This window comes from Paenibacillus pasadenensis DSM 19293, assembly GCF_000422485.1.
Classification (GTDB): domain Bacteria; phylum Bacillota; class Bacilli; order Paenibacillales; family Paenibacillaceae; genus Paenibacillus_O; species Paenibacillus_O pasadenensis.
In genome coordinates, this window is sequence record NZ_KE383848.1 from 148168 (window position 1) to 205838 (window position 57671).

Annotated in this window: 48 protein-coding genes (2 of these 48 only partly in view); 32 read left to right on the plus strand and 16 right to left on the minus strand. The window is 60.1% G+C overall.

The annotated features are described in order from the left end of the window. From H582_RS0113305 to H582_RS27515, 4 genes are all read right to left on the minus strand, one after another. On the minus strand, positions 1-101 hold the 5' portion of the coding sequence (locus tag H582_RS0113305; RefSeq protein ID WP_052333230.1) for an ABC transporter ATP-binding protein. It extends 1723 nt beyond the left edge of the window; the window shows 101 of its 1824 coding nt (coding positions 1-101); it begins with the start codon at positions 99-101; its stop codon lies beyond the left edge, outside the window. Positions 102-170: 69 nt separating this feature from the next. Then, the gene (locus tag H582_RS0113310; RefSeq protein WP_028598906.1) at positions 171-2357 is read right to left on the minus strand and encodes a YhgE/Pip domain-containing protein; all 2187 of its coding nucleotides are present in this window, start codon (positions 2355-2357) and stop codon (positions 171-173) included. Between the two features lie 65 nt (positions 2358-2422). Next, complete coding sequence (locus H582_RS0113315; RefSeq protein ID WP_028598907.1) at positions 2423-4717, minus strand: ATP-binding protein; 2295 nt, start codon at positions 4715-4717, stop codon at positions 2423-2425. Positions 4718-4782: 65 nt separating this feature from the next. After that, complete coding sequence (locus H582_RS27515) at positions 4783-5448, minus strand: TetR/AcrR family transcriptional regulator (protein WP_052333231.1); 666 nt, start codon at positions 5446-5448, stop codon at positions 4783-4785. 191 nt (positions 5449-5639) lie between these two features. Here H582_RS27515 and H582_RS27520 point away from each other — a divergent pair, with 191 nt between their 5' ends. Next, complete coding sequence (locus H582_RS27520) at positions 5640-7898, plus strand: MMPL family transporter (RefSeq protein ID WP_052333232.1); 2259 nt, start codon at positions 5640-5642, stop codon at positions 7896-7898. Positions 7899-8555: 657 nt separating this feature from the next. Here the strand turns inward: H582_RS27520 and H582_RS0113330 are convergent. The 4 genes from H582_RS0113330 to rpiA form a co-directional block, all read right to left on the minus strand. Further along, positions 8556-9866, minus strand: a complete 1311-nt coding sequence (locus tag H582_RS0113330) for a deoxyguanosinetriphosphate triphosphohydrolase family protein (RefSeq protein ID WP_028598908.1) — start codon at positions 9864-9866, stop codon at positions 8556-8558. A gap of 187 nt (positions 9867-10053) precedes the next feature. After that, on the minus strand, positions 10054-11007 hold the full coding sequence (locus H582_RS0113335; protein ID WP_028598909.1) for an L-lactate dehydrogenase: 954 nt from the start codon (positions 11005-11007) through the stop codon (positions 10054-10056). 371 nt (positions 11008-11378) lie between these two features. Continuing rightward, positions 11379-12800, minus strand: a complete 1422-nt coding sequence (locus H582_RS32885; RefSeq protein ID WP_052333233.1) for a glycosyltransferase — start codon at positions 12798-12800, stop codon at positions 11379-11381. A 3-nt stretch (positions 12801-12803) separates the two neighbouring features. Continuing rightward, positions 12804-13490, minus strand: coding sequence for a ribose 5-phosphate isomerase A (rpiA, locus tag H582_RS0113345; RefSeq protein WP_028598911.1), 687 nt, complete (start codon positions 13488-13490; stop codon positions 12804-12806). 272 nt (positions 13491-13762) lie between these two features. Here rpiA and cls point away from each other — a divergent pair, with 272 nt between their 5' ends. The 4 genes from cls to H582_RS27545 all read left to right on the plus strand — a co-directional run bounded on the left by cls (position 13763) and on the right by H582_RS27545 (position 19033). Then, complete coding sequence (gene cls / locus H582_RS0113350; RefSeq protein WP_028598912.1) at positions 13763-15208, plus strand: cardiolipin synthase; 1446 nt, start codon at positions 13763-13765, stop codon at positions 15206-15208. Positions 15209-15256: 48 nt separating this feature from the next. Continuing rightward, positions 15257-16342, plus strand: coding sequence for a cobalamin B12-binding domain-containing protein (locus H582_RS27535; RefSeq protein ID WP_043111313.1), 1086 nt, complete (start codon positions 15257-15259; stop codon positions 16340-16342). After that, complete coding sequence (locus H582_RS27540; protein WP_052333234.1) at positions 16330-18429, plus strand: ATP-binding protein; 2100 nt, start codon at positions 16330-16332, stop codon at positions 18427-18429. Before H582_RS27535 ends, H582_RS27540 begins: the two co-directional genes overlap by 13 nt. Positions 18430-18496: 67 nt before the next feature. Further along, the gene (locus H582_RS27545; protein WP_127464410.1) at positions 18497-19033 is read left to right on the plus strand and encodes a general stress protein; all 537 of its coding nucleotides are present in this window, start codon (positions 18497-18499) and stop codon (positions 19031-19033) included. Between the two features lie 239 nt (positions 19034-19272). On the opposite strand, the gene H582_RS27550 is transcribed toward H582_RS27545, so the two are convergent. Then, positions 19273-20397, minus strand: coding sequence for a PdaC/SigV domain-containing protein (locus H582_RS27550; protein WP_052333236.1), 1125 nt, complete (start codon positions 20395-20397; stop codon positions 19273-19275). A 221-nt stretch (positions 20398-20618) separates the two neighbouring features. On the opposite strand from H582_RS27550, the gene H582_RS0113375 reads away from it, so the two are divergent. Continuing rightward, positions 20619-21152, plus strand: coding sequence for a type 1 glutamine amidotransferase domain-containing protein (locus tag H582_RS0113375; protein ID WP_028598913.1), 534 nt, complete (start codon positions 20619-20621; stop codon positions 21150-21152). Between the two features lie 168 nt (positions 21153-21320). Further along, entirely contained in the window at positions 21321-21818 is a 498-nt protein-coding gene (locus H582_RS0113380; protein ID WP_028598914.1) for a CcdC family protein, read from the plus strand. Positions 21819-21946: 128 nt separating this feature from the next. On the opposite strand, the gene bioB is transcribed toward H582_RS0113380, so the two are convergent. Beyond that, complete coding sequence (gene bioB / locus H582_RS27555) at positions 21947-23026, minus strand: biotin synthase BioB (RefSeq protein ID WP_052333237.1); 1080 nt, start codon at positions 23024-23026, stop codon at positions 21947-21949. Positions 23027-23203: 177 nt separating this feature from the next. Between bioB and H582_RS0113390 the strand changes: the two genes are divergently transcribed. The 3 genes from H582_RS0113390 to H582_RS0113400 all read left to right on the plus strand — a co-directional run bounded on the left by H582_RS0113390 (position 23204) and on the right by H582_RS0113400 (position 26162). Continuing rightward, positions 23204-23770, plus strand: coding sequence for a MarR family winged helix-turn-helix transcriptional regulator (locus H582_RS0113390; protein WP_084137247.1), 567 nt, complete (start codon positions 23204-23206; stop codon positions 23768-23770). Beyond that, complete coding sequence (locus tag H582_RS0113395; protein WP_028598916.1) at positions 23748-24284, plus strand: glutathione peroxidase; 537 nt, start codon at positions 23748-23750, stop codon at positions 24282-24284. The genes H582_RS0113390 and H582_RS0113395 overlap by 23 nt, the downstream gene beginning before the upstream one ends. Before the next feature lie 213 nt (positions 24285-24497). Next, positions 24498-26162: a glutamine--tRNA ligase/YqeY domain fusion protein gene (locus H582_RS0113400; protein ID WP_028598917.1), complete on the plus strand. Its 1665-nt coding sequence runs from the start codon at positions 24498-24500 to the stop codon at positions 26160-26162. A gap of 202 nt (positions 26163-26364) precedes the next feature. Here the strand turns inward: H582_RS0113400 and H582_RS0113405 are convergent, their stop codons facing one another. Then, on the minus strand, positions 26365-27957 hold the full coding sequence (locus H582_RS0113405) for an S-layer homology domain-containing protein (protein ID WP_052333238.1): 1593 nt from the start codon (positions 27955-27957) through the stop codon (positions 26365-26367). A gap of 254 nt (positions 27958-28211) precedes the next feature. After that, complete coding sequence (locus tag H582_RS0113410; protein WP_028598919.1) at positions 28212-30698, minus strand: O-antigen ligase family protein; 2487 nt, start codon at positions 30696-30698, stop codon at positions 28212-28214. 111 nt (positions 30699-30809) lie between these two features. Between H582_RS0113410 and H582_RS31005 the strand changes: the two genes are divergently transcribed. The 13 genes from H582_RS31005 to rfbD all read left to right on the plus strand — a co-directional run bounded on the left by H582_RS31005 (position 30810) and on the right by rfbD (position 42135). Then, positions 30810-32216, plus strand: coding sequence for a DUF2142 domain-containing protein (locus tag H582_RS31005; protein ID WP_084137249.1), 1407 nt, complete (start codon positions 30810-30812; stop codon positions 32214-32216). 60 nt (positions 32217-32276) lie between these two features. Then, on the plus strand, positions 32277-33029 hold the full coding sequence (locus H582_RS31010) for an ABC transporter permease (protein ID WP_240479021.1): 753 nt from the start codon (positions 32277-32279) through the stop codon (positions 33027-33029). 23 nt (positions 33030-33052) lie between these two features. Beyond that, positions 33053-33790, plus strand: coding sequence for an ABC transporter ATP-binding protein (locus H582_RS31015; protein WP_084137253.1), 738 nt, complete (start codon positions 33053-33055; stop codon positions 33788-33790). A gap of 7 nt (positions 33791-33797) precedes the next feature. Further along, the gene (locus tag H582_RS31020) at positions 33798-34652 is read left to right on the plus strand and encodes a glycosyltransferase family 2 protein (RefSeq protein ID WP_084137255.1); all 855 of its coding nucleotides are present in this window, start codon (positions 33798-33800) and stop codon (positions 34650-34652) included. A gap of 1 nt (position 34653) precedes the next feature. Further along, positions 34654-36834, plus strand: a complete 2181-nt coding sequence (locus tag H582_RS31025) for a glycosyltransferase (protein ID WP_084137257.1) — start codon at positions 34654-34656, stop codon at positions 36832-36834. A 15-nt stretch (positions 36835-36849) separates the two neighbouring features. Next, on the plus strand, positions 36850-37404 hold the full coding sequence (locus H582_RS31940; RefSeq protein ID WP_127464409.1) for a hypothetical protein: 555 nt from the start codon (positions 36850-36852) through the stop codon (positions 37402-37404). A 15-nt stretch (positions 37405-37419) separates the two neighbouring features. After that, positions 37420-38130: a glycosyltransferase family 2 protein gene (locus H582_RS31030; RefSeq protein WP_084137259.1), complete on the plus strand. Its 711-nt coding sequence runs from the start codon at positions 37420-37422 to the stop codon at positions 38128-38130. Positions 38131-38209: 79 nt separating this feature from the next. After that, positions 38210-38404: a DUF2304 family protein gene (locus tag H582_RS32890; RefSeq protein ID WP_240479022.1), complete on the plus strand. Its 195-nt coding sequence runs from the start codon at positions 38210-38212 to the stop codon at positions 38402-38404. Between the two features lie 89 nt (positions 38405-38493). After that, positions 38494-38865, plus strand: coding sequence for an EamA family transporter (locus H582_RS0113435; protein WP_307719976.1), 372 nt, complete (start codon positions 38494-38496; stop codon positions 38863-38865). Positions 38866-38884: 19 nt separating this feature from the next. Next, positions 38885-39628: a sugar phosphate nucleotidyltransferase gene (locus H582_RS0113440; RefSeq protein WP_028598922.1), complete on the plus strand. Its 744-nt coding sequence runs from the start codon at positions 38885-38887 to the stop codon at positions 39626-39628. Between the two features lie 32 nt (positions 39629-39660). Next, entirely contained in the window at positions 39661-40212 is a 552-nt protein-coding gene (gene rfbC, locus H582_RS31035) for a dTDP-4-dehydrorhamnose 3,5-epimerase (RefSeq protein ID WP_028598923.1), read from the plus strand. A gap of 34 nt (positions 40213-40246) precedes the next feature. Next, a complete protein-coding gene (gene rfbB / locus H582_RS0113450) occupies positions 40247-41278 on the plus strand; it encodes a dTDP-glucose 4,6-dehydratase (protein ID WP_028598924.1) in 1032 nt (343 codons plus the stop codon). 11 nt (positions 41279-41289) lie between these two features. Further along, positions 41290-42135 (plus strand): dTDP-4-dehydrorhamnose reductase, encoded by an 846-nt coding sequence (gene rfbD, locus H582_RS0113455; RefSeq protein WP_028598925.1) that lies wholly within the window; start codon positions 41290-41292, stop codon positions 42133-42135. A 23-nt stretch (positions 42136-42158) separates the two neighbouring features. Here rfbD and H582_RS30140 read toward each other — a convergent pair whose 3' ends face one another. Then, positions 42159-43778, minus strand: coding sequence for a hypothetical protein (locus H582_RS30140; RefSeq protein WP_052333240.1), 1620 nt, complete (start codon positions 43776-43778; stop codon positions 42159-42161). 184 nt (positions 43779-43962) lie between these two features. Then, positions 43963-44826 (minus strand): helix-turn-helix domain-containing protein, encoded by an 864-nt coding sequence (locus H582_RS0113465; protein ID WP_052333241.1) that lies wholly within the window; start codon positions 44824-44826, stop codon positions 43963-43965. Between the two features lie 396 nt (positions 44827-45222). Between H582_RS0113465 and H582_RS0113470 the strand changes: the two genes are divergently transcribed. The 6 genes from H582_RS0113470 to H582_RS27575 all read left to right on the plus strand — a co-directional run bounded on the left by H582_RS0113470 (position 45223) and on the right by H582_RS27575 (position 52476). Continuing rightward, a complete protein-coding gene (locus H582_RS0113470; RefSeq protein WP_052333242.1) occupies positions 45223-46602 on the plus strand; it encodes a glycoside hydrolase family 30 protein in 1380 nt (459 codons plus the stop codon). A 71-nt stretch (positions 46603-46673) separates the two neighbouring features. Continuing rightward, positions 46674-48020 carry a GH1 family beta-glucosidase gene (locus tag H582_RS0113475; RefSeq protein WP_028598928.1) on the plus strand — a complete coding sequence of 449 codons (1347 nt, stop codon included), beginning with the start codon at positions 46674-46676 and terminating at the stop codon, positions 48018-48020. Continuing rightward, on the plus strand, positions 48021-49157 hold the full coding sequence (locus H582_RS0113480; protein ID WP_084137261.1) for a glycosyltransferase family 2 protein: 1137 nt from the start codon (positions 48021-48023) through the stop codon (positions 49155-49157). It begins immediately after the preceding gene. 119 nt (positions 49158-49276) lie between these two features. Continuing rightward, positions 49277-50704 carry an undecaprenyl-phosphate glucose phosphotransferase gene (locus tag H582_RS0113485; protein ID WP_028598930.1) on the plus strand — a complete coding sequence of 476 codons (1428 nt, stop codon included), beginning with the start codon at positions 49277-49279 and terminating at the stop codon, positions 50702-50704. Further along, on the plus strand, positions 50694-51689 hold the full coding sequence (locus H582_RS0113490; protein WP_084137263.1) for a glycosyltransferase family 2 protein: 996 nt from the start codon (positions 50694-50696) through the stop codon (positions 51687-51689). Before H582_RS0113485 ends, H582_RS0113490 begins: the two co-directional genes overlap by 11 nt. A gap of 55 nt (positions 51690-51744) precedes the next feature. Next, the gene (locus H582_RS27575; RefSeq protein WP_228551739.1) at positions 51745-52476 is read left to right on the plus strand and encodes a serine/threonine protein kinase; all 732 of its coding nucleotides are present in this window, start codon (positions 51745-51747) and stop codon (positions 52474-52476) included. Between the two features lie 61 nt (positions 52477-52537). Here H582_RS27575 and H582_RS0113500 read toward each other — a convergent pair whose 3' ends face one another. Both H582_RS0113500 and H582_RS0113510 read right to left on the minus strand, forming a co-directional pair. Then, the gene (locus H582_RS0113500; protein ID WP_028598932.1) at positions 52538-53179 is read right to left on the minus strand and encodes a DsbA family oxidoreductase; all 642 of its coding nucleotides are present in this window, start codon (positions 53177-53179) and stop codon (positions 52538-52540) included. 361 nt (positions 53180-53540) lie between these two features. Then, positions 53541-53807: a hypothetical protein gene (locus H582_RS0113510; RefSeq protein ID WP_028598934.1), complete on the minus strand. Its 267-nt coding sequence runs from the start codon at positions 53805-53807 to the stop codon at positions 53541-53543. Between the two features lie 114 nt (positions 53808-53921). Here H582_RS0113510 and H582_RS0113515 point away from each other — a divergent pair, with 114 nt between their 5' ends. From H582_RS0113515 to H582_RS27585, 3 genes are all read left to right on the plus strand, one after another. Next, on the plus strand, positions 53922-54794 hold the full coding sequence (locus tag H582_RS0113515) for a DUF72 domain-containing protein (RefSeq protein ID WP_028598935.1): 873 nt from the start codon (positions 53922-53924) through the stop codon (positions 54792-54794). Between the two features lie 308 nt (positions 54795-55102). After that, the gene (locus H582_RS31950; protein ID WP_028598936.1) at positions 55103-56434 is read left to right on the plus strand and encodes a LacI family DNA-binding transcriptional regulator; all 1332 of its coding nucleotides are present in this window, start codon (positions 55103-55105) and stop codon (positions 56432-56434) included. Then, positions 56427-57671: the 5' portion of a cache domain-containing sensor histidine kinase gene (locus H582_RS27585; protein WP_052333243.1), read on the plus strand. 660 nt of this gene lie beyond the right edge of the window; only the first 1245 of its 1905 coding nucleotides appear in the window; its start codon is at positions 56427-56429; its stop codon lies beyond the right edge, outside the window. The genes H582_RS31950 and H582_RS27585 overlap by 8 nt, the downstream gene beginning before the upstream one ends.

Sequence of the window (57671 nt, forward strand, 5' to 3'; positions counted from 1 at the left end):
TTGATGGACAGGAACAGCCGGCGGAACATCGGCCAGAGGGGCGCTTTGGCCGCCGCTTCGGCTCGCGGACGCTTCGGCGCGGATGGGGTGGCTTGGCTCATGCGGCCTCCTGTCTGCGCAGCAGCCGCCTTCGCGCCTCTGAGAGGGGCGGGGCGGCTGCCGGCGCGGCTTTAGTGGATGATGCGGCTCTCTCGCGCCTTGGCGGCGAGACGGGCCGCGATGCCGTTCAGGCGGCGCTTCAGCAGCAGGCCCGCCGCCAGCGCGGCGAGGCCGAACGCGAGCAGCAGCAGCGCGTCGCGAAGCGCCGCCTCCGGCAGGATGCCTCCGACCGCTTCCCGCAGCAGGCGGGAGGCATAGGTGAACGGCAGGAACGGATAGACGGCCTGGAAGACCGGATGGGTGAGCTGGATCGGGAACGTCCCGCCGGAAGCGGCCAGCTGCAGGACGAGCAGCACGATGGCCGCCGCCTTGCCGACGTTGCCGAGCAGCGAGACGAGCGTGTAGACGATCGTCATGAAGACGAGGCTGATGCCGAGCGAGCCGAGCACGAACAGCAGCGGAGAGGCGGCGTCGACGCCGAGCAGCAGCAGGTCGCCGAGCGCGGCCAGCAGCGTCTGCAGCAGTCCGACCGCCGCGAACGTGAGCAGCCGGCCGACATAGGCCGAGCGCGCCCCGGGAGCGGGCTCGCCCGGCTCCAGGTGCACGTCCGTGCTCAGCATCGAGACGAGCAGGAGGGCGCCGACCCAGATCGAGAGCACGGTGAAAAAGGGCGTCATCGCCGCGCCGTACGTCGCGATCGGGTAGAGCCGCTCCGTCTTGATCTCGACCGGCTTGGCCAGAAAGGCGGCCTTGCGCGCATAGTCGCTGCGAAGCAGCCGGATGGCGTCCTCCAGGCTGCCCTGCTCGCGCAGCTCCCGCAGCTTGGCGGCGAGCCGGGCGATGCCGCGCTCGGCCGCAGGCAGCTCGGCCGACAGCTCGCCGAGCTTGCTCTTGCCGAAGGCGACGCCGCGCTCCGCCTCGGCCAGCAGCGCCTCGGCCTTGGGCAGCTCCGCGGAGGCGAGGGCGAGCGCGGCAGATGCTTCGCGCACGGCCGTCTCGGCTCGCTGCGAGGCCGCCTCGATGCGCGGCAGGAGCTCGCTGTCGAAGCGCTCCAGCAGCCGCGCCGGCGTCTGCCCGGCGAGCTCGGCCGCCTTGGCGGCGCGCTCCGCCAGCCCGGCCTCTGGAGCCGCGCCGGCCGCCAGCGCTCCCGCCGCGCCGAGCAGCGGCTCCGCCGTGCCGGCCAGCCTCTCGGCCAGCGCGCCGGCCTCGCGTCCCGCCGCGGCGAGCGGCCCGGAGCCTCCGCCGCTCTCCAGCCGCGGCAGCAGCGCGGCGAGCGCCTCCGCGGCGGCCCGGCCGGCCTCCGCCTGCTCCGCCGCCGCCCGCAGCCGCGCGGCCGCCTCGGCCGTGCGGCCCTGCGGCTCGGCCGCCGCGCGCAGCGCTGCGGCGGCGTCCGCGAGCGGAGCGGCGCTCTGGCCGGCCAGCAGCAGGCTCTGCCGCACGGCCGGCGCGAGCGCGCGCCGCAGCTCGGCGCTGCGCTGCAAGTAGCGCTCGGCTCCCGCCGCGGCGGGCCCGCCTTTCGCGGCGAGCCCGCGCAGCAGCGGCAGCGCCTTTTGCGCCGCCGCCGCGACTTCCGCGGCGCGGTCCAGGTCCTTGCCGGCCCGGACCGTCGCCTGCCGGATCTGCGGCATCTCGCGCTCCAGCCGGTAGACGAGCTGCTCCGTCCTTTCCAAGGCCGGGCGGTCCCGCGCCAGCTCGCCGCCGATCCGGTCGAGCAGCCGGAACAGCACCTCGCTCACCGTCCCGGTGAACTGCTCGTTGAACTGCTGCAGCATGCCGCTCGCGCCGGAAGCGGTGATCTTGGGGGCGATGGCGTTGAGCTTGTCGTTGACCCGATAGAGGATCTCCGCCCGCAGCGGCTCGGCGTCCAGCACCGTCGAGAGCTTCTCCGAGAAGTCCTCCGGAATCGTCAGGCTGGCGTAATACGTCCCGTCCCGCACGCCGGCCAGCGCCGCATCGGCGGAGACGAAGCTCCAGCCGATGGCGCGGTTGCCGCGGAGCGCCTCGACGATCTCCCGGCCCGCTTCGAGCCGGTCGGGAGCGCCGGCCGTGGCGGCCGGCTTCAGCTCCTGGCCCCGGTCGAGGTCGACGACGGCGAGCGGCAGCCGGCCGGTGCGGCCGTACGGATCCCAGGAGGCCAGGATGTTGAACCAGGCGTACAGAGACGGCAGCAGCGCCAGCCCGGCGATGATGACGCAGGCGGTCCAGCTGCGGCCGATGCGTCTCCAGTCGTCCGTCGTGATGCGCCAGGCTTCCTTCATGGGCGGATCGCCTCCCGAAATGATCTCGGGGTTAGCATGCCAGATCCCGGCTGGAAACATGTAGCCTAGGCGGACGTCGGACGGGGAAGCCCCGCGCTCGTCTCCAGCGCGGGCAGCGATACGGCGACTTCCGTGCCCTCGCCGATCTTGCTCCGCACGACAAGCGAGCCGCCGTGGTTGTTCACGATCCGCTGGCTGACCATGAGGCCGAGGCCGTTGCCCTTCGCCTTGCTCGTGTAGAAAGGCTCGCCGAGCCGCGCGAGCTGCTCTTCGGAGATGCCGACGCCTTCGTCGCGGATCGTGACCACGGCCTGCCCAGGCAGCGGGCAGCGGAGCGTCACGCTCAGCCGGCCGCCGCGCTCCGGCATCGCCTCGATGCCGTTCTTCATCAGATTGAGGAATACCTGCTTGAGCTGGTTCGGCTCGCCGGCGACGACCGGATCGCCGCCGAGCTCCATCCGCACGCGCACGTCGTTCAGCAGCGCCTCCGGCTCGATCAGGGCGGCCATATCCTCGAGGATCGCCTTGAGCCGGCAGTCCTGGAAGCGGTCGGCCTGGGGCTTGGCGAGCACGAGGAACTCGCTCACGATGAAATTGATGCGGTCGAGCTCCGCCAGCATGATCGTATGGTAATACGGCGCGAGCGTCTTGCCCTCGAGCTGCATCTGCACGAAGCCGCGCAGCGTCGTCAGCGGATTGCGGATCTCATGCGCCACGCCGGCGGCGAGCTGTCCGACGATCGACAGCTTCTCGGCGCGCCTCAGCAGCTCCTCGGTCTGCTTGCGGCTCGTCATGTCGCGGGTGATGCACGATACGGCGATGATTTCGCCGTGCTGGTCGCGCACCGGCGAGGCCGTCGTGCTGACATCGATGCGGCGGCCGTCGCGCGTCTGCATCCACGTCTCCGCGTCGACCCAGGGCACGCCGAGCAGCACGCTTTCGATCATGCGCTCGAGATTGCAGCGCTGCTCTTCCGGCAGCACGGCCATGCCGCCGGGAGCCTTGAGCTCCGCCTCCGTCCAGCCGAACATCGCTTCATAGGCCCGGTTGGCGCTGATGAGTCCGCCCCTCAGATCGTAGCTGTGGATGGCGTCCCTCGTATGAGTGACGAGCGATTCGAGATATTCCTTCGTCCGGCGCAGCTCCTCCGCGGAATCCTTGAGCCGGTTCGTATAGGAGTCGAGGCTCGTCGCCATGACGTTGACGCTGGAGGCGAGCTCGCCGATCTCGTCGTTTGAGCGGACCGTGACGGGCTGGCTGAAATTTCCGGCGGCGAGCTGATTGACGCGGCGCACGACAAGCTTGAGGCTGCGCACGGCGACGCCGGCGAGCGCATAGCTGACGATGACGGTCATGACGACGAGCATGAGGGAGATGGCGAAAAGCAGCAGCAGCTGCTGGCGCAGGTCGCGGCTGAATACCGATTTGTCGATCGTGACGATGAGCGCGTAGTCCCGGATGTTGTCGACCGAGTACGGAATATATCCGCGCAGCGCCGGCATGTCCCCGATCGTCGTGTCGACGGTGATCGGCTCGCCGGAGCGCACGGCCTGACGGATGTGGCCGTAGTCCTCCGGAGCGGCCAGCCGGTAGCTGCCGAACTCCAGCGCGCTTGAAAAATCCAGCCGGCCGTCGTCGTCGCCCGCGCCGCCGGAGCCGGGCGGGGGAATGAGGCTGTAGTTGAAGCCGCTCAGCTCCACCAGCCCGGGGATGCGGACAAAGGAGCTGCCGAGCTGAAGCTCTCCGGGCTGCTTGCCGCTGCGGATGGCCGCCGAGCTTTCCAGGGTGAGGCGGATCAGGTAATCCATCGTGCCGTCGTAATAATAGCTGGTCATGACGGTCCTGCCTTCGTCGAGCACGGTCGCGCCGCTCGCCCAGAAGTCCTGCAGGCTGGTGCCTCCGGGCAGCGTGACGTAGCGGCTGCGGTAAAGCTGCCGCAGCGCGTCGTAAGGCGGCGCGACGGCGGACAGCGTCGTTCCCGCCTCGCCGGGGCGGGTGCTTTTCACGATCTGCATTTCCCCGTCCACGGGAAGGATGAGCGCGATATTGTCGAGGCCGAGCTTGCTGCGCGACTCCTCCAGCCGGGCGGACTCGGCGGCGCCGGCTTTGTCTCCGATCAAGGCGCGGACGGCGATCGAGGCGACGCGCAGCCGCTCCGACTGCCCGAGCTCCAGGTGGTAGTTTTCCTTGAGGACGGGCGTCAGCGAGCCTCGGATCTGGTCTCCGGCGGAGAGCAGCTGGCGCTCGGCCGCATGGCGGCTCTGGTTGCCGGTATACAGGTAGAAGACGAGGAGATTGAGAGCCAGCATGATCGTCACGACGGCAAAAATCAATGCGGACAGCTTGAGCTTGATGGACATGCCGGTATCCCTCTCTTCGACTGGAGCCTGGGGGGTCGGTCCGTACATGGCGCCGTCCCTCGCCGCTAGCCGACGCCGGTCCAGAACATGTCCATGATCGGTCCGGCCAGCTCGGACGGAGAAGCGTACATGTTCTTGGCGGCCTGGCGGTTGCCGATCATGAGCAGGGCGGTATAGGAGTGGGCCATGAGCATCGGATTTCCTTTTCGGATCTCTCCGCCCTCGATCGCCCGTTCAAAATGGATGGCAAGCAGGTCGTGCAGCTCCTGCTCGGCTTCCCGGATCGCCGTCCGCTGTCCTTCGTCGAGGTAGTGGGACGCCTCGCGCATGAGCGCTTCGAACTCGATGTGCTGAATCCGCGACAGCCTCCGTTCGGCAACCTCCAGCAGGCGCTGGCGCAGGCTCTTGCCCTCCTGCTCCAGCACGCGCAGCGTCCCGGCGAGAGCGAGCTGCAGCATGCGGATGACGGCAGCCGTGAACAGCGCCGGCTTGCCCTCGAAGTGGTAGTAGACGGAAGCCTTGGTCACGCCGCAGCGCTCGGCGATGCCGCTCAGCGAGACCGCTTCGTAGCCTTCCTCCATGAACAGGACGGAAGCCGTCTTCAGAATCTCGTCCCGCACCGGCATGCGGTCCTCCCGGCGGGGACGCCCGGGGGAGCGGCGCTGCGGCTCGCGGGACTCGGCGCCGGGACGGACGGCTCCGTCAGGCGCGGAATCATGGGGATGGGACATGGGCTCGTCCTCCTTTTCCTTGTCGTCTGTTGAATATTAACCATTGGGTATATATAATGATCTCAATCGGACCGGTCGCTTCTTTTACCCGTGAAATGGGGAGAAGAGGAAGAGCTGTCTTGGAGATTACATTTTACCATGAATGCGGCTGGAATGGATGAAGGGCAAGCCGGGCGAGGGAGAGATGGAACATGGCAAGACCAAGATCATGGATCGCTTGGACGACGAGCCGCCGGGGGCGCCGGATCACGCTGGCGGCGTGGGCGGCGGCCGCCGCGCTGCTGATGCTGCTGCTGCCGGGAGTGCGGTCGCAGGCGGACAGCAACGCGCCGAACTTCAGCGCGGACAAGCCCTCGGTGCAGGCCGAGAAGCTGCTCGCCGAGCAGTTCCAAAACGAGGAAGGCACGCCGGCGCTCGTCGTCTGGCATCGGGCGGGAGGGCTGTCGCCGGACGATCTGAAGGCGATCTCGGCGATCTCGGCCGACGTGGCCGCCTCGCCGCTGCCGGGACAGCGCTCGGCGCTGCCTCTGCATGAGCTGCCGCCGCCGGCGCTGGCCGCGCAGCTGTCGGAGGACGGCAGCACGCTCGTCTGGCCGGTGGTGTTCCAGCCGGACGCGCCGACGGAAGAAATCAAGCAAGGCGCGGAGCAGTTGAAGGAGCGAACGGAGAACATTTCCGGATCGCCGGCGTTCGAGGCGGACACCGCGGACGGGGCGGCGCTGAGCGCCCGCCTGACCGGGCCGGCGGGCATCTCCGTCGATGCGACCGAGCTGTTCGGCAGCGCGGACGTGTCGCTCATGATCGCCACCGTCGTGCTCGTGCTCGTGTTCCTGCTCGCGATCTACCGCTCGCCGGTGCTGGCGCTGATCCCGCTCGTGGCGGTCGGCTTCGCCTACGCCGTCACCGATCCGCTGCTCGGGTACATGGCGTCCCAAGGCTGGATCGACGTCGACTCGCAGGCGGTGGCGATCATGACGGTGCTGCTGTTCGGGGCCGGCACGGACTACTGCCTGTTCCTCGTCAGCCGCTACCGCGAGCTGCTGGCCGAGGAGCGCAGCCCGTCGGCTGCGCTGCGGGCCGCGCTCGGAAGCTCCGGCGGCGCGATCGCGATGAGCGGCCTGACGGTCGTCATCGCGCTGCTGACGCTGCTGCTCGCGCAGTACGGCGTCGTCAAGCGCTTCGCCGTGCCGTTCAGCCTGTCGATCCTCGTCATGGCGCTGTCGAGCCTGACGCTGCTGCCGGCGCTGCTCTCGATTTTCGGCCGAGGCTCGTTCTGGCCGTTCGTGCCGCGCACGCCGGAGATGGCGGAGGAGCGGGCGCGCCGCAAAGGCAAGCCCGCTCCGAAACGGACCGGGCGCAAGGGTCCGGGCTTCACCGGCCGCCTCGTCGTGCGCCGTCCATGGACGGTCACGCTCGTCTCGGTCGCGCTGCTCGGGGTGCTCGCCCTGTTCAGCACGCAGGTGAAGTTCACGTTCGACATCCTGTCCTCGTTCCCCGAGGAGATGGAGTCGCGGCAGGGCTTCGCCCTGATCGGCGACAACTTCTCGGAAGGCACGCTTGCTCCCGTGACCGTGATGGCGCAAGGGGAAGCGGGAGCGATTCCGCCGGTCGCCGAGAAGCTGCAGGCGCTCGGCTCGGTCGCCAAGGTCGGCGAGCCGGCGGAGGCCGCCTCGCAGCCGGGCCTGCGCGCCTGGAAGGTCGAGCTGGCGATGAATCCGTACTCGCAGGAGGCGATGGACGCGCTGCCGGCGATCCGCGAGGCGGCGGAGCAGGCGATCGGCGGCGCAGACGCGGCGGACCGCGTCTGGCTGGCCGGCCAGACCGCCGTCCAGTATGATACGCGCGAGGCCGAGGCGGTCGACCAGCAGGTCATCATCCCTCTCGTCATCGTCCTCATCGCCGCGCTGCTGCTCGTCTACCTGCGCTCGGTGACGGCGATGGTCTACCTGATCGGGACGGTCATCCTGTCCTACTTCGCCGCGCTCGGGCTCGGCTGGCTCGTGCTGCACGAGCTCATGGGCGTCGATGCGATCCAGGGAGCGATCCCGCTGTACGCCTTCGTGTTCCTCGTCGCGCTCGGCGAGGACTACAACATCTTCATGGTATCGAGCATCTGGAAGAAGCGCCGGAAGATGCCGCTGAAGCAGGCGATCGCCGAAGGCGTGAGCGAGACCGGCCCGGTCATCACCTCGGCCGGCCTCATCCTGGCGGGCACGTTCGCCGTGCTGGCGACGCTGCCGATCCAGGTGCTGCTGCAGTTCGGCCTCATCACCGCGCTCGGCGTGCTGCTCGACACGTTCGTCGTGCGGCCGTACCTCGTGCCGGCGCTCACCGCGCTGCTCGGCCGCCGCGCTTTCTGGCCCGGCGAGCTGTCGCGCTTGCCGGAGGACGAAGTTCCGGCCGCCGCAGGCGCTGCGGCCGCAGCGGCAGCCGCCGCGAAGCGGGGCTGACTCGCCGATGTAGCGCGGCGGGTGGCCCGTTGCTGTAGCGCGGGTAACCGGCCGCTGAAGTGCAGGTGACTCGTCGCTGAAGCGCGGGTAACCGGCCGCTGAAGTGCAGATGACTCGTCGCGAAGCGCGAGTGTCCCGTCGCTGTAGAGCGGCTGAACGGCCGCTGAAGTGGGCCGACCGGCCAGCAGGCCGTGCTTTTCGCCTCCAACCCCCCTAGGGAATTTTCTGAGCGGGGGTTTTGTTAATCCGCAGGCTGCCGTCCTTGTACGAGTCCGACTCTAGTTATGGACAGCCAGGGCTGGAACGTTCTATAGACGCATGTGGTTTAAAGCGTGTGAATTCGAGAAGGAGATGCGCGGAAAAACCGAGCAACTCGGCACGAACAGGCGGTCCAACGGGGGAGATGCGCGGAAAAACCGAGTACCTCGGCACGAACAGGCGGTCCAGCGGGGGAGATGCGCGGAAAAACCGAGTACCTGTTAGGGAACGTGTGCAGGCAGCAGCGCTCGGACGTATCCGATTAGCTAAACCAGCCGGCGCTCGCGCTGCTCTTCGCAGGAGAAGCGCGTGCAGAGAGGTACAGCCGCCGAGAAGGGCGGCGAAACAGAAAAAATAGCCGAAAAATCGGCTATCTCTCCAGCCGCATCGGCCGCATCTTCAGTCCATCTCATAAATCGACCCCGACTTGCTGGCGAACAGCTCGGCGTACACCTTCTCGGCGTAGGCGTCGGTCATGCCGGCGATGTAGTCGGCGACGAAGCGCGGCCAGCTCCACTTGGCGCTGTGGCGCTCGTAATTCTGCAGCCAGTCGGTAGGGATGATGAGCCGGCCGGTCTCCGGCCGGATGAAGCTGTCCCACAGCCGCTGGATCATGATCTCGCTGCGCATCTGCAGCCGTTGGACGCGGAAGTCCTTGATGAGCGTCACCCAGGCGAGCTTTTTCAGAATCTCCATCGTCCGCAGCAGCTCGTAGTCGCATGCCCCGTCGCGCACGAACGTGACGCGCTTCCAGCCGCCCTCGTCGATGATGCCGATCCGCCCGGCGAACGTGCTCACCCAGCGCGCCTTGATCTCGCGGCGGGTCCGCGACGACTCGCGGCCGCAGGCGAGATAGATCTCTTCCCACTGGCCGATGAACGCGTCCAGCACGCGGCGCACCATCGCGGGGATGTCCACTTCCTCCCAGTGGAAGTCCTGATTGCCCTCGTCGTCGACGATTTCCTGGACGAGATGCGTCTGCAGGAACTCGCTTTCGAAAAAGCTGCGGTTCATGTCGATCTTGCCCGCACGGATGCCATCCTCGATGTCATGCGTCGAGTAGGCGATGTCGTCGCACAGGTCCATCAGCTGCGTCTCGAGCGTGCGCGCGCCCTCCGGCATTTGCCAGCGCTCGCGCAGCTCGCGGATGACCTCCCACTCGGGAGCGTAGGCGCCCTTGATGCGGCCGGGCTCGTCGAGGTTGTACGGATACTTGTTGACGGCCAGCAGCACGGCGGCGGTCAGGTCGAGCCCGCTGCCGCTGCCGGCGCGCTTTTCGAGGAACATGAGGATGCGGAAGTTCTGGGCGTTGCCCTCGTACTTCATGCCGTACTGTTCCTGCAGCAGCCGGTTCAGCACCTCTTCGCCCCGATGGCCGAAAGGCGGGTGGCCGAGGTCATGCGCGAGCGCCGCGCATTCCACGACGGCCGGACTGACGACCAGGCCCGGATGCTCGCCCTGCTCGACGAACGGATAGTGCTTGGCCAGCCGGCGCGCCGCCTCGCGGGCGATCTGCGACACCTCGAGGGAATGCGTCAGCCGCGTCCGGTAGTAGTCGCCCGATCCGGCGCCGAACACCTGCGATTTGCCTTGCAGCCGGCGGAATGCCGGCGATTGGATGAGCCGCGCGTAGTCGCGCTCGTATTCTTCCCGTTCCTCGCTGAAGGTGCCAAGGGCCGGTTCGTCCAGTCTCATATGCCGAATATCCATCTGCTGCCGCGTCCCCCTTGGCCGTGCCGAGTATTTTGCAAATTGTAGCATGAAGCGCGGGCGCTCCGGTAGAGCAAGCTGTCCCGCAGGACAGCCGCCATGGGAGCCCTGCCGTGCGGCGCAGCCAGCTCGCCATGCTGAAGAAGCCCTGCCGTGCGGCGTGGCCGGCCCGCCTGTGCCGCACTCCTTACAGCGCCGGCAGCCTCGCCATCGTCTGGCGCACGATCGCGCAGGAGCGCTCGAACAGCTGCCGCTCCGCCTCGTTCAGCCGCAGCTCCAGCACCTCCTGGATGCCGCCGCGCGAAAGGATGGCCGGCACGCCGATGCCGATGTCCCGCTGCCCGTACTCCCCGTCGAGAATGGCCGACACGGCCATGATCCGATGGTCGTTGTTCAGGATCGAGCGGGCGATCGCGGTCAGCGCGGCGGCGATGCCGTAGTGGGTGGAGCCTTTGCCGAGCAGGATCTCCCAGCCCGCATTGCGCGTGCGCAGCGCGATCTCGTCGAGGCTCAAGTCCCGGAACCGCTCGGGGTGCTGGGCCAGGATGTCCGCGAGCGGCTTGCCGCCGACCGTCACATGCGACCAGACGGGGAACTGGGACTCCCCGTGCTCGCCCATGACGTAGCCGTGCACGCTGCGCGGATCGACCGGCAGATGCTCGGACAGCAGCGTCTTCAGCCGGGCGGTGTCGATCGAGGTGCCGCTGCCGACGACGCGCTCGCGCGGCAGGCCCGACAGCTTCCAGACGACGTAGGTGACGATGTCGACCGGATTGGCCGCCACGAGGAAGATGCCGTCGAAGCCGGTTCCCATGATGCGCTCGATCATGCCCTGATACAGCCCGTAGGAGGAGTCGAGCAGATCGAGCCGCGTGCGGCCGTCGCCCGGATTCTCTCCCGCGCAGAGGAGGATGAGGTCCATGTCGCCGCATTCGTCCAGCGATCCGGCCCGCACCTTCGTGCGCGAGTGGCTGAAGTCCACGCAGTGGGAAAGGTCCAGCGCCTGGGCTTGCGTCCGCTGCTCGCTCCGGCCGACGAGCAGGATCTCGTCGCATACCGACTGGTTGAGCATCGCGTAGGCGCAGCTCGCCCCGACCTGACCGGCTCCGATGATGGCGGCCTTGCGCAGTTTTCCCGTCATGTCCATCCGCTCCTTCGCTCGGCTTCGGAGCCTCGCCCCGATTCGCCGGTATGGAACAAAATATGCCCGATCGCCCGTCCAGTGTCAAATAAATGTTAGCATAGATCACATAATCATCGAAAGGCCCGTACATAGCCGCGCCCGTGCGGCCGACCGGCCGCCGTCATCCAGCGAGGCGCCGCGCGCTGGGAGCTGCGCGAGGCGGATACGAGCCGGAGTCAAAAAGGCATCCTCCGCGTCCAGTCACGCAGAAGATGCCTTTTTTGGAACGGACTCGTGCCTCGCGCGCAAGCAGCCGCGCCTCTCGCAACGACTCTCGGATCCAGCCGCGGCCCGCGGAGCCGCGCCTCCGGCTCGCATCGGCCCTCCGCTTACCCCCGGCGCTCCGCCGCGTCGCGGATGAGCCGGTGCAGCAGCGGCAGCGGATCGGCCGGAGCGGCCGCCGCCATGCGGGCGTCCAGCTCCGGGCCGCTGTCCGCAAGAGCGCGCAGCTCCTGCATCAGCGTGACGGTGGACAGCTTCTCCTCCGGCAGCACCCGAGCCAGACCGGCCGCCTCGAACGAGGCGGCGTTGCGGATCTGGTCGCCGCGGCTCTGCGCCAGCGTCAGCGGCACGAGCAGCATCGGCTTGCGCAGCGCGAGCAGCTCGAAGATCGCGTTGGCTCCGGCCCGCGAGAGCACGGCGTCCGCCAGCGCCAGCACGTCGGGCAGCTCCTCGGACAGGTACTCGAACGAACGGTAGCCGTCCGTGGCCTCCATCAGCTCGGAGCCGCCGCCGTCCGCTTCCTCGGAGCCGCCCGTCCCGGCCGGCCTCGATGCCTCTGCGCCTGTCGCGGAGCGTCCGTCCGCCGGAGCCGCCGGCCCCAAATCTCCGCCTGCGGCGGGGGCGATCGGCGCGCCGCCGATGCGGACGATCGGCCCGCTCGGCTGGAGGGCCGGATCCCGCGGAGCGGCTCCCGCCGCCGCTTGAGCCGGCGCCTGCCCTTTGCCGCGCAGATGCACGACCTGCCAGCGCGGCAGCAGCTCCGGGAGCGCCTCGTAGATCGCCTCGTTGAGGCGGCGCGAGCCGAGGCTGCCGCCCATGACGAGCAGCACGGGGCGGCTGCGGTCGAAGCCGCACAGCCGCCGGCCGCGCTCGGCGTCGCCGCTGTACAGCTCCGGACGCACGAGCGGGCCGGCCTGCACGACCTTGGCGCTTTTGATGTAGGCGGCCGTTTCCGGGAATGTCGTGCAGACGGCCGTCGCGCACGGAATCGCGATCCGGTTGGCGAGGCCCGGCGTCACGTCGGACTCGTGGATGATCGCCGGCACGCGGTTCAGCTTGGCGGCCAGCACGACCGGCACGCTGACGAAGCCGCCCTTGGAAAAGACGACATCCGGCTTCAGCTTCCGGATAAGCGAGGCCGCCTGCACCAGCCCCTTGCCGACGCGCAGCGCGTCGGTGACGTTTTTGCGGTCCCAGTAGCGCCGCAGCTTGCCGGTCGAGACGGAGTGGTACGTCACGCCGTCGATCGGCTCGATCAGGGAGCGCTCGATGCCGTCCCGCGAGCCGATGTAGTGCACGCTCCAGCCGTCCGCGAGGAGGCCGGGGATGAGCGCCAGATTGACGCTCACATGGCCCGTCGTGCCGCCGCCGGTGAGCACGATGCGCTTGCGCTTGCCGCGGCTCGGCAGCGCCGTTCCGCCCCGATGGCCGGCTTCATCGCGCTCGGCATCCGCGCCCCGGAGCTCCATGTCGGCGCGCTCCGCCTCCGCGACTGGCGCGCCCGCCGCTTCCTTTCGGTTGTGCTCCATGCGCTAGCCCCGTTCCCAGGCTTCGCGCCGCAGGACGCGCACGCCCTCCGGTCCGGCGATGTAGGCGGCATCGGCCATGCCGACGAACAAGCCGGTCTCCAGCACGCCGAGCAGCCCCTTGAGCTCGCGGTCGAGCGCGCCGGGATCCTCGATCAGGCCGAAGTCGCAGTCGAGCACGTAGTTGCCGTTGTCGGTGACGACCGGCTGGCCGTCCCGCTCGCGGCGCACGGCGCGGCAGCCGGCGGCCTCGACGCGGCGCGCGGTCGAGCGCCAGCCGTACGCGGCGATCTCGACCGGCACGGTGAACGCGCCGAGCTTGCCGACCGCCTTGGACTCATCGGCGACGATGACGAGCCGCTTGGACACGGCCGCCACCATCTTCTCGCGGAAATGCGCCGCGCCGCCGCCCTTGATGAGCGCCAGCTCCGGCGTCACCTCGTCCGCGCCGTCGATCGTGACGTCGAGCGGCTCGAGCTCCGACAGCTCCGCAAGCGGAATGCCGAGCTCGAGCGCCAGCTTCTCGGTCGCGTCCGAGGTCGGCACGCCCGTGAAGCGCAAGCCTTCCTCCTTCATGCGCCGTCCCAGCTCCAGAATCGTATAGTAGACGGTCGATCCCGTTCCGAGTCCGACCTTCATGCCGCTCGCGACCGCTTCGGCCGCCTGGATGCCCGCCGCCTGCTTGAAATTCATCGTTTCGTTTCCTCCCGATTCGTTGGTCTGTCCGCACGGGTCAAGCTCTTCGCGCGTCACCTGTCTCTTTCGCACATTAGACGGTTCCGAAAGCCTTGTCAAATGCGAACAAGCCCTTTTGCCGCCGCCCGCGCGAACTTTTTCTGCGGCGGCCGGCCCGCGGCCCCTGCTATCCGGCCGGCCAAGTCTGGTATACTGGAAGATGCCGGCTTCTCCCGCCTTCCGCGGGCTGCGGAGCCGCCACTTGAATCTCCAGACAGGCGGGTGCCGAGTTGATCTACTTCCAGCAGGCCTATTCCCTTTTTTATGTGCTCAATATCGTTCTGGCCATCGCGGTCATCTTCCTCGAGAGGCGCAACATCGCCTCGACCTGGGCATGGCTGATGGTCCTTTATTTCCTGCCCGGCATCGGCTTCGTGCTCTATCTGCTGCTCGGGCAAAACCTCAGCCGCCGCAAGATCTACAAGTTCAAGCTGAGCCAGCTCAAAAATGCCCGCCAGCGGCTGAAGACGCAGCAGCGCATCGTCGAGAAAGGATTGTATTCCTTCAACGACCCGCTCATGACCTATTACCAGGATATGGTCTACATGAACCTGGTATCGAGCGACGCGCTGTTCACGCAGGACAACGAGGTCGAGGTGTTCACCGACGGCGAGCGCAAGTTCGACTCTCTGCTGCGCGACATCGAGGAAGCGACGCATCATATCCATCTGATGTATTACATCATCCGGGCGGACAAGCTCGGCAAGCGCGTGCTGCACACGCTTTGCCGCAAGGCGGAGGAGGGCGTCGAGGTGAGGCTCATCTACGACGACATCGGCAGCATCCGGCTGAATAAGAAATACTTGCGCATGCTGCTCCGGGCCGGCGGCCAGGTAGGCGCCTTCTTCCCGTCGAAGATCTTCTTCATCAATCCCCGGCTCAACTACCGCAACCATCGCAAGATCGTCGTCATCGACGGCAAGATCGGCTATGTGGGCGGATTCAACATCGGCGACGAGTACGTCGGCAAGGTGAAGCGCTTCGGCTTCTGGCGCGATACGCATCTGCGCATCCAGGGCGGGGCGGTGGCGCAGCTGCAGGGCCGGTTCCTGCTCGACTGGAGCCTCGCCTCGACGCAGCCCTTCCTGACCGACAGCCGCTACTATCCGGCGCCGGAGGCGGGCGGCAGCGTCGGCATGCAGATCATCTCCAGCGGCCCGGACTCCGAGTGGCAGCATATCAAGAACGGCTACATCAAGATGATCAACTCGGCCAAGATGTCGGTGATGCTGCAGACGCCGTACTTCGTGCCGGACGACAGCCTGCTCAGCGCGCTCAAGATGGCCGCTCTGTCCGGCGTCGACGTCAAGGTGATGCTGCCGAGCAAGCCCGACCATTTCTTCGTCTACTGGGCGTCGCACTCGTACTTCGGCGAGCTGCTCTCGGCGGGCGTGAAGTGCTATCTGTACGAAAACGGCTTCCTGCACGCCAAGACGCTCGTCGTGGACGGCAACATCGCCTCCGTCGGCACGGCGAACATCGACATCCGCAGCTTCAAGCTGAACTTCGAGGTCAACGCGTTCATCTACGACTCCGCGACGGCCATGCGGCTGCAGCGGATTTTCCAGGACGACCTGCTCCATTGCCGGGAGCTGTCGCTGGAGGATTACGATTCCCGCTCGCTCTGGAACAAGTTCAAGGAATCGGTCAGCCGGCTGCTGTCGCCGATCCTCTGACGCGAGGTATGGTATAATAGAGTCTTATCCACAGAAAGGATGGTTCCCATGTCCCTGGACGTTACCGCCGTCGGCAAGGCCATCCTGGATCAAGAAGACCGCCTTGCCGAGCGGATCACCCGCCTGCAATACGAGCGTCAGCCCGAGCTGCAGCAGAAATTCGGCGAGATCGGCTGGATCAAGACGAAGCAGGATACATCCTATACGCTCAAGTACCTCGCCGAGAGCATCCACCTCGAAAGCCCGCTGCTGTTCTCCAGCTACATGACCTGGCTGAGGGTGCTGCTGCAGCAGTACCAGGTCTGCACCGAGGACCTGTACGTCAACATCCTCTGCTTCCAGGAAGTGCTGCGGCAGGAGCTGGACGAGGAGACGTACCGCTATGCCACCCCTCATCTCGAGGCGGCGCTGCGCCAGCTCGGCTCGGATGCCGAGCAGCAAGGCTCCTATCTTGAGGAGAGCGGCATGGCCGCGGAAGCGACCGCCTATACCGAGCTGCTGCTGGAAGGCCGCCGGGCCGAAGCGAGCCGGCTCGTCATGGATCTCGTCGATGGCGGCGTGCCGCTGCAGACGATCTATCTGGACATTTTCCAGCAATCGCAGTACGAGATCGGCCGGCTCTGGCAGACGGGCCGCATCACGGTCGCCCAGGAGCATTACTGCAGCGCGGCTACGCAGCTCGTCATGTCGCAGCTGTTTCCTTACCTGTTCAACCAATCCCGCAAGGGACTGAAGCTCGTCTCGGCCTGCGTCGGGGGCGAGCTGCATGAGATCGGCCTGCGCATGGTGACGGACATCTTCGAGCTGAACGGCTGGGATACGTACTATGTCGGGGCCAACGTGCCGGCGCGCTCGCTCATCGAGCTGCTCAAGGACTACAAGGCCGACGTGCTCGCGATCTCCTGCACGATGACCTATCACGTCAGCCTCGCCCGCGAGCTGATCGCCGCCGTCCGGCAGGATCCGGACATCGGCGGCATCGTCGTCCTGGTCGGGGGCTATCCGTTCAATACCGACCGGGAGCTCTGGCGCGCGATCGGCGCGGACGGATATGGCCGCGACGCCGAGCAGTCCGTGCGTGTGGCGACGGAGCTGACCGGCCGAAAGGGGCGATCAGGCGCATGCCAGGCATGAATGCGGCTCCGCCGCAAGACCATCGGGTTGTCTCCCTGCTGTGCAAGCGGACGGGAGAGATCGCGCAGATCATCCGGGACGATTTCGGGCTTGCCCCTCATCTGGACGGGGGAGGCAGCGTCTTTTCCTTGATGGACGAGCAGAACCGGCTCAAGTTCCAGGATTTCCTGCTCCGGCTGGAGCGGGACAAGGCCGTCTACAACTGGGAGCTCAACCTGACGCTCGGAGGGCGCACGGAGCTGTTCTACTTCAACGGCGGCGTCGTGGACGACCGGCTGCTCGTCGTCGGCGCGACCTATCATCCGGGCTACTCTTATTTCTACGACGAGCTGACCAAGATCAACAACCAGCAGATGGTGACGCTGCGCGAGACGATCAAGAAGCTCTCGGGCCAGGTCGTCGAAAAGATGGAGCAGGAGCTGCGCGCCTTCGACGAGTTCTCGGCGCTCAACAACGAGCTCGTCTCGGTGCAGCGCCAGCTCGCCAAGACGAACATCGAGCTGAAGCTCGCCAAGGAAAGCGCCGAGCAGGCGAACCGCTCCAAAAGCGTGTTCCTCGCGACGATGAGCCACGAGATCCGTTCTCCGATGAACGGCATCATCGCGATGAGCGAGCTGCTGGCGCAGACCGAGCTGAGCGGACAGCAGCGGGAGTCGGTGTCGATCATCCTGGACTCCGGGCAGCTGCTGCTGACGATTCTGAACGACATCCTCGACCTGTCCAAGATCGAGGCGGGCGAAATGAGGCTCGATCGCGCCGAGTTCGACCTGCGGGCGGCGGTCCAGCATACGCTGGGGCTGCTGCAGTCCCGGGCGAAGCTGCAGCGGACGGCGCTGCGGACCTACATCGATCCGCGCATCCATCCGGAGGTGCTCGGCGACGGGGGACGGTTCCGCCAGATCCTGCTCAACCTCGTCGGCAACGCGGTCAAGTTCACGCAGGACGGCGAGGTGGAGACGCGCCTGTTCCTGCTGTCGCGCAGCGGCGGCCGGCAGCGGCTGCGGCTCGAGGTGCGGGATACCGGCATCGGCATTTCCGAGGAGCATGCCGGCAAGCTGTTCACGCCTTTTTTCCAGGTCGACCATTCCCTCACCCAGCGCTTCAGCAGCACGGGCCTCGGGCTCTCGATCACCAAGCATCTCGTGGAGCTGATGGGCGGGCAGATCGCCGTGGAAAGCAAGCTCGGCGAAGGCTCGGTGTTCGGCATCGAGCTGGAGCTGGAGCAGGCCGCCTCCCCTGCGGAGCCGGCGAACGGAGGGCGCTCCGCGGCGCGCAGCCGGCTGAAGGCCAAGGACAGCCGCTCCGTCATCCTGCTGGCCGAGGACAATCCGGTCAACCAGCATGTCGCTACGCTTCAGCTGCGCAACCTCGGCTTCGAGACCGTCGTCGTGGCGTCCAATGGCGAGGAGGCGATGGAGCTGTGGCGCCAGCATGAGCCGAGCCTCATCCTGATGGACAACCAGATGCCGCTCATGAGCGGCTTGGAGGCCGCGGCTGCCATCCGCGAGGAGGAGCGGCGCCAAGACATGCCGCGCGTGCCGATCGTCGCCTTGACGGCCGGCGCGCTTGCCTCCGAGCGCAGCAAGGCGTTCGAGGCCGGCATGGACGCCTTCCTGACGAAGCCGGTCACGCTCGACAAGCTGGCCGCCGCGCTGCTGGAATGGCTGCCCGATGCCCAAGGGCAGCAGGAGCTGCGGCAGCCGGGAGCGGACGAGGCCGAGGGGGCGGAAGCGGCGGAGCTGATCCACGTTGCGACGCTCGAGGACATCGCTCCGCGGCCCTGGAGCGCGGACGACCGCTCGATGCTGGAGCATCTGCTTGCGCTGTACGAGCAGGATACGCCGGCCAAGCTGCAGCAGCTTCGCGAGGCCGCCGCGCTGGACGAGCACGACCTCATGGAGCGGCTGGCGCACAACGTCAAGTCGGCCTCGCTCAGCATCGGTTTTGCCGGCGTGGCGAAGCTCGCCCTGGAGCTGGAGCAGAAGGCGAAGTATGGAGCCGGCGGCTACGAGCCGGAGCTTGCGCTGCTGGAGCTGCGCTACGGCGAGTCTTGCGCGGCTTGCCGGGGGCTTTTGGAAGAAGCATAGAAATGGATTGCGGCGCCTCCGATCGGGGTAAGTCTCTACCAAGAGACCCGACAAGGAGGCGTTTTTCATGGCGATTCGATATGTAGGGGTGTATGAGCGGGATGCGCAGGCCGAGCAAGCGCTCGGCGAGCTGCAGCGCGCGGGGTTCAGCCGGGACGAGCTGTCGGTGCTGACGCGAGACAGGGAGCGGTATGACGGCGTGCTGGACGAATCCGGAACGATGGCGCCCGAAGGCATCGCCGCAGGCGTGACGACCGGCGGCCTCGCCGGCGGCACGGTCGGCTTGCTGGCCGGCCTCGGGGCGCTGGCCATCCCGGGCATCGGCCCGATCATCGCGGCCGGTCCGATCGTCGCCGCTCTTGGAGGCGCGGCTGTCGGCGCGAGCACGCTCGGCATCGTCGGCGGGCTCGTCGGCATGGGCTTCGCGGAGAGCGAGGCCAAGCGCTACGAGAAAGAGGTGCAGGACGGACGCATCCTTGTCTTCGTCGAAGCGGCTCCGGAGGATGCGCGCGATGCGATCGGCATCCTGGGCGCTGCCGGCGCGCTGCGCACCGAGCGCGTCGACGACGAGCCGCGCGCCGGCGGCGATGTGACGCTGCTCTGATCGCCGGAGCGGAGGCGGCAGCGATCGCACGAAGCTGAACAGGGCTGTCCGAAGATCTCCATCCTGAGATCTTTGGACAGCCCTTTTTGCGAGCAGGATCGGGTAGGAAGACGAGATTACATGGCTTGCAGCCTCTCCGAGCCGGACGCTGCAGAAGGATTGCGTTCGCGCTCGAGCAGCTGCCGGACGCTGCCTCGACCTTCTCGCCTACGGCCGCCGCACAGAGCCGTCAGTCAGCTCTACGCCTTCGGCGCTTCCAGGTTGACGACATCCCCGCTGTAGGACACCGTCGCCTTGAGCAGCTCGGTGAACAGCGCGAGCGGCACGGTCAGCCGGCCTTTGCCGTCTACGACAGGGGCCGCCCCGAGCCGGACCGGAGCCGACTTGTCGACGCTGTAGCTGTCGAGTCCTTTGGATACGGCGGTCCACGTGTCGCCCTTGCTCAGCTCAAGCGTGCTCGTCGCGGCGGTCCACTTCGTCTTGTAGCCGAGCGCTTCGGCGACCTGGCGCGCCGGAATCATCGCGACGCCGTCCTTGCTTTGCGTCACGCCGATGCCTTCGAGAGGCTGGCCCTGCACCTGAACGGCGAGCACGGGCTCGGGCGAGCCGGCTTCCGGCAGCGCGATCGGGAATTCCGGAGCTCCGGTCGCATACGGCGCGATCTCGTAGGGCTGGAACACGACGCGCGCCTTGCCGCCCGAGATATAGAACGGCTGGTCCTCCTTCACGCCCGCGAATCCGTCCTCGAAGTACAGCTCGGGATGGGCCGCGATCTGGCGCTTGATTTCCTTGTCGACATGCTCGGCGTAGTCCTCTCCGTAAAGCGTCGCCAGCGTCATGTACGAAGCCTCGGCGCCGTTCGCGACGTTGTACGTATCGATGCGGCTGATGCCATGGGCGCCTCCGCTATAGATGTAGGTATTCAGCTTCAGGGAGAGGAAGCCCCCGTCCACGAGCGACTCGCTGCGGGCGGCGGAGAACTGCAGCTTGATCTCATGCTTATGGAATGGATAAGATTCCTTCTGCGACGACGCCCGATCCTCCTCCGCCTGCCTGGCCACCGCCTCGAGGTCTTTCAGCGCGGCGCTTTCGAGGATGCCGTTCAGCTGCTGCTGGAACTTGGCGTCCTTCAAGCCGCTCACGACCGGGATGTACAGGGAGGCCTCGTAGGCTTTCGTGCTGCGGACGATCTTCTTGACGGAAACGGCCGGGTGTACGGCTGTCTCGGCCGGCGCCGGCGTCGCGGCTGCGGCCGCGGCAGACGGGGCGTGGGAGCCGAGCGCCGCGCCTCCGAACAGGGCCGTTCCGGCCAGAGCGAGCATCAGCCTCCGGGCATGCTTTCCTTTTTGCGTACGAACGTTCATGATGCATTCCTCCTCCAACCGTGGTTGCCTTTTCTTCTCTTCTCTTATCCTAGACTGCTTCGGCCGCCATAAGGTTACAGAAGGGTAACGTTTTGTCGAACGCCGTCAGCGGGGATCGGTCGAGGCGCCGCTTGCGCCGCGCGGCGTTCGGTTCAGATGGGGCGCGGAAGGGTAAAGTAAGGCTGTATCTTAGGAACCTTCAGGCAAAGGAGAGAATCATCATGGCAAAGGTAGCTTTTTTGCTCGGACCCCAGTTCGAGGACAGCGAGATGCAGGCCCCTTATGAGGCGATCCGGGCGGAAGGTCACGAGACGGTAATCATCGGCCTCAAGGCCGGAGAGAAGCTTGAGGGCAAGCAGGGCAAGGCCAGCTATACGACGGAGCTTGGCATCGCCGACGCGAAGCCGGAGCAGTTCGACGCGGCGGTCATTCCCGGGGGCTCCTCTCCGGAAGCGCTCCGCAACGACCCGTCGATCCAGTCGTTCGTACAGCGGCTCGACGAGGAGAAGAAGACGATCGCGGCGATCTGCCACGGTCCGCAGATTCTCATCAGCGCCGGGCTGGCGAAAGGCCGGACGCTGACCTGCTATCCGCCGCTGCGGGACGATCTGGCGAATGCCGGCGCCCACTATGTCGATCAGGAGGTCGTCGTGGAAGGCAATTTCGTCAGCTCCCGCACGCCGGAGGACGAGCCGGCCTTCATCCGCGAGACGCTCAAAAGCATCGGCTCCCGCGTCAAGCAGTCGTCGCGCTGAGCACGCGCATTCCCGCCGCCGGACAAGCCGCTTCCTGCTGCTGTCCGGCGGTTTTTCGCGTTCATTTGCATGGAGGAGGCATTTTGGGTACGATGGAGAAAGCTGTAGAGGCGCGGCCGAAAAGCAAGGCTGGCGCGCCTATTTTCCAAAGGGAGTGCCGATGCCCGTATGAACCTGTCGATCCAGATCTCGCCGCTGTGGTCCTTGCTTATCCCGTTGCTCGGAGGGCTGGCGGTCATCATGGTGCGCGTCCGTTCCACCCGCAAGCCGACGACCTTGCGCAAGATCCTCATTCCGCCCCTCGGCATGGCGACCGGTTTTTTGATGTTCGTCGTTCCCGAGACGCATATACCGCTCCTCTGGGCGCTTTGCGCTTTCGCCGTCGGCGCTCTGCTGTTCTCCATCCCGCTTATCCTGACGTCCAAGATGGAGTTTGTCGGCGAAGATGTCTACTTGCGCCGCTCCAAGGCGTTTTTCTTTCTGATCCTTATTCTGCTGGCGATTCGTCTGGTGCTTCACGACGTCGTCGAGCAGTACGTTTCGGTGCTGCAGACCGCCTCGCTGTTCTTCCTGCTGGCGTTCGGCATGCTCGTGCCTTGGCGGCTCGCGATGGCGTACAAGTTCCGCCAGCTCCACCGGGATCGTGCCGGCGCTTCGCTGTCCTGACTGCGGCGGCGTCTGCTCCTGCGCAGGACGAGGCGGGCCCTGTCCGGTTCCTTCCGAGCCGATCGCCTGGGACTTGCCCGGGCAGGCCGGGCCGTGCTTTTCTGGATTTCAGAAAAGCACGGCTTTTTTCATCGGCGGACAGCGCCGCTCGGGACAGCCGGCAGCGGTTTGCCCTGGGCGATCCATGCGGCTTCGACATCCGGGGCGATGCGTTCGGGCTCGAAGCCGAGATCCTCGAGCATGTCGAGATCGCGGCTCCACTCCTGACCGGCCGTCGTCAAGTAGTCGCCGAGGAAGATCGAGTTGGCGGCGTATAGCGCCAGCGGCTGCAGCGAGCGGAGCGTCAGCTCGCGTCCTCCGGCGACGCGGATCTCCTTGTCCGGACAGACGAAGCGCAGCAGCGCCAGCAGGCGCAGCGCATCTGCGGGAGAGACGCGCTCGCTGCCGCCCATCGGCGTCCCTTCGACCGGATGGAGGAAGTTGACCGGAATCGAGTCCGCCCCAAGCTCTCGCAAGGCGAATGCCATCTCGATCCGATCGTCGATCGTCTCGCCGAGGCCGGCGATGATCCCGGAGCAGGGAGAGAGGCCCGCTTCCCGGACTCGGTCCAGCGTCTGCAGCCGGTCTTCATAGCTGTGCGTCGATACGACCTGGCCATGATGCGCGGCGCTCGTATTGAGGTTATGGTTGTAGCGCTGCACGCCCGCCTCGCGCAGCTCTGCGGCCTGCTCGGCCGTCAGCTGGCCGAGGCAGGCGCAGATCTTGAGCGGCAGCTCCGCCTGGATGGCCCGGACCGCCTCGGCTACCCGCGCCGTCTCCCGTCGGCTTGGGCCGCGGCCGGAGGCGACGATGCAAAACGTGCCGACGCCTTGGGCATACGCTTTGCGGGCGGCTTCCAGCATCGCCTCGGGGCGGAGCAGCGCATAGCTGGCGATGTCGGCGCTTGAGACGATCGACTGGGAGCAGTACCCGCAGTCCTCTGGACAAAGCCCGCTTTTTGCGTTCAGGATGCGGTTCAGCTTGACCTTCCGGCCGAAATGATGGCTGCGAACGCGGAAAGCGGCCTGGAGCAGCGGCAGCAGCTCCAGGCGGTCGGCTTCCAGGACAAGGCGCGCCTCCTCGCGCGAGGGCGGACTCCCGGCAAGCGCTTTGTCGGCGAGCTTTTCCCAGAGGGACGGGCCATCGGCAGCGGAAACGGGATGCGGCATGGGGAACCTCCTCTTTTGGTTAACCGATATTATATATTTTTTAGTTAACTAATAACAGCTATTGTAGCAGCAACTTCCATAACCTGTAAAGGCGTCGATTGACTTTAGGAGGCTTGAATGCTAAGCTGAAGTCAACGTGTTAGATTGTATGCAATGTATAGAGGGGGAGTCCATCCCATGACACCTTCACGTCCGCCGCGCCCGAGCGCCGATCAGCCAGGCGCGGCGGGCCGGGCCCCGAGCCCTTCCTCGGAAGGGCTTGGAACCGGCGCAGCAGCAGGAGCGCTCCCGCTGGATCTCCAGCTCTGCTTCGCCCTTTACGCCTGCTCCAAGGAAGTGACGAGGCTGTATCGTCCGCTCCTGCAGGAGCTGGGCATCACGTACACCCAATATGTGACGCTGCTGGCGTTGTGGGAGCAGGACGGGCTGCCGGTCAAAGGCCTGGGCAGCCGGCTTTATCTGGACTCCGGGACGCTCACGCCGCTGCTCAAGAAGCTGGAGGCGGCCGGGCTCGTGAATCGGATCCGGGACGGAGCGGACGAGAGGGTGCTGCGGGTGTACTTGACGGAGCAGGGACGGGCGCTGCAGATGCAGGCCGCGAACATCCCGCAGGAGCTGTGCCGCGTGCCCGGCATCGACCTGCAGGAGCTGGAGGAGCTGAGGGTTCGGCTGCAGTCGCTCCATGGACGGATTCATCATCAGGTTGAGGAGGAGAGTTCAGATGGCTATCGTCACGAACCATAAGCTTGAAACGCTCGGAGGAGAACCGGCGCAGCTGGCCGACTACGAGGGCAAGGTGCTGCTCGTCGTCAACACGGCCAGCAAATGCGGGCTGACGCCGCAGTACGAGGAGCTGCAGGCGCTGTACGAGAAGTACAAGGATCAAGGCTTGGTCGTCCTTGGCTTTCCAAGCAATCAGTTCGGCGCTCAGGAGCCGGGCTCCTCGGATGAGATCGAGGGCTTCTGCAAGGTGAACTACGGCGTCAGCTTTCCGCTGTTCGCCAAGACGGATGTCAACGGCGCGAACGCCCATCCGTTGTTCCGGCAGCTGACGGCGTCAGCTCCGTTCCAAGGCTTCGACGACTCCGACAAAGGCCGCCGCTTCGCCAGCATGTTCAGCCCGGAGCAGCTGGAGAGCGACGACGTGAAGTGGAACTTCACCAAGTTTCTGATCGCACGCGACGGCTCGATCGTCGGCCGCTTCGAGCCAAGCGTACAGCCGCTGGATATCGCCCCGGCTATCGAGAAGCTGCTTTAGGCGGACGAGCCGACGCTTTGCTTTCGAGGCTCCGCTCTGCGAATCGAGCCGCGGATGCCGGCACCGAGCCGCGGGCCGACTGGACCTTCGGGCGCGCTCAAGAGCAATCCGGACGTCCGGACGGACGGTCTTGCATCTCCCTGCCCCCTTATATCAGGGGGCTTTTTTGTGTACAATAGTAGGATATAGGTCATAGAAAGGTTGGGTGGTCGCATGGATCCGAAAAATCCTCCGATTTCTAATTTCATACGCGCAATCGTCGCTGACGACGTGGAGAGCGGCCGCACGCAGCAGGTCGCGACCCGATTTCCGCCGGAGCCGAACGGTTATCTGCATATCGGCCATGCCAAGTCCATCTGCCTGAACTTTGAGGTCGCCGATGAATTCAAGGGGCGCACGAATCTGCGATTCGACGATACGAACCCGGTCAAGGAAGACACGGAATATGTCGAGTCGATTCAGGAAGACGTCCGCTGGCTCGGCTTCGAGTGGGAGGAGCTTCGGTTCGCGTCCGACTACTTCGAGGAGTTCTACGAACGGGCGCTGCTGCTCATCCGCAAAGGGCTGGCCTATGTCGACGATTCGACGCCGGAAGAGATGCGGGAGCTGCGCGGCACGCTGACGCAGCCTGGGCGCAACAGCCCGTACCGCGATCGCAGCGTCGAGGAGAACCTGGACCTTTTCGGCCGCATGAGGGCAGGCGAATTCCCGAACGGAGCCCGCGTGCTGCGCGCCAAGATCGACATGAGCTCGCCGAACATCACGATGCGGGATCCGGTGCTGTACCGAATTTCCCACGCTCATCACCATCGGACCGGCGATGCCTGGTGCATCTATCCGATGTATGATTTCGCCCATCCGCTCAGCGATGCGATCGAGGGCATCACGCATTCCATCTGCACGCTCGAGTTCGAGGATCACCGTCCGCTGTACGACTGGGCGATCGAGCAGTGCGAGATGGAGTCGCGGCCGCGCCAGTACGAATTCGGCCGTCTCAATCTGACCAATACGGTCATGAGCAAGCGCAAGCTCAAGCAGCTGGTCGACGAAGGCATCGTCGACGGCTGGGACGATCCGCGCATGCCGACGATCAGCGCGCTGCGCCGCAAAGGCTTCACGCCGGAGGCGATCCGCACGTTCTGCCGCGAGATCGGCGTCGCCCGCGCTTACAGCATCGTCGACGAGCAGATGCTGGAGCATTTCATCCGCGAGGATCTGAAGCTCAAGGCTCCGCGCACGATGGCGGTCGTGCGGCCGCTGAAGGTCGTCATCACCAACTACCCGGAAGGGCAGGTCGAATGGCTCGAGGCGGAGAACAACAACGAGAACGAAGAGATGGGCACGCGCCAGATCCCGTTCTCGCGCGAGATCTACATCGAGCAGGACGACTTCATGGAGAACCCGCCGGCCAAGTACTTCCGCCTGTTCCCGGGCAATGAAGTCCGGCTCAAGCACGCCTACTTCATCAAGTGCGAGGAAGTCGTGAAAGATGAAGCCGGCGAAGTCGTCGAGCTGCGGTGCACCTACGATCCCGAGACGAAAAGCGGCACAGGCTTTACCGGCCGCAAGGTCAAGGGCACGCTTCATTGGGTCGAAGCTTCGAATGCCGTTTCGGCGGAGTTCCGTCATTTCGAGCCGCTCATCACGAGCGAGGCCGAGGAGGGCGACAAGACCTTCCTGGAGTGCATCAATCCGGATTCGCTGCAAGTGCTCGGAGGCTTTGTCGAGCCCGGCATGAAGGAAGCGGCAGCGGGAGACAAGTTCCAGTTCTTCCGTCACGGCTATTACAGCGTCGATCCGAAGCTGACGACTTCCGAGCGTCCCGTTTTCAATCGCGTCGTCTCGCTGAAAAGCTCGTTCAATCCGGCGCAAGCCTGATCTTTCCAACATGATGAAGAAGCCGTCCTTTCCCGCGATGAAGCTTGCGGCGATCGGGCGGCTTTTGGTTATTCGCGGCGGAAGCCTCTGCTCTCTAGAGCAGAGGCTTCCGTTTCTTCTCTCCATGAGAGGGTCTAGCTTTCTCCTCTGAACATGAAAAAAGCGGCCCCGAAGGGCCGCTTTTTGCTGGCATAAGGAAGGATTAGTTCGAGAGGCCAGCGATCGGCAGATAGCGTGCGATCATCGTTGCCGCTTCAGCACGGTTAGCAAAGGCGTTTCCTGCGATCGCAGTCGAGGATTGGCCGTTCACGATGCCGGCTTTCACAGCAGCGGCGACCTCAGCTTTTGCCCATCCGAGGATTGCCGTATCCTTGAATCCAGCCAGAGCTGCGTTTGCATCCGCATCCGACAGCTTGATGGATTTTCCGGCGTACTCCGTCGCGCGAACGACGATAGCGGCTACCTCTTTACGAGTGATTGGCGCGTTCGGGTTGAAGTTGCCTTTCTCGTCCCCAATGACCAGGCCGATTTCAGCAGCAGCAGCTACCGTACCGGCATACCATTTGGTGGAGATCACGTCGTTGAACTTGTAGGTCGACGACGTTACAGGCTGTACTCCCAGCGAACGGATGACCAGCGCTGCGAATTCCGCACGCGTGATGCCGCGTTTCGGCTCGAACAGGTTTTTGCCCGTGCCTTCAACGATCAGCTTCTCGGAGAGGGACTCGACAGCGTTCTTGGACCAGAACGGCAGCGCGTCATTGAAGCGAGCCGTCTTGCCTTGAATCACCGTGTAGATGGAGGAACCGTCACGCTTCAGCGTAGCGATCGTCTTGTCGTCTGCCTTGGCGAACGTGCTAGGCACGAAGCTCAGCTCTTTCGCGGTCGGGTTGAACAGGACGCCTGCAGCGCTTGGCGTAGCGGCCGAAGTCAGAGGAATCGTACGTTGTACGAGTTGTCCAAACTTCTCGATCGGAAGCTCCTTGCCGCCGCCGACAGCTACAACTTTGAAGTCGTAAGCGTCAGCCAGCTGCGTCGCGCCGACTGCTTTCACGGCATCGTTGACGGCTTTCGCCGCATCGCCTTCAAGCTTCTTCATTTCCACGCGGATGACCAGATCTTTCAGCTCGACCCCGAGGGATTTCGCCAGATCAGCCAGTTTCAGCGCAGCAAGCGGAAGCGTGATGGATACGCCGGCATCGTTGTAGATGGTCAGCGTCTTGCCGCTCAGCAGAGCGTCAGCAGGCAGATAAACCGTGTCCGTAGTCGTTTTGATACGGGCGTTTTCGTCTGCTGCCAGAGCTGCGATCAACCGGTCGCGGTTAACTTTACCGTCAGCACCGATGATGTCGCCCGTTGGAGGAGTGATGCCGCCGCCCCATCCGCTGCCACCGCTCATGATGTTGTCTACACGACCGTATACGACACCTCCAACAACGCTTTTGTCAGCGTATTGAAGGCTGTAGTAAGTCGAGTTTGCAACGGTAGAATCGATGGTGTAATGATAGCGACCATTGGTGTATGTACTGTACGTCGCATACACCGTGGTTCCAACCGTATCGTTCTCGCCGTAGACTTGAATCGCGATGCGGTTCAGCCCATCGACGTACACATCGCCGTTCACATAAGTATCACGGTCGACATACACGGTACCTGTTACGCGGTTGTCCTTAGCGGAAAGACCGGTAAAGTTAGAAGCCGCGAATGCTAGAATCGGAGACAGAGCGGATACCATCATCATGAAGACGAGCAAAGCCGCAGTCTTTTTTGTTACAAGCTTTTTCATAATTTTCATTTCACCTCCTTTCGAGAAAATAAATGGAAATCAAAAGGGCAGTAAGAATCCTTGTGATTCTGCGCTTGCAGATCACTGTTCTTGAAGCTATGCAACTCGTTTCCCTCCTTAATGCCTTTAGTAGAACTCTTTCTCGGGAGTCCTGCAGAGATAAAAGCTATTATAAGCAAGAATCCCGAGAAAGAAAAGGGTCTTTGTGGTAATTTTGTAAAACTATCGGGTATTCGGTAGTATCCTGTCGATGAGTGTTAAAATCAGGACGCTATGAGCTGATTAACCAGCTTTTCCTCGTTTGAATCCGCTTGAATCAATTTCTCTTTCAGAGCGTCATCCTTCTGTCCCAGCTTTTCCAAGGAAGCGATGTAATAGCGGACAGCAGAGCGCGAGGTTCCCGCAACCGTCTGAGCTTCTTGAGATTCATCGGCTGGGGTGAGAGCATCGCCGATAGACGGTTTCAATACTTCTACCGCTTCTGCAAAACGTCCGGAGTGGAAGTCGACTTGTCCCATCGCTTGGCGGATGGTCGTCGAGATGTCGAAGCGGCGGCCTTGCAGCTGCTCCGGCGGCAAATCCTTGAGCTTGTCGGTCCTCGATACGACTTCCTCGTAAAGCTCGGAGGCGCGACCCCAGCTCTGTTCGTAAGCAGGATCTTCATTGCCGTGTTCATTCAAGCCGAGATCGGCATACTGCTTGATTCCCATTTCGTAGAGCGTAATATCCCATGGGAACTTGACCAATCCGTCTTCGATGATCGCGATCGCTTCCTTTACGTTTCCGGCCAAAAGACGGTTGTTGTATTCAGCCTGTATGATTTGACGCTGGTACGGGTCATGAAGTTGCGCTTTTTGAAGATTTTTTTTAGCTTGGTCTAAATAGTCGGCATTTTGCGTCTGCTGATAGACTTGCGTCAGCCAATCGGCCTTGACCAAATAGTATTGGGTATTGGAGGGGGAAAGCGAGATCGCTTTGTCCAAAGCCGGAAAAATCTGGTCAATCGACGCTTGTTGCTGAGCAAGGGCGCGCGCCTTATCGAACTGGATATAGGAAGCATAGAACCGGTAGGCGAATACGCCGACAAGAATGGTCAAGGCAGCCAATACAGTCGGATAGAGTCGATTGAAGGCGGTCTTTTTCAAAGTGAGTTTAGGCAGGGACAACTCCTTGTCGTAGACGCCGATCATGCTGCCGAGAGAGAAGAAGACGATGGCTGCGATGGAAATATAGCTCATGTCGAAGTCGAAGAAGCTATGAAGCAGGATGGAAACGGTGAAAATATAGTAGATGAGCTGGCTGCCGCGCTTCTCCGGATGGCGGATCCAGCTGCGGACGAACAGGAAGTAAGCGAGCGCGAACACTGCGAGGTGAAGAAGCAAGCCGATCCAGCCTGTTTCGACGAGCAATTGAACGAGATAGCTGTGGGCCTGGTTGCTGGTATAAGGGTTCGACTGATATTGCTGGTAAAGGGCTTGCCAGCCGCCCCCTCCTGCTCCGAACAGCGGGTAATCGGCCGCGATGTCCAGGCCGTTTTCATAAAACGTCGCCCGCTCGAGCACGCTATGCTGCTTGAAGCTGATGTTTTCCAGACGGTTGGCCAGGTTGGAGGGGAGCAGGTCCCGCACGGCGGAACTGGACAGGACGAGCGCGGCTCCTATGACGGCTAGAACAATCATTGCGGCTGGAGCGGCGAGATAAGAGATCTTGCGCCTCGAAAATGATTCAAGGCTGCGTTCTAAAGCAGGCTCGATCCACCGATTGACTGCGAGCACAAGGAGCATGGCGACGAGAGAAGCGCCGAGGAGAGCGCCCCAGCCCGCCAGAGCTTCCGAGCTGAAGAGCGGCATCAGCTTTTCAGGTGGGATCTGAGATCCGCCTTCGTTGAAACGGAGCACTTGCTGAGCAATCGTGAAGGCTTTTGACTCGATGACGCTCAGTACGGCAAAGGAAACGCCGACGGTGATGAAAAGATGCAAGACGTAAACAAGCTGTTTGCTGACCTTGAGAAACGGCATCGTCAGCAGGACGGCTGCCGGAATGACGACCAGCGCGGCGCGCGAGTAGGTCAGCATGAACGACACGAATACCGGGACGAGCATGAACGCATGGATTCCGATCCAAAGGCGCTTTTTCGCATGAGTCGTGTAATAGGCTGCCGCCAGCAGGATGGCGATCAGCAAGGCGGCATATGTATTCGGGTACTGGAAGACAGAGGTCATCCGATACGTGCCGAGCTGGAACCAGAGCGCGTCGGGGTACCAATACTGGCCGAACAGGTTGAGGATGCCGAACCAGACGAGCACGTAGCTGGTCAGGATCAGAATGGTCTCGAGCGCAACTCTCGTAAAGCGGTTGTCGTTATAATAGAGACCGAAGACAAAGAAGGAAGCGAGCAGGCAGCTGACCATCATCATGATGTTGGCTGTATTGTCGGAGGCGGCTCCGATAGATGAGATGGCGAAGCTGAGCGGGAGCAGCCAGATGGCGATGGACAGGATCGCTTTCCAGCTGTTCATGGTCCAGACCTTGAATAGGTGCACGGACATGAGGAGCACGAAGCAGAGGGAGTAGATCGAGGCGCCGATCAGCTTCTTCTCGAAGTTGAAGTCATACCCGTTGAATAAGCCGGCTTTGAACGTATACATCAGGAAGAAAATGGCCGCCATGAGAATCGCTGCCCACTTTAGCAGGGATAAGTCAGATTCTTCCTTTTTGATGTACTTGGGTGGTGAAGGTTGTCGATTCATGGTAAACTCCTTTTTAGTCGCAGGTGATATGGATGGAGTCTATTTTAAGACATTTTGGTGCCAACCGCACTAGCCAATCTCTTGGGCAAATACAAGTAGTGAGGTAAAGGGATGCAACAATTACCAAGACTAGAGGAGAAGTTCCTTGCAATTTCTTTAATTTTCGGTATGCTTTTTATTTTTTTAACACCTCCATTTCAAGTGGCTGATGAAGATAGTCACTATAAAAAAGCTTTTCTAATTTCTGAATTTATATTGCTCCCTTCGGTGGTAGATGGGAATATCGGCAACTATTTACCTAAAGAGCTTGTGTTGCTTGAAGAAAGTTTTCGAAGGTTTATTGGTAACAAAGAAGAAAAATATAGTTATATTGATCAGTACAATGATCTGAACACACCCGCTGATTTTTCCGAAAAAGTTTTTCAGAGTTACAGTACGTCGCAAACAAGTCCACTTCTTTATCTTGGATCAGGTAGCGCAATTTTTTTAAGCAAACTATTTGTAAAACCTACTTCGTCAAATTCAGATAATTTCGCTACATATCTCTATGCCGGAAGAATAGGGAATCTACTATTATATACAACTCTAATTTACTTGGCGATAAAATATATCCCCTTCTATAAAAGAGTGATTGCTTTGCTGGGGCTTATGCCAATGAGTATGACTTTAGGGGCCTCTAATAGCTACGACGCTGTTGTTATAAGTGTCCTATTTCTAATTTTCTCTTTAATAATGCGGTACATATATTCATCGGATAAAAAAAATATTTCCAAGAGGGATGTTGTTCTATTATTCATTCTTTCTATTTTTTTGATTGAGCTTAAAACTGTCTATTATCCAATCTTACTGCTTATATTTCTTGTTCCTAAAGAAAAGTTCGTAGACTTTAAGAGATCGATTGCCATCTGCTTTGTTCTTGGCGGTGGAGTATTCTCTCACGTAATATGGATGGGAGTATTAAAGATTGTGTTGCGATCCGCAACTCCAGGTTCAGGACAAGCTCAAGAACAGATTTCGTATATATTGCATAATCCGCTTGACTTTGCAATGGTTTTAGTTAGAACGTTTACTGAGTTGAGAATGTTTTATGTCAACAGCTTTGTCGGTAATTTTGGATGGCTAGATACGAATCTGCCTAGTTTGGTGGTTATTGGTTTTTTGATTGTTCTTATCCTTGTGGCATATTCTGATGGTATACATGTACATTTGCCGTTGATGCATAAGGTAGTTTTTGTTGGAATATTTCTCATGGTGGTTTTAATGATAGAATCCTCGCTTTATATTACTTGGACATCACATCCAGATATCGGGGGTATAGGGCATCCTATAGTTTCTGGTGTGCAAGGGAGATACTTCATTCCCTGCATCCCTCTATTCTTGGTTCTGCTACACCGATCCAGAAAATCCGTCAAATTATTAGAAAGGAGAGCAATCTCTCTAGATTTCATAGTACCCCTATACTCAATCTCGGTGCTTGCAATAACTTTATTCACATTGCTCCTAAGGTTCTGGATTTAAAATGATAAGTTGAGGATGAGTTTAATGAATATTTTAAAAAAAAGAAGCCTCATTAATTTTATGAAGTATAGAAGTTTGATTTATTTATTGGTAGCTAAAGATTTGAAAGTGAAATATAAGCGTTCAGTGTTGGGGGTTCTATGGAGCTTATTAAATCCATTATTGACCATGCTTATTATAACAATAGTTTTCAGAGAACTTTTTCGCTTCAATATTGATAATTTTGCTGCCTATGTAATAAGTGGACAGGTTCTATTTTCATTTTTGTCCGAATCAACAGGTCTAGCAATGTCCTCTATTTATACATCTGGGCAGATAATTAAGAAAGTCTACATTCCTAAATATATTTTCCCTATAACCAAGACCACTTATTCCCTGGTCAATTTACTGTTTTCATTTTTGGCAGTATTGTTAGTTTGTGTTGTGACTAATGTGTCAATCAATTATACTATTATATTTAGTTTTGTGGCAATTATATATTTATATGTGTTCTGTCTTGGCCTTGGTATGTTATTGAGTAGCCTAGTTATTTTTTTTAGGGATATTGAACATTTTTATGGAGTCTTCCTCACTGCCTGGATGTACGCTACCCCCATTATTTATCCTATCAGTATCATGCCAGATCGTTTCATGTTCTTACTATATGCTAATCCACTTTACTACTACATAGAGTATTTTAGATTAGGATTGGTAAATGGGCAGGTACCTTCATGGGATTTAAATCTACACTGTATACTTTATTCTATTGGGACGTTAGCGTTGGGCGTGTATATATTCAACAAAAAACAGGATGAATTCATATTGCATATTTAATGCCTTCCTGGGGGAGCTATATAATGACAACCGAATCAATTCGAGTTGAAGATGTATCAATGTGTTTTCATATGACAACGGAAAAGATAAGTACAATGAAGGAATATATAATCAAAAAACTTAAAGGGCAAATATCTTATAAAGAGTTTTGGGCTTTGCGAAATGTTAGTTTTTCAATTCAAAAGGGTGATATCCTGGGTGTTTTAGGCTTGAATGGAGCAGGGAAAAGCACATTGCTTAAAATGGTAGCGGGAGTCCTGAAACCTACAAGTGGAAATATATATGTGAACGGAAGTATGGCCCCATTAATTGAATTGGGAGCTGGATTCGATACAGAATTAACTGCTCGGGAAAATATTTATTTGAATGGTTCTATTTTGGGGCATAGTAAGAAAATGATGAAAAAACATTTTGATGAGATTGTTGAATTCTCAGAGTTGCAAGATTTTTTGGATGTCCCGATAAAAAATTTCTCATCGGGAATGTATGCAAGGCTCGGCTTTTCAATTGCAACAATTACGAAACCTGAGATTTTAATCGTGGATGAAATACTATCAGTAGGTGACTTTAAATTTCAACAGAAATGCGAAAGTAAAATACAAGATATGATTAAAGAAGGGACAACAATTATGTTGGTTACTCATTCAATCGATCAAATTAGAGCGTTATGTAACAAGGCGATTGTACTTGAGAAGGGAAGTTTGATTCAATCCGGCACAGTAGATGCTGTTAGTGATTTTTACTATTCAAAATATACCTAGGTGAAGAATGAAAAGGAATATAGTAAGGAAAATTCGATGGTTTTATATAAGATTCGGCATCAAGATTACGAATTTAAAGGGTAACAAATGGTATGCTAAAAAGTTGTCTAATGAGCCGGACTTTTCAAAAGAAAGAATGAGTGAAGGAATCAAAATATCGATTCTTCTACCTGTATATAATACTCCTTCACAATATTTAATTGAATGCATTGAATCAGTGATGGGGCAGGAATACAGTAACTGGGAATTATGTATTGCTGATGATAATTCGAGTCAGCAGCATGTTAAAGAAATTCTTAGATATTACTCAAATAAAGATGATAGAGTTAAAGTGGAATTTAGAAATCGAAATGGGCACATTTGTGAATGTACCAATACGGCTTTTGCAATGGCTACGGGGGAGTATTGCGCTTTGCTCGACCATGACGATTTGCTCCATCCTTTTGCTTTATATGAAGTGGCTAGAGCAATTCACTCATATCCTGAAGCTGTTTTGTTTTATACTGATGAAGATAAATGGTTGGACGGGAAGCGAATCAAACCATTCTATAAAAAAAAGTGGGGATATAAACACCTTATTGGAATCAATTTCATTTGTCACCTAGCTGTTTATAGAACATCTGCAATACGTCAAGTTGAAGGTTTTCGAGTAGGGACAGAAGGAGCTCAAGATTGGGACTTGGCTCTGCGTGTAATGGAACTTGAAGAGCCAGTCGTTCATATACCAAAGATCCTATATCACTGGAGAATATCCGAGTTCTCTACTTCGGGTGGAGAAAAGGCAAAGGATTATATAAAAAATGCGCAATATAAAGTGATACACGATGCGATGGAACGCATAACCAAGAAAGGTGATTTTTAATATGAGACTAAATATTCTTCTGAAAAAAAGCTATGCAACACTGAAATACGAGGGGGTACCAAGTTTTTCTAAAAAGACAACTTCATACATAAAGAGAAATATACTAGGTAATAAAATAAAGCACAATCATTTCAAAGATATTCTTTTCATAAACGGATGCACCCTTCCGCATCCCTCGCGCTATAGAATTGACCATCAAATTGAACAACTTCATTTTAATAACTTTTCTGCGGATCAAGTGTACTATGAGAATTTGAAGCTTGAAGATGTTAAGTTTTACAGGGCTTTTGTATTCTTTAGATGTCCAGTGACAGATTTAATTGAGGATTTCATAAAAGAGGCTAAATACTATAATAAAAAATGCTTCTTTGATATTGATGATTTAGTAATAGATGAGGAGTATGTTTCAACTATAGCTCATCTGAAAACGATGAGACAGCAAGATTTGAAGCAGTATATGGATGGAGTCAATCGAATGAAGCGAACTATGCTTTTATGTGACTACATCCTAACTACGACTGAAGGAATGGCAAGAGAACTTAGAAAATTCAATCCACAAACATTTATTAACCGTAATGTAGCCTCTGAAAAAATGGTTGAGTTATCTTTAAAAGCTATTTCCCAAAAGAAACCTGACCCTCAAAAAGTAATTTTAGGATATTTCAGCGGAAGCATAACTCACAATGCTGATTTCAATATGATAAAAGATACTATCATAGATATAATGGTAGATGATCCCAATGTTTACTTGAAGGTAGTAGGCTTATTGGATATACCAGAGGAATTCAATGCAATTCGGGATCGGATTCTTGTAGAAAAATTTATGGACTGGACCAAGTTGCCGCAGCTTATTGCTTCAGTTGATATCAATCTAGCTCCTGTAGAGGATACCATATTTAATCAAGCTAAGTCCGAAAATAAATGGACTGAGGCTGCCCTCGTCAAAGTACCTACTGTGGCTAGTAAAGTCGGAGCATTTGAAGAGATAATCGAATCTGGGACGACGGGCATTCTTTGTTCAAATCAGGAAGAATGGAAGCAATCTTTACTTAAACTTATTCGGGATGATCTAATGCGGAAAGAGATTGGCGGAATGGCTTTTAAAAAAGCTGTGAATTCTCATACAACTGTTCAAACAGGATATAGTCTTGTTGAATATTTTCAAACGCAGTTGAACGAATCCATCTTATTTGTTTTACCCTCTACTCAAATAAGTGGCGGAGTGAATGTGGTTATTAAGCATTGTCACATTTTGAGGAATAATGGCATGGATGTAACTATTCTTTCCATGGGTGATTCGGAAGAGAATCTTGTAAACAAAGAAGGGTCTATAAATGTGATTTGTTGTCACAAAACACTAATACATGCTACATTCTCTAAAGCCGTTGCAACGCTATGGACAACATTAAGTTGGATAAATGGTTATTCAAAAATACTTCAGAAATACTATCTTGTCCAGAATTATGAAACTAATTTTTATGAGTACGGTAACGTGATGAAGATTTGGGCGAATTTAACCTATAATTCCCCTAATACTATATATATTACGATATCAAAATGGTGTAAGGATTGGTTAGAAAACCGTTTTAAGCAAACCGTAAAGTATGCTGCCAATGGAATTGATTTGAGTTTATTCAAAGAAACAGAGAGGGACTTTTCCGGGAAAGAAAAGATAAAAATTTTGATTGAGGGAAATAGCAGCGATTATTATAAGAATGTAGATGAAAGTTTCAGAATTTCCAATATGCTCGATAAAGGAAAATTTGAGATTTGGTACTTATCCTATAAGGGTGAACCGAAAGAATGGTACAAATATGATCGCTTCTTTCACCAAGTTCCTCATGAAAGAGTGAATGAAATTTATTCTCAATGCCATATTCTGCTGAAGTCCAGTCTATTAGAAAGTTTCTCATATCCTCCTCTTGAGATGATGGCGACAGGAGGATTTGCTGTGGTAGCACCGAACGAAGGAAACATAGAATATCTGATCGACGGGGAGAATTCTTTGCTTTATCGGCAGGGTGATATCGAGCATGGATTGGAAATGATCGAAAAGATTTGCAATGACTCAGAATTACGAAAAAAAATTATTGATAAATCAAGAATTACGGTGAAGGAACGAAGTTGGGGGTTATTAGAAAAGGACATAATGGATCTCTATCAAATTCGACAAAACGTATAGAGGATGAATGTTCAGATGAAAATTATGGGCAATATAGGGTATAAAATAGGGGTCATTTTACTTCTAAGTTGTGTTCTCTATATTTATATTGCAAACATTGGGGTTGTTAGATCTTATGTCGAACAACCGAAGGGTAATATGCCGGTTGGTGAAATTGTAAAAGGCATGCGAGTAGAACAAACTTTTTGGTCTGATAAATCTAATATCTCCGGTTTTTCGGTTAAGTTGGGGACATACGCTCGAATAAATCAATCTACTATAACATTTATCCTACAAGAGGATTCCGGAAAAGTGATTTATAAAAATACAGTTAAAGCAGATGGCCTATCTGACAACGCATATTACAAAGTGCGATTCCCTCCTGTTAAAAACTCGAAAAATAAGGAGTACCATTTGATATTAGAAACTAAAGATGCGAGTCCTGGGAATGCTATTACCGCCTACTCGAGCCAAGAGGATATTTATAAGGGTGGAATTTTGCTTATAGACGGAAAGAAAAGTTCTGCTGATCTAGTGTTTGAAATAGTTTTTAATGATACATTCTTGCAACGGAGTTTGTTTTTTTTATAGAGGGGAGCTCGACTAATGGCTAGAGTCCTTGCAATTGTTCCCGCATTTAATGAAGAGAAGAATCTAATTTCTCTTTATCGGAAGCTTAAAAGTGTAGAACTCGAGGATCATACCTTCGATATAATTATTATTAATGATTGCTCTACAGACAGGACGAAGGAAGTCTGTGATGTAAATGGAATCCCAGTTATTAATCTACCCTGCAATCTCGGCATTGGTGGGGCTGTTCAATCGGGATATAAGTATGCACTTAAAAATGATTATGACATTGCACTTCAAGTGGATGGAGATGGGCAGCATGACCCGTCTTATATAACCAAATTAATTGCTCCAATTATTAACGGGGAGTCGGATATGGTCATAGGATCTCGTTATATTCAAAAACGAGGGTTTCAGTCATCAAAGATGAGGAGGCTGGGGATAAGGTATTTTACGTTGCTTTTGCAAGCAACTACAGGGCAAAAAATAACGGATCCAACTTCTGGTTTTAGAGCTTGCAATAAAAAAATGATTCGAGAGTTTGCGCGGTATTATCCTGTGGATTATCCCGAGCCGGAATCTATTATGTTTTCTAAACGAAATCGCTTTGTTATCAAAGAAATCGCCGTAGAAATGAAGGCCCGAACAGAAGGTCATTCTTCAATTACTTCTTTAAAGTCGGTTTATTACATGAGCAAAGTTTCTCTCGCTATAATTATTGATAAAATGAGAAAAGAAATGGTTTAGGGGATGGGATATGATTCCTTTTAAGCTTCAAATCATTTTGATCGCAGGGTCTTTTCTTTTTCTTTTGTTTGTTATTAATATGATTAGACGTTATAAACTTGAATTACGTTACTCCATGCTTTGGCTGATCTTGGGGATCATATTTCTAATTCTCGCTCTTATTCCCTCTTCCTTCTCAACAATCTCGAAGGTCATGGGAATAGAACTTCCTGTAAATGCCCTTTTCCTTATTACTATTTTCGGTAATATGATTATCAACTCTTGTTATTTCTAAGCAAACAATAAAGCTGAAGGAAATATCTCAGGAGATAGGGATTTTTAGACATGAATATGAGCGATTGAAAGAAATTAAGGAAGAATGTGATGCAAAGCATGATCAAGGGGACTTGGGTTAGCTACTTTATTTTAATGCTCAATATCATTTTTCTTGTTATGGGCCAAATGTTGTTTAAGTTTGGTCTAAACAAGATAGGTGGCGTCTCAATATTAACCGCTTGGAAAGCAGTCTTTAATCCATTTATCTTTACTGGATTAATCCTTTATGTAATCGCGACTTTGCTTTGGTTTGTGGTGCTCTCTAGGCTACCCTTGGCAGTCGCCTATCCAATGCAAACCCTTGCATATGTGCTTGGAATTATTATGGCAGTGTTGCTATTTCATGAACAGGTATCTTTAATAAAATGGTTCGGAATGCTGGTGATAATTGTAGGAGTAGTGCTTATTGCATGGGAATAAAGCCATTTGGGAGGTACGCATGAAAGGTATTATATTAGCTGGAGGCACAGGCTCACGCCTCTATCCCCTCACCAAAGTCACCAACAAGCATTTGCTGCCCGTAGGCAAGTATCCAATGATCTTCCATTCCATCGCCAAGCTCAAGGAAGCCGATATCAAGGACATTCTCATCGTAACCGGCAAAGAGCATATGGGTGATGTGGTGAACTTACTAGGAAGTGGCCATGAATTTGGAGTTTCTCTCACCTACAAAGTTCAAGATCAAGCAGGGGGAATTGCTCAGGCGCTTGGATTAGCGGAGCACTTTGCAAACCGTGAGCAAATGGTCGTCATCCTAGGAGATAATGTTTTCTCCGACTCCATTGCCGAATATGCGAAAAATTTCCGCAAACAGAATAAAGGCGCTAAGATCCTCATCCAAGAAGTTCACGATCCGCAGCGCTACGGCGTGCCCGAACTTGATGGTGATCGGATTGTTTCCATCGAAGAAAAGCCGGCGCAGCCGAAGAGCAGCTATGCCGTTACAGGCATCTATATGTATGACAGCAAGGTGTTCGACATCATTAAAACTCTCCAGCCTTCCGGCCGAGGAGAGCTTGAGATTACGGATGTCAATAATGCCTATATCAAATCCAACTCTCTCTCATATGATATTTTAAGAGGATGGTGGACCGACGCGGGTACGCATGCCTCCTTGACCCATGCAAACGAACTGGCTAAAGATCTCGTTTTTGGGGAAGAGTTCGGCAAGCTCAAGCTTTAAGCAGTGAGAAGAAGAGAAAGGATGGTGTTTTCTTGAACGTTCACGAGACGAAGCTGCCAGGGTTGAAACTTATTGAGCCAGCCGTTCATGGAGATCACCGGGGCTTTTTTGTCGAAAGCTATAACGAAGCCCGGTTTCATCAAAATGGCATCAAGCATGGCTTCATTCAAGACAATCATTCCCTTTCCGTAGAGGCGGGTGTCCTCCGCGGTCTTCACTATCAGCTCAACCCCAAAGCCCAAACCAAACTCGTCCGCTGCACAGCCGGCGCGATCTACGATGTTGTGGTGGACATCCGCAAAGGTTCTCCTACTTTCGGCCAGTGGCAAGGATTTATCCTGAGCGCTACCAACCATCGTCAGCTGCTCGTGCCGAAGGGCTTCGCGCATGGCTTCTGCACCTTGGTGCCGAACTCCGAGGTTCAATACAAGGTGGATGAATTCTACTCGGCGGAACATGATCGGGGCATTGCGTGGAACGATCCTGCGTTCGGAATCGATTGGCCGGTTCGTAAGCCGGTGCTCTCTGATAAAGACGGGAAGCATCCAGTTCTAGCAGATGCCGATATCAATTTCACCTTTTGAAGGCTGATTCCAACGAGAAAGGAACGTTGCCACTGTGAAGCTGCTCGTTACCGGCGGAGCCGGATTCATCGGGAGCAATTTCGTGCTGTATATGGCCGAAAAGTACTCCGACTATGAAATCATCAATGTCGATGCTCTAACCTATGCAGGAAATTTGGAAAACCTCAAATCGGTGGAAGGCAATCCGAAGGTCCGATTTGTAAAAGCCGATATTACGAAGCGGGAAGACCTGGAGCCGCTGTTCCAATCTGGAGTAGATGTCGTGGCGAACTTCGCGGCGGAGTCCCATGTCGACCGCAGCATTCTTGAGCCGGATGTCTTCGTCAAGACGAATGTGCTCGGCACGCAGACGCTGCTGGAGCTGGCCAAGCAATACGGCGTGCAAAAGTTTGTGCAAGTCTCGACGGACGAGGTGTACGGCACGCTCGGAGAAACGGGCCTCTTTACCGAGGAGACGCCGCTCGCCGCCAACAGTCCGTACTCAGCCAGCAAGGCGGGAGCCGATCTTCTGGTGCGCGCTTACCACGAGACATTCGGGCTTCCGGTGAACATCACGCGCTGCTCGAATAACTACGGACCGTTCCAGTTCCCGGAGAAGCTGATTCCGCTCATGATTCAAAACGCGCTGCAAGACAAGCCGCTGCCCGTCTATGGCGACGGACTGAATGTGCGCGACTGGCTATATGTAGAGGATCATTGCAGCGCGATCGATCTCGTCATCCACAAAGGCGTCGACGGCGAGGTGTACAATGTCGGCGGACGGAACGAGCGGAACAACCTGCAGGTCGTGAAGACGATCCTTCAGGAGCTGGGCAAGCCGGAAAGCCTCATCCAGTTCGTCAAGGACCGTCCTGGACATGACCGGCGCTATGCGATCGACGCCGACAAGATCCGCAGCGAGCTTGGCTGGACGCCGAAGCATGACTATGAATCCGGCATCCGAGCGACGATCCGTTGGTATTTGGACAACGAGGAATGGATGAAAGGCGTGCTCAGCGGAGCTTACCAGCAGTATTACGACACGCAATATGGAGATCGGCTGCAGCAGCCGGATAACAAATCATGAGCGAATCGGCTATGAACATCCTGGTCACCGGCGCGAATGGGCAGCTGGGAAAAGAGCTTGCGCTCTGGCAACCGGAGGATGGGCTAAACATCGTCGGTCTTGGCCGCGACGAGCTCGATATTACTTCGCTGGAGCAATGCCGGAAGGCCATGGAAGAGCTCAAGCCGGACGTGGTCATCCACTGCGCCGCTTACACGGCTGTCGATCAGGCGGAGACGGATCGGGACGGCGCCTATCGGGTCAACGCGGCGGGGACTCGCAACGTCGCCTTGGCGGCGAGAGAGGCGGGAGCCAAGCTCATTTACGTCAGTACGGATTATGTGTTCGATGGTCAAGCAGAGCGTCCTTATGAAGAGTACGACCTGCCGAATCCCAAGACGGTGTACGGGAAATCAAAACTGGCCGGGGAGCAGCTGGTGCAGTCGCTGCATGACCGCTGGTTCATCGTCCGGACGTCGTGGGTATACGGCAAGCATGGCGCTAATTTCGTCAAGACGATGCTGAGGCTCGGGGCGGAAAAGGATCGCCTTTCCATCGTGAGCGATCAGTTCGGTTCGCCGACGTATACGAAGGATTTTGCCGCGCTCCTGCTGGAGCTGGCGCGCTCGGAAGCTTATGGCATCTACCATGCCTCCAATACGGGCAGCTGCTCCTGGCATGAGTTCGCACAGGCGATTTTCGAGGAAGCCGGTCTGAAGGCGCAAGCCGATCCGTGCACGACGGAGGAATTCCCGCGCCCAGCGCCAAGGCCGAAGTTCTCCATCATGGATCATGGGGCGATACGCGTCAACGGCTTCAACGAACTGCCGGAGTGGCGGGAGGCGTTGGTTCGTTTTCTGCAGGAATTAAAAGCGTAGAAACAAAAAGAGAGGCTCCGGGACTACGTCCTGGGCCTCTCTTTTTGCTTGAATTGCAGGAGCATCAAAGCTGCGAGTCCGAGCAGCAGCGCCAGGTTTGCCGCGCTGAGAGCAACCGCGAGCGCATGCTCCCAGCCGACAAGCGAGCCACTGCCGAAGCCCCCGCTAAAGGCGCTGCCAGGAGAATCGTCTCGCCAACCGCCTGCCGAGGCATCTCGCCAAGGCTGGCCGCTCTCGGCAGCTGCACGCCCACGGCCGTCGAAGCCGCCATTGCCGAAGCCCTCGCTCCCATCAAAGCCGCTGCGACCGAGGCCGCCGCTGCCGTCAGAGCCGCCATGGCTTCTTTCGGCAAAGCCACGGCTCGTCGCGCTGCGGCCGCCCAGCCATTTCCCGCCCATCCCGCCGTTCAGCACCATCCAGATGTTGAGCGCGGTAGAGAGGGTGAACCAGCCGGCGGCAAAAGACCAAAGGCGGCGCGGCGTCCAGCGACGTAGAGGATGGGGTGAGCCGGTGCCGGCGGCTGGTTCCGGGACAAGGACAATCCTCGGACTGGCCGTTGTGTCGAAAGCGGACGTTGTCTCGCGTCCCATCAAAAATGGAACCAGCACCAGGAACAGCATCGCCGGAACACCGTACCGCTCGTGGATCTCGGTCGGGAGCATGAAGAAGGCCAGGTTGATGAAGGCGGAGGCCATCAGCAGGTGAACGGTGCGAAGCTGCTTCAGCAGCAGGACGTAGGCGGCGACGAAGGCGCAGGCCAGGCCGAGCAGGAGGAAGCCGAACGTCTTGTAGCTCATCCCGGCCGCCAAGGTGGTCGTGTCGTTCAAGGACGGATCTGTAAACAGGTGGTACCACAGGTTGAAGGCGTTCAGCGACAGCTGCGGGTACATGTCGGTCGCGCTCAAGTAGGCGGCCTGGACCATGTCGTCCAGCGTGCCGTTGGCGCTGAAACAGGCGGCTGTCAGCGCAAGCGGAGCCAGAAAGCCTGCCGCAAGCAGCAGCGGATGGGCAAAGTCCCGCCGCAGCATCCGGCGCAGCGCATACGCTCCGATAACAGGCGCGATGACGATCGCCTGGAACTTGCTGAGCAGAGCGATGCCGAGAAGCGCTCCCGCCAGAAACGGCTGGCCGACGAGCGCGAGCACGCCCAGCGCCATGAGCAGGCTATGGAAGACGTCAATTTGACCCCAGATCGCCCCGTCGGCGAGCAGCGCCGGATTCAGCGCCAGCGCTCCAAGCAGGAGCAGCTGCGAGCGCCGGGATAGCCGGCGGCGCAGGACGAGGGGCAGGATCGCCATGGCGAGCAGATCGAACAGGATCGGAAGCGCTTTGGAGGTCAGATGGGCCGTCTTGATCTCCAGCCCAAGGGCATTCAGCACATGGCCATAGCCCTCCAGGATCGCGATGAAAACGGGAGGGTAATTCTGCATGTCCGCATGCACGTAGGAAAGGCGGACGCCATGCTCCATCGCGCCTTGCATCCAGCGGATGAAGTACATTTGGTCGCCGACATAGCCGTTTGTATAGAGGCCGAGGAGCAAGCGAGCGGCAAGTCCGGCCAGGAACAGCCCGGCGGCCCATAGGCCGAAGGTCCGTGCGGACATCGGCTCGGCTAGAGAAGCGGCAGAGGAGGAAGAGGACAAGGGCGGGGGCCCTCCTTTCGGCAGGAAGTGGAGATGTCCAAGAATCCGGCTTATATGTCGGCATCCGGAATTCGGCATCCGGCATCCGGCATGTGGAAGCCGGCATCAGGTACCCGGCATCAGGTACCCGGCATCCGGATGCCGGGTACCTGATGATGTCGGAGAAAAAACGCGCGATGAATCCCTACTCCCGCCTCCGGTAAGCCCCGGGCGGCACGCCGTACTTTTCCCGGAACACCCGGTGGAAGTAGGTGTAGCTGCCGAAGCCCGCCTCGTCGGCGATCTGCTCGAGCGTGAGCTGGCTGCCGGCCATGAGCCGCAGCGCCAGCGCGAGCCGGACCTGCTGCGCGTACTGCATGATCGAGCCGCCGGTCTCCTGCTTGAACAGATGCACGGCGCGCGTCTTGCTGATGCCGACATGGGCCGCCGCCTCGTCGAGCGTGAACGCCCGCGTCGCGTGGGCTTCGACGAAGTGCTTGAGCTTCATCGCGAGCAGCGCGCCCGGACCGCCTTTGGCCGGCGCTTCGCGGATCGCGCGCTCCAGCAGCAGGCACAGCGCCTGCAGCAGCGCCGACAGGATCTCGGGGCTGCCCCCGTCGAGGCGCCGGCTCTCCAGCGCGAGCTGATGCCAGATGCCCTGGATCTTGCCGTCGTCGGCGATCCGGGCGCGGCGCGGGCGTGCTTCCTGCTGCCACCAGCGGTCGAGCCACGACCCGGTCGCCATGAAATAATAATCCGCGCTCGCTCCGTGGCCGGGCTCATCCCCACCAGGGACGATGTCGATCTCATACGCCTCGCCCGGCGGAAAAAGCAGCAGCTCCCCCGGCAGCACGGTCTCCATCCGGCCGCCCAGCAGGACGGACGCCTGGCCTTCGATCTGCAGACGGAACAGATAGCACTCGAGCCCGCCGCGCATCGACTGCTGGAACGGCTGCTCATGCCGCGAATAGTCGCACAGGACGATAGACACCGCGGGCGCATCCGCAGGCGCCAGCGGCTTGACCGCAGGCGCGCCGGGAGCCGGGAGCGGTCCGTTGTACCAGGACATGGCGGGCAGCCACCTTTCTCAGGTAGGATTGGAGCGCCGAGCCGCGAGCGGCTTCAGGCTGGGGAATGCGGCGGCAGGCAAGGGCGTGGACGCGGAATCATCCGGTCGACCCTCTCTGGAATCGGTGGACGCCGTCGGACGAGAGGCCGTCGAAAGGATCCGTCCGGCCTGGGTCATAGCCGCATCTGCGCGAGCTCTCCTTCCAGACGGCGCAAGCCGGGAATTTGTTTTGGACAAGGCTTATTCAGTATAGCCGATCCAGATGAATCCCAGATGAACGGCGGCGAGATTCTTCGAGATGACCAGATCGTTGAGGTTCCTAGCCAGATTGTTTCTACAAAGGATAAGGGCTCTCCTTTTATAATAAGGGCATAGGTTGAGGAAAGGATGAGCCCGATGAACGAGCAGGCTGCAAGCGCATTCTTAACGACGGAGGCCGGAACGATCCGTCTCGTGCAGACCGCGAAAGACACCGGCGAACGGCTCGCCGAGCAGCCACGGCTGAGCTTCCGCGCCGACGAGAACGGCCACGAGAGCCAACTGATCAACATTTACGACGACATCTCCTACCAGACGATCGAAGGCTTCGGCGGAGCGCTGACAGAGGCGTCTGCCGTGACGATCGCCAAGATGAGCCCGGCCCGCCAGCAGGAGATCATCGACGCGTACTTCGATCCGGAAAAGGGCATCGGATACACGCTCTGCCGCTCGCATATCCAGAGCTGCGACTTCTCCCTCGGCAACTATGCCTATGTGGAGGACGGCGACGACGAGCTCGCCACGTTCACGGTCGAGCATGACCGCGAGCAGATCCTGCCGCTCATCCGCCGCGCGGCTCAGAAGGCCGGCCGCGAGTTCAAGCTGTTCTCCTCGCCGTGGAGCCCGCCTCCGTTCATGAAGACGAACGGCCAGATGAACCAGGGCGGCCAGCTGAAGCCGGAGTACCGCCAGGCGTGGGCCGACATGTTCGTGAAGTACGTGCAGGCGTACGAGGCGGAAGGCGTCAAGATCTGGGCGCTCAGCGTGCAGAACGAGGCCAAGGCGGTGCAGACCTGGGATTCCTGCGTGTATACGGCCGAGGAGGAAAAGGACTTCGTGCGCGACCATCTCGGTCCCGCGCTGCAGCAGGCTGGCTACGGCCACATCAAGGTGATGATCTGGGACCACAACAAGGAGCGCGTCTATGAGCGCGCGGTCGCCGCTTTCACCGACCCGGAAGCGTCGAAGCAGATCTGGGGCATCTGCTTCCACTGGTACTCCGGCGACCACTTCGAGGCGCTCTCGGCGGTGCATGACCGCTTCCCGGACAAGGCGCTGTTCTTCAGCGAGGGCTGCCAGGAGGGCGGCGTCCAGCTCGGCTCCTGGGCGACCGGCGAGCGCTACGGCCACGACATCCTCGGCAACCTGAACCACTGGACGACGGGCTGGACCGACTGGAACATCGTGCTCGACGAGCGCGGCGGTCCGAACCATGTCGGCAATTTCTGCGACGCGCCGATCATCGCCGACACGACGACCGACGAAATCACTTATGAAAGCTCGTTCTACTACATCGCGCATTTCAGCCGCTACATCCGTCCCGGCGCGGTCCGCATCGGCAGCTCCCGCTACACCGACAAGCTGGAGCAGACGGCGTTCCGCAATCCGGACGGCACGATCGCACTCGTCGTGCTGAACCGCACCGACGCCGAGCTGCCGTACGTCGTGCGCCATCGCGGCCAGCTGGCCGACAGCTCGATTCCGGCGCACGCGATCCAGACGCTGCTGTTCCGCTAGCCCGTTCGGACTTCGTCCGCAGAAGAAGCCCGGCACTGCGGCATCAACCTACTTGATCAGGAGGAATTCCTATGGCACGCATTTCTTTCCCGAAAGACTTCGTCTGGGGCACGGCGACCGCCTCGTACCAGATCGAGGGCGCTTATGACGAGGACGGCCGCGGCCTGTCCATCTGGGACACGTTCGCCCGCACGCCCGGCAAGGTCGTGAACGGGGACACCGGCGACGTCGCCTGCGACAGCTACCATCGCTACGAGGAGGACATCGCGCTGCTCAAGCAGCTCGGCGTGAAGTCCTACCGCTTTTCCATCGCCTGGCCGCGCATCTTCCCGCAGGGCACGGGCGAGGTCAACGAGAAGGGTCTGGACTACTACCGCCGCGTCATCGACGGCCTGATCGCCGCCGGCATCGAGCCGGCCGTGACGCTCTACCACTGGGACCTGCCGCAGGCGCTGCAGGACAAGGGCGGCTGGGACAACCGCGAGACGATCGATGCGTTCCTGGCGTATGCGGAGATCGTGTTCAAGGCATTCGGCGACAAGGTGAAGTCGTGGATCACGTTCAACGAGACGTGGTGCGTCTCGTTCCTCTCGAACTTCATCGGCGTGCACGCTCCGGGCCACACCGACCTGCAGCTGGCGACGAACGTCGCGCATCATTGCCTTGTGGCGCACGGCCGCGCCGTGCAGCTGTACCGCAGCCTGAACCTGCCGGGCCAGATCGGCACGACGCACAACCTGAGCTGGTCCGAGCCGTATACGACGCGGCCGGAGGACGTGGAGGCGGCGCGCCGCTCGCGCGCCTGGGGCAACGAGTGGTTCCTCGAGCCGACGCTGAAGGGCTCCTACCCGCAGTTCATGGTCGAGTGGTTCCGCGGCAAGGGCATCGAGGTGCCGATCCTCGAAGGCGACATGGAGACGATCGGACAGCCGATCGACTTCATCGGCGTGAACTTCTACACCGGCGGCTACACGCGCTACAAGAAGGACAGCGGGCTGTTCGACAGCGAGGACGTGCAGGTCGGCTTCGACCAGACGTTCATCGGCTGGAACGTATACCCGGAGGCGCTGTACAAGGTGCTGAGCTGGCTGCATGAGGAGTACGGCGACATCCCGATCTACATCACGGAAAACGGCGCCTGCACCGACGACCATGTGGCCGAGGACGGCGGCGTGCACGACGCCCAGCGCGTCGACTACTACCGCAAGCACTTCATCCAGTGCCAGCGCCTCATCGACTCCGGCGTGCCGCTCAAGGGCTACTACGCCTGGTCGCTTCTCGACAACTTCGAATGGGCCGAAGGCTACGCGAAACGCTTCGGCATCGTCCATACCGATTACGAAACACTGGAACGCACGCCGAAAGACAGTTATTATTTTATACAGAAGGTCATTTCGGAAGGCGGGTTCGACGTTTAAATGAACATCCAGGATTCGGCGGCGCAGGCGTCGCCGTCTCCGGACAAGGGCGGCAGCGGGGCCTCGCAGGGCTCCGCTGCCGCTTCTGTCCGGGCGACAGTGAGCGTGCATATCGTGACATACAACAGCGTGGACGACATCGAGGGCTGCCTCGCCTGCGTCCGCGCCCAGAGCTACCCGATCGAAAAGATCGTCGTGCTGGACAACGCGTCCGACGACGGCACCCCGGAGCTCCTCGGCCGCATCGGCGAGGGGCTCGACGTCGTGCTCAGCCCGGTGAACACCGGGTTCGCCGGAGGGCAGAACCGGGCGCTCGCGCGTTCGGACGCCGACTATGCGCTCGTGCTCAACCCGGACGTGCGGCTGCATCCGGATTATGTGCGGCGGCTCGTCGAGCGTCTGGAGCGCCGCCCGGAGGCGGGCAGCGCGACGGGCATGCTCGTGCGGCAGCCGGCAGAGGGGCTGGCCGGCGCCGGGCGCAACGGTGCCCCTGGCATGGGGGTCGCCGAGGGCGGAATTGCGGCGCCGGGCGCGGCCGGCGACGGGGAATCGCCGCCGGCGGTCCAAGCCTGGCTGGACCGCCTGCCGGCGGAGGCGCTCATCGACAGCACCGGGCTGGCGATGGACGCGGCGCGCCAGGCGCGCGACCGCGGCGCCGGCGAGCCTGCGTCCGCCTGGCTGGAGGCCGGCGAGACGTTCGGCGTCTCCGGCGCGGCGGCGCTGTACCGCCGAAGCATGATCCGGCATGTCTCCCTCGGCGGGGAGTTTTTCGACGAGACGTTTTTTGCCTATAAGGAGGACGTCGACGTCGCCTGGCGCGCCCGCCGGCTCGGCTGGGTCGCGCTCTACGCGCCGGATGCCCGCGCGCTGCACGCGCGCGGCTGGAAGGAGGGCGGACGGACGTCGGTGTCGGCCTTCGTCCGCCGGCATTCCTATCAGAACCGCTTCTACACGCTCGTCAAGAACGAGCGCGAGTGGAGGCGGCTGCCGGCGATCGCCGCGATCGAACTCGCCAAATTCGGGTATATCCTGCTCAGGGAGCGCGATCTGCTCCGCTGCTGGCCGGAGATCATGCGGAGGCTGCCGGAGATGCGCGCGAAGCGGCGCGAGCTGCGCAGCCGGCCGGGACGCGGGTGAAATCCATTCTTTTCTAGCAACATTTTGTTGCAACTCTCGTCTAACGAATAGATGGGAGTCTCCTTTTTTGGTACAATGTGAGAGAAAAGAACGACTATATTGCACGAGCGGTGATGCGAATGCTTCGAAGAAACCAGCGTTTTCTGACGCAAATGTACGTGCTGTCCGATCTGGCGGTCATGCTCGGCCTGTTCCTGGGCGCCTACTGGATCAAATTTCATAGCGGGCTGCTCGTCTACTACAATACCGTGCCTCTCAAAACTTATCTGGTATGGAGCACCGTCTACGCGTTCGCGGCCGTGCTGATCGGCTTCTATACGAGCTTCTACACGCCCAAGCGGCGCAAGAAGTTCTCCCATGACCTGCTCAAGATCTTCCAGGTGCAGACGCTGAGCCTGCTGCTGCTGCTCAGCCTGCTGTTCATCACCAAGGAAGTGCATATCTCCCGCGAGTTCCTGGCGATCTTCTTCGCCTTCAACCTCGTCGGGCTGGGGCTTTACCGCTACGCGCTGAAGCGGACGCTGACCGTGCTGCGCCGCCGCGGCCTCAACAAGCGCTACGTGCTCATCCTCGGGGCGGGCAGCGTCGGCCGCAGCTTCCATGACCAGCTGAGCCTGTACCCGGATCTCGGCTACGAGGCGTACGGCTTCCTCGACGACTTCCACGAGGAGCACGACGCGGCCGTGCTGCGCCGATACGCGGGACGCCCGCTTGCGCCGATCGTCGGCCGGCTGGACGAGCTGGAGCGGCTGCTCGCGGACAATCCGACGATCGACGAGGTCATCCTGGCGCTGCCGCTCGAGGCGCATTCCAAGTACGGCGAGCTCATCCAGACCTGCGAAAAGGCCGGGGTGAAGACGCTGATCATCCCGGACTACTTCGACCTGCTGCCGGCCAAGCCGTTCTTCGACAACTTCGCCGGCATGCCGCTCATCAACATCCGCGACGTGCCGCTCGACGAGATGGGCAACCGGATCGCCAAGCGCACGTTCGACATCGTCTTCTCGCTGACGGCGCTGATCGCGCTCTCGCCGGTCATGCTGCTGATCGCCCTCGGCATCAAGCTGACGTCGCCGGGACCGGTGCTGTTCCGCCAGGAGCGGGTCGGCCTGAACCGCCGTTCGTTCGCGATGCTCAAGTTCCGCTCCATGCGGGTGAGCACGGACGCGGACGCGAGCCGCACCTGGACGGTGGAGAACGATCCGCGCCGCACGCGCTTCGGCACGTTCCTGCGGAGCACGAGCCTCGACGAGCTGCCGCAGTTCCTCAACGTGCTGCGCGGCGAGATGAGCGTCGTCGGCCCGCGGCCGGAGCGCCCGTTCTTCGTCGACCAGTTCCGCGAGGAGATTCCGCGCTACATGGTCAAGCACCACATCCGTCCCGGCATTACGGGCTGGGCGCAGACGAACGGCCTGCGCGGCGACACGTCGATCGACGAGCGCATCCGCCACGATCTGTTCTACATCGAGAATTGGAGCTTCTTCTTCGATATCCGGATTATTTTCAAGACCGTGCTGAAAGGACTCATCCATAAAAATGCATACTGAAATCCAGCAGACTCCGGGCGGCATCCGCTCCCCGGAAGCGCCTGGTTCCGAAGCAGCCGGCCCCGTGCCGGCTGCTTCTGTAGGGGACCGGGTATCCGTCATCATTCCGACGCGCAACGCCGGGCCGGACCTCGAGGAGCTGCTGTCGCGGCTCTCGCGGCAGACGCTGCCGCCGTACGAAATCATCGTCATCGACACGGAGTCGACCGACGGCACGCCCGAGCGGGCGATTCGCGCCGGCGCCCGCCTGCTGTCGATCGCCCGCTCGGAATTCGACCATGGCGGAGCGCGCAACCGGGCGGCCGCCGTGGCAAGCGGCTGCATCCTGCTGTTCATGACGCAGGACGCGATGCCCGCCGACGAGCGGCTCGTCGAGCAGCTCGCCCGCTCCGTCGGAGATCCGGGCGTCGGCTACGCCTACGCCCGCCAGCTGGCCCGGCCGGAGGCCGACCTGCTGGAGCGCATGTCGCGGGAGCATAATTACCCGGCGCAGTCGAGGCTCAAGAGCCGCGAGGACCTGTCCGAGCTCGGGCTCAAGACGTTTTTCTGCTCCAACGTCTGCGCGGCGACGCGCCGCGAGACGTTCCGGACGATGGGGGGATTCGCGGAGCCGACCTTTTTCAACGAGGATCTGTTCCTGGCCGGGCGCATGGTGCTGAAGGGCTACCGCATCGCCTACAACGCGGAGGCGCAGGTCGTCCACTCCCACGCCTATACGCCGGGGCAGCAGTTCAAGCGATTTTACGACAACGGCACGTCGATGGCCGAGCAGGCGTGGATCCTGCCGTATGCCGGCGTCGGCAAGGAAGGCTCGTCGCTCGTCAAGGCGCAGCTGAAGGCGCTGGCGCAAGAAGGGCAATGGGGAAAAATGCCGCGGCTGGTGGCGGACAACGCCGCCAAGCTGATCGGCTACAAGCTCGGCATCCATCATCGGCGCCTGCCGGAGCGGCTGAGGCGGGCGTTCAGCATGTACCGTCCGGGCTGAGGACGCCCGTGACGCTCGCAAGGGCGCCGGGAGCGGAGAAGAAGGAGCGTTGGCGATGGAAGAAGACATGAGGGAGCGGCATGCGGCGCGCATCCAAGGCGAGCTGCTGCCTGGCTTGGATGTCGTCAGCGTGAAGAGCTGGGAGCCGGTGCAGGTGCGGCGCGCGCCGCAAGGGTGGAAGACGCTCGGCTGCGGCAATTATGCCGCCGTCTTCGCCTATCCGGGCGACAGCCGGCTGGCGGTCAAGGTGTACGCGCCCGGCCGGGACGGCTGGGAGGCGGAGCGGCAGGTGTACCGTCTGCTTGGCGAGCACCCGGCGTACGGCCGCTGCTTCGCCTCCGGCGAGCATGGCGGCAAGCGCTGGCTGCTGCTGAGGCGGCTGCACGGCAAGACGCTGTACGACTGCCTGCTGCAGGGCGTGCCGATTCCGGAGCAGGCGATCCGCGACGTGGACGCCGCGCTCGACTATGCGGTCAGCCGGGGGCTGCGGCCTCACGACGTGCACGGAAAAAACGTCATGGTGCAGGACGGACGGGGCATCGTCATCGACGTCTCGGATTTTCTCAAGCAGGAGAGCTGCGAGATGTGGAGCGACTTGAAGCGGGCCTATCGCTATGCGTACAAGCCGCTGCTCGGGCGCAAGCCGTTCCCGGTGCCCGGCTGGGCGATGGACGGCCTGCGCTCCGCTTATCGTCGAATCCGCCGCCGGAGCAAGGAGCAGCCATGCCGCGATGTCCTGGACGAGACAAAAGCCCCTCCGGACGGAGGGGCTGTGTCGAAGCCATGAGCCGAGGCGGCTGCGCAGGGGGACTGCGTCGCCGCTCTTAGGTGCTGGCGGCAGGAAGCGGCTAGCCGAGCAGCTGGCCGAGCCTCCGCAGCAGAAGCAGCAGCTCGGAGTGGGGATAGGCGCCGGAGAGGGCGTACTGCCCTTCGAAAACGAACAGCGGCACGCCGCCCTGGCCGATCCGGCGGCCGAGCTCCAGCATCGCCTCCATCTCCACCCGTCCGTCGCCCTGCTCGAGCCGGTCGGCCAGTCCGTCGGCCTCCCAGCCGGCCGCTGCTCCGGCTTGAGCGACGATCTCCAGCTCGCCGATGTTCTCGCCTTCCTCGAAGTAGCGCCGGGACAGCTCGTCCACGAACGGGCCTTGCGCGGCGGCGGGCGTCAGCGCCAGCGCCTGATGGGCGAGGCGCGTCGAGGGCAGCGTGGCGATGCGCTCGAAGCGAAAGTCGAGGCCGACCGCCTGGCCGTCGCGCGCGACATGGCGCAGCGTGCGGGTGAGCGCGGCCTGGCCGCCCCCGAGGCGCTGGGCCATCGCCTCGCGGAAAGGCAATCCTTCCGGCGGCACGGAGGGATGAAGCAGGTACGGACTGAAGCGGACGGATGCCTCTCGGCCTTCCGGAGGCTGCCACTCTCGCAGCGCCAGCTCGAGATGGCGGCGCCCGATGCGGCACCAAGGGCAGAGAAGGTCATGGTAGACTTCGATGAGCAAGGGCGGCCTCCTTTCCCGGGGCCGGCGGCCCGCGATCGTTCCTTCTAGTATGAACCAAGCGGACGGCGGCTTCAATGCTTGGCCGCCCGGAAGGTGCGCGAGCGGCGTCATGCGGGCTCGTCTGGCCTGCTTGTGAGCGTCGGGTCAGCGGGGACGGGAGGGCAGACGCCGTTGGCGTCGTTCCTGCCGGTCGAATCGAGAGGCGCAGCGGCAGACAAGCGCAAAAAGACCCCGAAGCCCGCCGCCGTAAAGCGGTGGACGAGGTCCTTTTGCCGCTGGAGCCCGGTTCGGAACCGGGACTCCGCCATCCGATAAGCGATTGCTGCCGGAAGCCGGACTGCGGAAGGAGCGCGGCGCGGACTCAGCCGGTCTCTTCCTCGTACGCCTCCAGCAGCTCCCGGCCTTGCTCCAGCTGCTTGCGCAGGACGAGCAGCCGCAGATGGCCGTCCTCCTCCGCGGTGCGCGTGCGCACGCCGTTGCTCTTCAGATGCGCCTCCAGCCGGTACAGCTTGTCGATCCTCGCCTTGCTCTCGCTGCGCAGCAGCGTCCAGCGCTTGCCGGACGCGATCGCCGCGTACACGACCGCGCCCGCCGCCAGTACGATGATCGCCGCCCATACATACGTCATCCGATGCACCACCTCGATCGATAGGGATCCGTCCTACACGGTTATTCTATTCCGGTAGAGGGTCCAGACATGACAACGCTCTGCCGCCAGGCGGAATGGAAGGAGGAGAGGCCTATGATTACGATCGGACTTGCCGGCTGGGGCGACCACGACTCGCTGTACCGGACGCGGGAGGCGGCCAAGGCCAAGCTCGCCGCATACAGCCGGCTGTTCGGCACCGTCGAGGTGGACAGCAGCTTTTATGCCGTCCAGCCGCAGCGCAACATGGAGAAATGGACAGCCGAGACGCCGGAGGACTTCCGCTTCGTCGTCAAGGCGTACCAGGGCATGACCGGGCATAGCCGCGGGGCGATTCCCTATCCGGACGAGGAGGCGATGTTCGCCGACTTCAAGCTGGCGCTGACGCCGATGCGGGAGAGCGGCAAGCTGAGCTGCGTGCTGTTCCAGTATCCGCCGTGGTTCGCCTGCACGCGCGAGAGCGTCGAGACGCTGCGCAAGGCGAAGCGGCTCATGGAGGACATTCCGTGCGCGCTGGAATTCCGCCATCAAAGCTGGTTCGTGCCGCAGATGCGGGAGCGCACGCTCGGCTTCATGCGCGAGGAAGGCTGGCGCCACAGCGTCTGCGACGAGCCGCAGGCGGGCGAGGGCTCGATCCCGATCGTCGAGGCCGCCACGGACGAGAGCCATACGCTCGTCCGCATGCACGGCCGCCACGCGGAGGGCTGGCATTCCTCCGGACAGCCGAACTGGCGCGAGGTGCGGTACTTGTACCGCTACAGCCGCCAGGAGCTGGAGGAATGGGCGGAGCGGCTGCGCCGGCTGGAGGCGCAGAGCCGGACGGTGGAGGTCATTTTCAACAACAACTCCGGGGGAGACGCCGCGGACAACGCCCGCGAGCTGATGGCGCTGCTCGGCCAGACGCCGCCGCCGATTCCCGAGGAGCCGCCGGAGCGCGATCCCGGGGTGGAGCAGCTGGAGCTGTTCTGAGGCGGGGGCGGTTTGCTCGGGCATCGGCTTCGAGGACAGGAGGGAGGAAGGCTCTCGGCATGATTTTGCCGAGAGCCTTTTTTCGTCGCCCTTGCGGCTGGCTGAGACGCTGCGGCGGACTGGGCGTAGTTTGACGAGGGGGCTGTCCGGGCAAGCTGGAGTCTGTCGCATGAGCTTTCGGCACGGCGGAGCAGGCAGGTCTATACGAAGCTGCTATCCTGTGTTATCCTATGTGCCAGTTGTTAGCGCTTGCAACGCTAACGGGAGCTAACAAACCTAACAAAACGGACGGCTTAGGAGGGATCTACATGGCGGAACGAGTCACGATGCAGGACATCGCCGATTATGTCGGGATGTCCAAATTCGCCGTCTCCAAGGCGCTTTCCGGCAAGGGCGGCGTCAAAGCGGAGACGCGCGAGCGGATCATCAAGGCGGCGATCCAGCTCGGCTACCGCTTTCCGCCCAAGGCAGCAGAAGGAGCGGAAGCAAATTCGAGATGGCCGGGAGCCTCCGGCGCGGGCAAGGGCGATGGCGAGGACCTGGCGCGAAGCTGGCCGTTCGGCCCAGCTGCCGCCATGGGCCATCCAGAGCCGTCCGGCGCCTCCGCTGCCGGCGGCCTGCCGCGCGGAGCCTCCGGCAGCGGCCAAGCATCCGGCGCCGCTGCCATCGGCGGCCAGCCGGGAGTGCCCGGCTTCCCCGCCGGCGAGGCGGGCCGCTTTTCGCCGGCGAGCTCCCGCGCGGCCTCGAACCCGGCCATGACGCAAGCCGCGTCGGACGGGCTCGGCAGCCAGGTGATCATCCTCGTGCCCAACGTGCGCTTCCAGACGCGGCTGTCGTACTATTGGGGACGCATCATCGAAGGCGTGCAGGAGGAGCTGGAGGAACGCGGCATCGGCTCGATCCTCATCACCGAGCAGGGCACGACGCGCTTCTCCTCCCTCATCAATCCCCGCGGCGTCATGGGGCTCGTCGGCGTCGGGTTCATCTCCTATCCGGTGCTGCTGGAGATCCGCAACCTCGGCATCCCGACGGTGCTCATCGACCACGAGGAGCCGCTCGTGCCGACGGACGTGCTGTCGATGAACAACTTCGAGTGGATGCGCCGCGTAGCCAAATATCTCTTCGGACTCGGCCACCGGCGGCTGCAGTTCGTCGGCAACCTGACCTACTCGCGCAGCTTTTACGACCGCTGGTTCGGCTTCCGCGCGATGATGGAGGAGCATGGCCTCAGCACGGACGGGCAGCATGACGGCCTGCTGACCGTGCGCGGGCACAACCGCTCCGAGATGACCGAGGCGCTGGAGCCGATGCTGCAGGAGCTGCGCCGCGAGGGAAGGATGCCGACGGCGTTCGCCTGCGCCAACGACTCGATCGCGATCTGCATCATGACGATCCTCGCGCGCATGGGCGTGTCCGTGCCGGAGGACGTTTCGGTCGCCGGATTCGACGACATCGAGGACGCGGCGCTGTCGAGCCCGACGCTGACGACGGTGCATGTGCACAAGCACGGCATGGGCCGGCGCGCGGTCGAGGCGCTGCTGCGCCGCGTGCAGCAGCCGTCGAGCCCGGTCGAGAAGGTGCTGCTGACGGGCGAGCTCGTCATCCGCGCCTCTACAGGAGCGGCGCGCGCCGATGGCTAGGCTCTGGAGCGCGCTGCGCCAGCAGCTGGAGCCGCTGCTGCATCGGCTGGAGACGAGGCTGCTGCTCGTCTACTTCCTGCTCGTGCTGCTGCCGATCGCCGTCATCACCTACGTGTCGGCTTCGCACAACTTTGCGACGATCGAGCAGAACACGGTCACCTACGCCTCTCAGGTATCGGACCGGATGCTGAACTCGCTCGACGATTACATCCACGACATGAAGCAGATCGCCATCATTCCCGCCTATCTCGACGAGATCCAGAGCGGGCTCGAGCGGTCCAACCAGTTCTACGCCACGCGCGCGAGCGAAGGGGGCGGCGCGGACCCGTGGCTCGAGGCGGGGCTCAAGCTCAGCATCCAGCGCGAGGTGGAGAGCAGCATCTATTTCATGAATAACCTCAAGAAAGGCTCCAGCAACGTCTATCTGTTCGACCGGCAAGGCAATCCTTATACGGCGGTCAAGAGCGGAGGCGTGCGCAGCGACCTGAAGGAGGTGTACGAGCGCTGGCGCCAGCTGGCCGAGCCGAAGAACGGCACGCCGGTGCTCGTCAGCACGCAGGCGGTCACGAGCAGCGCGAACAGCAGCAAGCAGTACGTGTTCACCGTCGTCCGCGACATCATCACGACGTCGTTCCGCTCGGTCGGGCTGATCGCCGTCGACGCCAACATCAGCGTCATCGAGGACATGGTGCGCGACCTGGACGAGGCGACGCGCGGCACGACGATCATCGCCGACGAGGGAGGCACGGTCATCTACGACAGCGAGAAGCGCTACCTGGCGGAAAACCTCGGCTCGGCGCCGCTGCTCGCCGAGGCGCGGGGCAGCGCGGGCAGCTACCGCACCTCGGTCGACGGCGAGGAGCAGCTCGTCATCTACCGGCAGTCGCCGGACACCGGCTGGAAGCTGCTCATCACGATCCCGCAGCGGCATCTGGTCGAGGACGCGGTGCGCAACCGCAACTTCAGCCTGATCGCCGCCGGCGTCGCGATGGCCGCGGCGATGGCGCTGACCGTCGTGCTCATCCTGGCGCTGACCAAGCCGCTGCGCTCGCTCGTCAGCCTCATGAAGCAGGTGCAGGGCGGCAACTTCGAGGTCAGCTTTCCGGTGCGCCGGCGGGACGAGGCGGGCATGGCCGGCCAGGCGTTCAACCGCATGATCGCCCGCACGCGGGAGCTGATCGACAACATCTACCGGATCGAGCAGCGCAAGACCGAGGTGCAGCTGGAGAACCTGCAG

Bases quoted from the DNA above. Each gene is read 5' to 3' on its own strand.
- H582_RS0113335 (WP_028598909.1), bottom strand. From the start codon at position 11,007: ATGACGGGAAAACTGCGCAAGGCCGCCATCATCGGAGCCGGTCAGGTC.
- H582_RS32890 (WP_240479022.1), top strand. From the start codon at position 38,210: ATGATTAGACGTTATAAACTTGAATTACGTTACTCCATGCTTTGGCTG.
- H582_RS0113410 (WP_028598919.1), bottom strand. From the start codon at position 30,698: ATGAATCGACAACCTTCACCACCCAAGTACATCAAAAAGGAAGAATCT.
- H582_RS27575 (WP_228551739.1), top strand. From the start codon at position 51,745: ATGGAAGAAGACATGAGGGAGCGGCATGCGGCGCGCATCCAAGGCGAG.
- H582_RS0113405 (WP_052333238.1), bottom strand. From the start codon at position 27,957: ATGAAAATTATGAAAAAGCTTGTAACAAAAAAGACTGCGGCTTTGCTC.
- H582_RS0113435 (WP_307719976.1), top strand. From the start codon at position 38,494: ATGCAAAGCATGATCAAGGGGACTTGGGTTAGCTACTTTATTTTAATG.
- H582_RS27540 (WP_052333234.1), top strand. From the start codon at position 16,330: ATGCCAGGCATGAATGCGGCTCCGCCGCAAGACCATCGGGTTGTCTCC.
- H582_RS31020 (WP_084137255.1), top strand. From the start codon at position 33,798: ATGAAAAGGAATATAGTAAGGAAAATTCGATGGTTTTATATAAGATTC.
- H582_RS0113390 (WP_084137247.1), top strand. From the start codon at position 23,204: ATGACACCTTCACGTCCGCCGCGCCCGAGCGCCGATCAGCCAGGCGCG.
- H582_RS31005 (WP_084137249.1), top strand. From the start codon at position 30,810: ATGCAACAATTACCAAGACTAGAGGAGAAGTTCCTTGCAATTTCTTTA.
- H582_RS0113400 (WP_028598917.1), top strand. From the start codon at position 24,498: ATGGATCCGAAAAATCCTCCGATTTCTAATTTCATACGCGCAATCGTC.
- H582_RS0113380 (WP_028598914.1), top strand. From the start codon at position 21,321: ATGAACCTGTCGATCCAGATCTCGCCGCTGTGGTCCTTGCTTATCCCG.
- H582_RS0113475 (WP_028598928.1), top strand. From the start codon at position 46,674: ATGGCACGCATTTCTTTCCCGAAAGACTTCGTCTGGGGCACGGCGACC.
- H582_RS0113330 (WP_028598908.1), bottom strand. From the start codon at position 9,866: ATGGATATTCGGCATATGAGACTGGACGAACCGGCCCTTGGCACCTTC.
- H582_RS0113375 (WP_028598913.1), top strand. From the start codon at position 20,619: ATGGCAAAGGTAGCTTTTTTGCTCGGACCCCAGTTCGAGGACAGCGAG.
- H582_RS0113395 (WP_028598916.1), top strand. From the start codon at position 23,748: ATGGCTATCGTCACGAACCATAAGCTTGAAACGCTCGGAGGAGAACCG.
- H582_RS27545 (WP_127464410.1), top strand. From the start codon at position 18,497: ATGGCGATTCGATATGTAGGGGTGTATGAGCGGGATGCGCAGGCCGAG.
- H582_RS0113480 (WP_084137261.1), top strand. From the start codon at position 48,021: ATGAACATCCAGGATTCGGCGGCGCAGGCGTCGCCGTCTCCGGACAAG.
- H582_RS0113510 (WP_028598934.1), bottom strand. From the start codon at position 53,807: ATGACGTATGTATGGGCGGCGATCATCGTACTGGCGGCGGGCGCGGTC.
- H582_RS31030 (WP_084137259.1), top strand. From the start codon at position 37,420: ATGGCTAGAGTCCTTGCAATTGTTCCCGCATTTAATGAAGAGAAGAAT.
- H582_RS27520 (WP_052333232.1), top strand. From the start codon at position 5,640: ATGGCAAGACCAAGATCATGGATCGCTTGGACGACGAGCCGCCGGGGG.
- H582_RS0113485 (WP_028598930.1), top strand. From the start codon at position 49,277: ATGCTTCGAAGAAACCAGCGTTTTCTGACGCAAATGTACGTGCTGTCC.
- H582_RS31940 (WP_127464409.1), top strand. From the start codon at position 36,850: ATGAAAATTATGGGCAATATAGGGTATAAAATAGGGGTCATTTTACTT.
- rpiA (WP_028598911.1), bottom strand. From the start codon at position 13,490: ATGAATTTCAAGCAGGCGGCGGGCATCCAGGCGGCCGAAGCGGTCGCG.
- bioB (WP_052333237.1), bottom strand. From the start codon at position 23,026: ATGCCGCATCCCGTTTCCGCTGCCGATGGCCCGTCCCTCTGGGAAAAG.
- H582_RS0113440 (WP_028598922.1), top strand. From the start codon at position 38,885: ATGAAAGGTATTATATTAGCTGGAGGCACAGGCTCACGCCTCTATCCC.
- H582_RS31950 (WP_028598936.1), top strand. From the start codon at position 55,103: ATGGCGGAACGAGTCACGATGCAGGACATCGCCGATTATGTCGGGATG.
- H582_RS0113310 (WP_028598906.1), bottom strand. From the start codon at position 2,357: ATGAAGGAAGCCTGGCGCATCACGACGGACGACTGGAGACGCATCGGC.
- H582_RS0113470 (WP_052333242.1), top strand. From the start codon at position 45,223: ATGAACGAGCAGGCTGCAAGCGCATTCTTAACGACGGAGGCCGGAACG.
- H582_RS27535 (WP_043111313.1), top strand. From the start codon at position 15,257: ATGTCCCTGGACGTTACCGCCGTCGGCAAGGCCATCCTGGATCAAGAA.
- H582_RS27550 (WP_052333236.1), bottom strand. From the start codon at position 20,397: ATGAACGTTCGTACGCAAAAAGGAAAGCATGCCCGGAGGCTGATGCTC.
- H582_RS31015 (WP_084137253.1), top strand. From the start codon at position 33,053: ATGACAACCGAATCAATTCGAGTTGAAGATGTATCAATGTGTTTTCAT.
- H582_RS0113315 (WP_028598907.1), bottom strand. From the start codon at position 4,717: ATGTCCATCAAGCTCAAGCTGTCCGCATTGATTTTTGCCGTCGTGACG.
- rfbD (WP_028598925.1), top strand. From the start codon at position 41,290: ATGAACATCCTGGTCACCGGCGCGAATGGGCAGCTGGGAAAAGAGCTT.
- H582_RS0113515 (WP_028598935.1), top strand. From the start codon at position 53,922: ATGATTACGATCGGACTTGCCGGCTGGGGCGACCACGACTCGCTGTAC.
- H582_RS32885 (WP_052333233.1), bottom strand. From the start codon at position 12,800: ATGGAGCACAACCGAAAGGAAGCGGCGGGCGCGCCAGTCGCGGAGGCG.
- H582_RS0113490 (WP_084137263.1), top strand. From the start codon at position 50,694: ATGCATACTGAAATCCAGCAGACTCCGGGCGGCATCCGCTCCCCGGAA.
- H582_RS27515 (WP_052333231.1), bottom strand. From the start codon at position 5,448: ATGTCCCATCCCCATGATTCCGCGCCTGACGGAGCCGTCCGTCCCGGC.
- H582_RS31025 (WP_084137257.1), top strand. From the start codon at position 34,654: ATGAGACTAAATATTCTTCTGAAAAAAAGCTATGCAACACTGAAATAC.
- H582_RS0113465 (WP_052333241.1), bottom strand. From the start codon at position 44,826: ATGTCCTGGTACAACGGACCGCTCCCGGCTCCCGGCGCGCCTGCGGTC.
- H582_RS31010 (WP_240479021.1), top strand. From the start codon at position 32,277: ATGAAGTATAGAAGTTTGATTTATTTATTGGTAGCTAAAGATTTGAAA.